This is a genomic window from Mycobacterium sp. NGS67 (genome assembly GCF_059812185.1).
In genome coordinates, this window is record NZ_JCALCF010000030.1 from 1 (window position 1) to 57,410 (window position 57,410).

Annotated in this window: 53 protein-coding genes; 20 read left to right on the plus strand and 33 right to left on the minus strand. The window is 66.1% G+C overall.

Annotation, left to right across the window (positions count from 1 at the left end):
• Window positions 1–316: 316 nt before the first annotated feature.
• Together AC5Y4D_RS22310 and AC5Y4D_RS22315 are read right to left on the minus strand one after the other, a co-directional pair.
• Window positions 317–619, minus strand: coding sequence for a toxin (locus tag AC5Y4D_RS22310; protein WP_500038225.1), 303 nt, complete (start codon window positions 617–619; stop codon window positions 317–319).
• The gene (locus AC5Y4D_RS22315; protein ID WP_500038252.1) at window positions 616–825 is read right to left on the minus strand and encodes an antitoxin; all 210 of its coding nucleotides are present in this window, start codon (window positions 823–825) and stop codon (window positions 616–618) included. Before AC5Y4D_RS22315 ends, AC5Y4D_RS22310 begins: the two co-directional genes overlap by 4 nt.
• A 174-nt stretch (window positions 826–999) precedes the next feature.
• Here AC5Y4D_RS22315 and AC5Y4D_RS22320 point away from each other — a divergent pair, with 174 nt between their 5' ends.
• Complete coding sequence (locus AC5Y4D_RS22320) at window positions 1,000–1,329, plus strand: DUF732 domain-containing protein (protein WP_500038226.1); 330 nt, start codon at window positions 1,000–1,002, stop codon at window positions 1,327–1,329.
• 150 nt (window positions 1,330–1,479) lie between these two features.
• Window positions 1,480–3,066, plus strand: coding sequence for a serine/threonine-protein kinase (locus AC5Y4D_RS22325; RefSeq protein ID WP_500038227.1), 1,587 nt, complete (start codon window positions 1,480–1,482; stop codon window positions 3,064–3,066).
• 148 nt (window positions 3,067–3,214) lie between these two features.
• Here the strand turns inward: AC5Y4D_RS22325 and AC5Y4D_RS22330 are convergent, their stop codons facing one another.
• The 9 genes from AC5Y4D_RS22330 to AC5Y4D_RS22370 all read right to left on the minus strand — a co-directional run bounded on the left by AC5Y4D_RS22330 (window position 3,215) and on the right by AC5Y4D_RS22370 (window position 13,781).
• Window positions 3,215–6,286: a replicative DNA helicase gene (locus AC5Y4D_RS22330; protein WP_500038228.1), complete on the minus strand. Its 3,072-nt coding sequence runs from the start codon at window positions 6,284–6,286 to the stop codon at window positions 3,215–3,217.
• Window positions 6,287–6,804: 518 nt separating this feature from the next.
• Window positions 6,805–7,263, minus strand: a complete 459-nt coding sequence (rplI, locus tag AC5Y4D_RS22335; RefSeq protein ID WP_499942898.1) for a 50S ribosomal protein L9 — start codon at window positions 7,261–7,263, stop codon at window positions 6,805–6,807.
• Between the two features lie 31 nt (window positions 7,264–7,294).
• Window positions 7,295–7,549, minus strand: a complete 255-nt coding sequence (rpsR, locus tag AC5Y4D_RS22340) for a 30S ribosomal protein S18 (protein ID WP_499942900.1) — start codon at window positions 7,547–7,549, stop codon at window positions 7,295–7,297.
• Window positions 7,550–7,592: 43 nt separating this feature from the next.
• Window positions 7,593–8,102 (minus strand): single-stranded DNA-binding protein, encoded by a 510-nt coding sequence (locus tag AC5Y4D_RS22345; RefSeq protein WP_499942901.1) that lies wholly within the window; start codon window positions 8,100–8,102, stop codon window positions 7,593–7,595.
• A 61-nt stretch (window positions 8,103–8,163) separates the two neighbouring features.
• A complete protein-coding gene (rpsF, locus tag AC5Y4D_RS22350) occupies window positions 8,164–8,454 on the minus strand; it encodes a 30S ribosomal protein S6 (protein WP_067415006.1) in 291 nt (96 codons plus the stop codon).
• Window positions 8,455–8,565: 111 nt separating this feature from the next.
• A complete protein-coding gene (locus tag AC5Y4D_RS22355) occupies window positions 8,566–9,204 on the minus strand; it encodes a DJ-1/PfpI family protein (RefSeq protein ID WP_500038229.1) in 639 nt (212 codons plus the stop codon).
• Complete coding sequence (locus tag AC5Y4D_RS22360) at window positions 9,204–10,853, minus strand: glycosyltransferase family 87 protein (RefSeq protein ID WP_500038253.1); 1,650 nt, start codon at window positions 10,851–10,853, stop codon at window positions 9,204–9,206. The genes AC5Y4D_RS22355 and AC5Y4D_RS22360 overlap by 1 nt, the downstream gene beginning before the upstream one ends.
• Before the next feature lie 8 nt (window positions 10,854–10,861).
• Window positions 10,862–13,267: a transglycosylase domain-containing protein gene (locus AC5Y4D_RS22365; protein WP_499990923.1), complete on the minus strand. Its 2,406-nt coding sequence runs from the start codon at window positions 13,265–13,267 to the stop codon at window positions 10,862–10,864.
• Between the two features lie 79 nt (window positions 13,268–13,346).
• Window positions 13,347–13,781, minus strand: a complete 435-nt coding sequence (locus AC5Y4D_RS22370; RefSeq protein WP_499942905.1) for a DUF5318 family protein — start codon at window positions 13,779–13,781, stop codon at window positions 13,347–13,349.
• Between the two features lie 35 nt (window positions 13,782–13,816).
• On the opposite strand from AC5Y4D_RS22370, the gene AC5Y4D_RS22375 reads away from it, so the two are divergent.
• The 8 genes from AC5Y4D_RS22375 (at window position 13,817) to AC5Y4D_RS22410 (ending at window position 20,639) form a co-directional block, all read left to right on the plus strand.
• Window positions 13,817–14,749: a DUF1707 SHOCT-like domain-containing protein gene (locus tag AC5Y4D_RS22375; protein WP_499942907.1), complete on the plus strand. Its 933-nt coding sequence runs from the start codon at window positions 13,817–13,819 to the stop codon at window positions 14,747–14,749.
• Between the two features lie 125 nt (window positions 14,750–14,874).
• A complete protein-coding gene (locus tag AC5Y4D_RS22380) occupies window positions 14,875–15,417 on the plus strand; it encodes a PadR family transcriptional regulator (RefSeq protein ID WP_499942908.1) in 543 nt (180 codons plus the stop codon).
• Window positions 15,418–15,481: 64 nt separating this feature from the next.
• Window positions 15,482–16,576: an inositol-3-phosphate synthase gene (locus AC5Y4D_RS22385; protein WP_499942910.1), complete on the plus strand. Its 1,095-nt coding sequence runs from the start codon at window positions 15,482–15,484 to the stop codon at window positions 16,574–16,576.
• 112 nt (window positions 16,577–16,688) lie between these two features.
• Complete coding sequence (locus AC5Y4D_RS22390) at window positions 16,689–17,591, plus strand: Rv0045c family esterase (protein ID WP_499942911.1); 903 nt, start codon at window positions 16,689–16,691, stop codon at window positions 17,589–17,591.
• A gap of 17 nt (window positions 17,592–17,608) precedes the next feature.
• The gene (locus AC5Y4D_RS22395) at window positions 17,609–18,412 is read left to right on the plus strand and encodes an LLM class F420-dependent oxidoreductase (protein WP_500038230.1); all 804 of its coding nucleotides are present in this window, start codon (window positions 17,609–17,611) and stop codon (window positions 18,410–18,412) included.
• A gap of 98 nt (window positions 18,413–18,510) precedes the next feature.
• Complete coding sequence (locus AC5Y4D_RS22400) at window positions 18,511–19,248, plus strand: GntR family transcriptional regulator (protein ID WP_500038231.1); 738 nt, start codon at window positions 18,511–18,513, stop codon at window positions 19,246–19,248.
• Between the two features lie 205 nt (window positions 19,249–19,453).
• Window positions 19,454–19,963: a MarR family winged helix-turn-helix transcriptional regulator gene (locus AC5Y4D_RS22405; RefSeq protein ID WP_499942915.1), complete on the plus strand. Its 510-nt coding sequence runs from the start codon at window positions 19,454–19,456 to the stop codon at window positions 19,961–19,963.
• A 10-nt stretch (window positions 19,964–19,973) separates the two neighbouring features.
• Window positions 19,974–20,639, plus strand: coding sequence for an SDR family oxidoreductase (locus tag AC5Y4D_RS22410; RefSeq protein ID WP_499942917.1), 666 nt, complete (start codon window positions 19,974–19,976; stop codon window positions 20,637–20,639).
• Between the two features lie 13 nt (window positions 20,640–20,652).
• On the opposite strand, the gene leuS is transcribed toward AC5Y4D_RS22410, so the two are convergent.
• Entirely contained in the window at window positions 20,653–23,547 is a 2,895-nt protein-coding gene (gene leuS, locus AC5Y4D_RS22415) for a leucine--tRNA ligase (protein WP_500038232.1), read from the minus strand.
• A gap of 208 nt (window positions 23,548–23,755) precedes the next feature.
• Here leuS and AC5Y4D_RS22420 point away from each other — a divergent pair, with 208 nt between their 5' ends.
• Together AC5Y4D_RS22420 and AC5Y4D_RS22425 are read left to right on the plus strand one after the other, a co-directional pair.
• On the plus strand, window positions 23,756–24,868 hold the full coding sequence (locus AC5Y4D_RS22420) for an LpqN/LpqT family lipoprotein (RefSeq protein ID WP_499990794.1): 1,113 nt from the start codon (window positions 23,756–23,758) through the stop codon (window positions 24,866–24,868).
• Window positions 24,869–24,922: 54 nt separating this feature from the next.
• The gene (locus tag AC5Y4D_RS22425; protein ID WP_499990795.1) at window positions 24,923–25,273 is read left to right on the plus strand and encodes a hypothetical protein; all 351 of its coding nucleotides are present in this window, start codon (window positions 24,923–24,925) and stop codon (window positions 25,271–25,273) included.
• 16 nt (window positions 25,274–25,289) lie between these two features.
• On the opposite strand, the gene AC5Y4D_RS22430 is transcribed toward AC5Y4D_RS22425, so the two are convergent.
• Window positions 25,290–25,898, minus strand: a complete 609-nt coding sequence (locus AC5Y4D_RS22430) for a YqgE/AlgH family protein (protein WP_499942925.1) — start codon at window positions 25,896–25,898, stop codon at window positions 25,290–25,292.
• 90 nt (window positions 25,899–25,988) lie between these two features.
• Here AC5Y4D_RS22430 and AC5Y4D_RS22435 point away from each other — a divergent pair, with 90 nt between their 5' ends.
• On the plus strand, window positions 25,989–27,311 hold the full coding sequence (locus AC5Y4D_RS22435; RefSeq protein ID WP_500038233.1) for an MFS transporter: 1,323 nt from the start codon (window positions 25,989–25,991) through the stop codon (window positions 27,309–27,311).
• 14 nt (window positions 27,312–27,325) lie between these two features.
• Window positions 27,326–28,099, plus strand: a complete 774-nt coding sequence (locus tag AC5Y4D_RS22440; protein WP_500038234.1) for a TIGR03084 family metal-binding protein — start codon at window positions 27,326–27,328, stop codon at window positions 28,097–28,099.
• 100 nt (window positions 28,100–28,199) lie between these two features.
• Here the strand turns inward: AC5Y4D_RS22440 and AC5Y4D_RS22445 are convergent, their stop codons facing one another.
• The 6 genes from AC5Y4D_RS22445 to AC5Y4D_RS22470 form a co-directional block, all read right to left on the minus strand.
• A complete protein-coding gene (locus AC5Y4D_RS22445; RefSeq protein ID WP_500038235.1) occupies window positions 28,200–29,372 on the minus strand; it encodes a PPE domain-containing protein in 1,173 nt (390 codons plus the stop codon).
• Between the two features lie 5 nt (window positions 29,373–29,377).
• On the minus strand, window positions 29,378–29,686 hold the full coding sequence (locus AC5Y4D_RS22450; RefSeq protein WP_499942937.1) for a PE domain-containing protein: 309 nt from the start codon (window positions 29,684–29,686) through the stop codon (window positions 29,378–29,380).
• Window positions 29,687–29,759: 73 nt separating this feature from the next.
• The gene (eccCa, locus tag AC5Y4D_RS22455) at window positions 29,760–33,857 is read right to left on the minus strand and encodes a type VII secretion protein EccCa (RefSeq protein WP_500038236.1); all 4,098 of its coding nucleotides are present in this window, start codon (window positions 33,855–33,857) and stop codon (window positions 29,760–29,762) included.
• Window positions 33,858–33,859: 2 nt separating this feature from the next.
• On the minus strand, window positions 33,860–35,362 hold the full coding sequence (gene eccB / locus AC5Y4D_RS22460) for a type VII secretion protein EccB (protein ID WP_500038237.1): 1,503 nt from the start codon (window positions 35,360–35,362) through the stop codon (window positions 33,860–33,862).
• 57 nt (window positions 35,363–35,419) lie between these two features.
• Window positions 35,420–35,773, minus strand: coding sequence for a DUF2710 family protein (locus tag AC5Y4D_RS22465; protein WP_500038254.1), 354 nt, complete (start codon window positions 35,771–35,773; stop codon window positions 35,420–35,422).
• Window positions 35,774–35,806: 33 nt separating this feature from the next.
• Window positions 35,807–36,976 (minus strand): DUF5631 domain-containing protein, encoded by a 1,170-nt coding sequence (locus AC5Y4D_RS22470; RefSeq protein WP_500038238.1) that lies wholly within the window; start codon window positions 36,974–36,976, stop codon window positions 35,807–35,809.
• Between the two features lie 106 nt (window positions 36,977–37,082).
• Between AC5Y4D_RS22470 and AC5Y4D_RS22475 the strand changes: the two genes are divergently transcribed.
• A complete protein-coding gene (locus AC5Y4D_RS22475; RefSeq protein ID WP_500038239.1) occupies window positions 37,083–37,226 on the plus strand; it encodes a hypothetical protein in 144 nt (47 codons plus the stop codon).
• Here the strand turns inward: AC5Y4D_RS22475 and AC5Y4D_RS22480 are convergent.
• The 6 genes from AC5Y4D_RS22480 to AC5Y4D_RS22505 all read right to left on the minus strand — a co-directional run bounded on the left by AC5Y4D_RS22480 (window position 37,223) and on the right by AC5Y4D_RS22505 (window position 41,396).
• Window positions 37,223–37,534, minus strand: coding sequence for a DUF2694 family protein (locus tag AC5Y4D_RS22480; protein ID WP_499942949.1), 312 nt, complete (start codon window positions 37,532–37,534; stop codon window positions 37,223–37,225). The genes AC5Y4D_RS22475 and AC5Y4D_RS22480 overlap by 4 nt on opposite strands.
• Window positions 37,535–37,549: 15 nt before the next feature.
• On the minus strand, window positions 37,550–37,867 hold the full coding sequence (locus tag AC5Y4D_RS22485) for an ESX-1 secretion-associated protein (RefSeq protein ID WP_499942951.1): 318 nt from the start codon (window positions 37,865–37,867) through the stop codon (window positions 37,550–37,552).
• Between the two features lie 61 nt (window positions 37,868–37,928).
• The gene (locus tag AC5Y4D_RS22490; RefSeq protein WP_500038240.1) at window positions 37,929–39,335 is read right to left on the minus strand and encodes a DUF4226 domain-containing protein; all 1,407 of its coding nucleotides are present in this window, start codon (window positions 39,333–39,335) and stop codon (window positions 37,929–37,931) included.
• Window positions 39,336–39,388: 53 nt separating this feature from the next.
• The gene (locus AC5Y4D_RS22495; protein WP_500038241.1) at window positions 39,389–39,742 is read right to left on the minus strand and encodes a DUF4226 domain-containing protein; all 354 of its coding nucleotides are present in this window, start codon (window positions 39,740–39,742) and stop codon (window positions 39,389–39,391) included.
• Window positions 39,743–39,790: 48 nt separating this feature from the next.
• Window positions 39,791–40,609 carry a C40 family peptidase gene (locus AC5Y4D_RS22500; protein WP_500038242.1) on the minus strand — a complete coding sequence of 273 codons (819 nt, stop codon included), beginning with the start codon at window positions 40,607–40,609 and terminating at the stop codon, window positions 39,791–39,793.
• Window positions 40,602–41,396 carry a helix-turn-helix domain-containing protein gene (locus AC5Y4D_RS22505; RefSeq protein WP_500038243.1) on the minus strand — a complete coding sequence of 265 codons (795 nt, stop codon included), beginning with the start codon at window positions 41,394–41,396 and terminating at the stop codon, window positions 40,602–40,604. Before AC5Y4D_RS22505 ends, AC5Y4D_RS22500 begins: the two co-directional genes overlap by 8 nt.
• A gap of 143 nt (window positions 41,397–41,539) precedes the next feature.
• Here AC5Y4D_RS22505 and AC5Y4D_RS22510 point away from each other — a divergent pair, with 143 nt between their 5' ends.
• From AC5Y4D_RS22510 to AC5Y4D_RS22525, 4 genes are all read left to right on the plus strand, one after another.
• The gene (locus AC5Y4D_RS22510) at window positions 41,540–41,953 is read left to right on the plus strand and encodes a WhiB family transcriptional regulator (RefSeq protein ID WP_499942960.1); all 414 of its coding nucleotides are present in this window, start codon (window positions 41,540–41,542) and stop codon (window positions 41,951–41,953) included.
• Window positions 41,954–42,053: 100 nt separating this feature from the next.
• Window positions 42,054–43,436, plus strand: coding sequence for an acyl-CoA dehydrogenase family protein (locus AC5Y4D_RS22515; protein ID WP_499942962.1), 1,383 nt, complete (start codon window positions 42,054–42,056; stop codon window positions 43,434–43,436).
• Between the two features lie 21 nt (window positions 43,437–43,457).
• Window positions 43,458–44,441, plus strand: a complete 984-nt coding sequence (locus tag AC5Y4D_RS22520) for a pirin family protein (RefSeq protein ID WP_500038244.1) — start codon at window positions 43,458–43,460, stop codon at window positions 44,439–44,441.
• Window positions 44,438–44,773: a GNAT family N-acetyltransferase gene (locus AC5Y4D_RS22525; RefSeq protein ID WP_499990813.1), complete on the plus strand. Its 336-nt coding sequence runs from the start codon at window positions 44,438–44,440 to the stop codon at window positions 44,771–44,773. The genes AC5Y4D_RS22520 and AC5Y4D_RS22525 overlap by 4 nt, the downstream gene beginning before the upstream one ends.
• Window positions 44,774–44,782: 9 nt before the next feature.
• Here the strand turns inward: AC5Y4D_RS22525 and AC5Y4D_RS22530 are convergent, their stop codons facing one another.
• The 3 genes from AC5Y4D_RS22530 to AC5Y4D_RS22540 form a co-directional block, all read right to left on the minus strand.
• Window positions 44,783–46,270 carry a PPE family protein gene (locus AC5Y4D_RS22530; protein ID WP_500038245.1) on the minus strand — a complete coding sequence of 496 codons (1,488 nt, stop codon included), beginning with the start codon at window positions 46,268–46,270 and terminating at the stop codon, window positions 44,783–44,785.
• Window positions 46,271–46,508: 238 nt separating this feature from the next.
• On the minus strand, window positions 46,509–46,772 hold the full coding sequence (locus AC5Y4D_RS22535; RefSeq protein ID WP_499942967.1) for a YdeI/OmpD-associated family protein: 264 nt from the start codon (window positions 46,770–46,772) through the stop codon (window positions 46,509–46,511).
• The gene (locus AC5Y4D_RS22540; RefSeq protein WP_500038246.1) at window positions 46,769–48,073 is read right to left on the minus strand and encodes an ammonium transporter; all 1,305 of its coding nucleotides are present in this window, start codon (window positions 48,071–48,073) and stop codon (window positions 46,769–46,771) included. The genes AC5Y4D_RS22535 and AC5Y4D_RS22540 overlap by 4 nt, the downstream gene beginning before the upstream one ends.
• A gap of 104 nt (window positions 48,074–48,177) precedes the next feature.
• On the opposite strand from AC5Y4D_RS22540, the gene AC5Y4D_RS22545 reads away from it, so the two are divergent.
• Window positions 48,178–49,152, plus strand: a complete 975-nt coding sequence (locus AC5Y4D_RS22545) for a hypothetical protein (protein ID WP_500038247.1) — start codon at window positions 48,178–48,180, stop codon at window positions 49,150–49,152.
• Between the two features lie 252 nt (window positions 49,153–49,404).
• On the opposite strand, the gene AC5Y4D_RS22550 is transcribed toward AC5Y4D_RS22545, so the two are convergent.
• From AC5Y4D_RS22550 to AC5Y4D_RS22570, 5 genes are all read right to left on the minus strand, one after another.
• Complete coding sequence (locus AC5Y4D_RS22550; protein WP_500038255.1) at window positions 49,405–49,683, minus strand: type II toxin-antitoxin system TacA family antitoxin; 279 nt, start codon at window positions 49,681–49,683, stop codon at window positions 49,405–49,407.
• A 326-nt stretch (window positions 49,684–50,009) separates the two neighbouring features.
• Complete coding sequence (locus tag AC5Y4D_RS22555) at window positions 50,010–52,946, minus strand: type I restriction endonuclease subunit R (RefSeq protein ID WP_500038248.1); 2,937 nt, start codon at window positions 52,944–52,946, stop codon at window positions 50,010–50,012.
• Window positions 52,946–54,127: a restriction endonuclease subunit S gene (locus tag AC5Y4D_RS22560; protein WP_500038249.1), complete on the minus strand. Its 1,182-nt coding sequence runs from the start codon at window positions 54,125–54,127 to the stop codon at window positions 52,946–52,948. Before AC5Y4D_RS22560 ends, AC5Y4D_RS22555 begins: the two co-directional genes overlap by 1 nt.
• The gene (locus AC5Y4D_RS22565; RefSeq protein WP_500038250.1) at window positions 54,124–55,617 is read right to left on the minus strand and encodes a type I restriction-modification system subunit M; all 1,494 of its coding nucleotides are present in this window, start codon (window positions 55,615–55,617) and stop codon (window positions 54,124–54,126) included. The genes AC5Y4D_RS22560 and AC5Y4D_RS22565 overlap by 4 nt, the downstream gene beginning before the upstream one ends.
• A complete protein-coding gene (locus AC5Y4D_RS22570; RefSeq protein ID WP_500038251.1) occupies window positions 55,614–57,116 on the minus strand; it encodes a type I restriction-modification system subunit M in 1,503 nt (500 codons plus the stop codon). Before AC5Y4D_RS22570 ends, AC5Y4D_RS22565 begins: the two co-directional genes overlap by 4 nt.
• Between the last annotated feature and the right edge of the window lie 294 nt (window positions 57,117–57,410).

The following is a 57,410-nucleotide window of genomic DNA, read 5'->3' on the forward strand; positions in this document are numbered from 1 at the left end:
AGCTGGCGTGCAATGGCCCGCTGAGACAAACCCTCGCTGCGGTAAAGATGCCGGATCAAAGCCCAGTCTTCCAAAGAGATTACCCATCCAATCTGATTGGGTGGCCTACTTTTCAACCGTCGCGACTGGCCGGGTTTTCAACCGTCGTTAACAGCCGGCCGCCCCGGTCCGGTCCGGTCCGGTCCGAGAGCGGGCTGGGCGATATGGGGTAGCCCGCAACCATTCGACCCGCCCCATAGCATGCTTCCAGCACACCACAGGGGCGGACACCGGCTGTTTCTTGGGACTCATTGGTGACCACGGTGTGTACCCCCGACTACGTGATCAGCGCGGTGATCGGCGGCGCTGTCTGGCGGAGCGCCTGGCCCCCGATGTTGCCGATGGACTCGTCGAGAGCGGCGGTGGGAAGCCACTGCACCAGTTCTGGAAGCACCACACCTTCGGGTTGCTGCACCGTCACGATCATCGACATGGCGGCATCTGGAAGTTGGTCGGGGATGAAGGGGCAGGTAATCAATCTGTCCGTGCCAGCCGCGAGATGGATCGTGTTCGACAATACGAAGACGTAGGCCTCGTGGCTGGTGTCCTGCCGCGGCGCGACGTCCCCGGGTGCGATCACAGTTCCGCGGCCCGGTTGGCCTGATAGATCGTGGCGGCGTAGTCGCCGATGTTCAGCGCCGGCACGGTGTGGGCGGTGTAGCTCTGCAGGGCAAGGTGGAGATGCTCATGGCGCAGGGCCTGCTCGACCAGTTCGGAGCGGTTCACGCCAATCGCCTTGGCGTCCGCGTCAGCAGCGGCCAGCACGTCCGCGTGCACTGGGTGCACTGCGGCATAGCGACGCTTCACCGTAAGGACTGCGTCGTCAGAATCCAAGGCCCGAGCATCCGGTGTGGCGATCAGCGGTGCCTCGACCGGCACCACAGGACCGAGACGCACTTGACGTAAATGCCGCGATTACCGGCACGGTTGCGCCGCCTCTATGGCGGGCACCCTGAGCAGATGAATACACGTCTCGCGATCGCCGGCGCCGTCGCCGCTGCCGCCCTGCCGCTAGCCTCACCCGCTACCGCACGCGCCAGCGAAGCCGGCTACCTGGCACGTCTCGCCGTCGATTACGGCTACCTTTTGGACGCAGAGAGCCAGCCGGCCGCGCTGCGGATCGGGTACCAGCTCTGCCAGGAAATGCGCCGCGGCGTGCCCCGCGACCAGCTCGCCGGCAGCGTTATGCGGATTCTTCCCGCGCCGACTCTTGACCAGGCCGGCGGAATGGTGTTCGCCGCTCACGAAGAACTCTGCCCGGACGCCGATCCGGGCAGCCACGGGATGTAGGGCGCGACGCGCGTGTCGGCCTGGGCCACCCCCGTCCTTACGTATCAACCCGACGCACCGCCGGGAGTTTGATGAATGGCCGCGACGGAAGGTCCTCAACCGAATCGGGAGGCTCCTGATCCGCCCTGCAACGGCCCTTAGGATCTCGATATGCCCTTGAGCGATGGTCAGACGTTCGCTGGCTACCGCGTTCTACGCCAGCTTGGCTCAGGCGGCATGGGAGAGGTCTACCTTGTTAAGCACCCGCGGCTGCCGCGGTTGGACGCCCTGAAGGTCCTGCGGGTAGATCTGTCACAGAACCCCGAATACCGTGCGAGATTCGAGCGGGAAGCTGACCTCGCCTCCACGCTCTGGCATCCAAACATCGTCGGTGTCCACGACCGTGGTGAGTTCGAAGACCACCTGTGGATCTCGATGGATTACATCGACGGATCAGACGTTGGGAAGCTTCTGCGCGAGAAGTATCCAGCTGGTCTGCCCGTGCACGACGTCTTTGCGATCGCGACCGCCGTCGCCAAGGCTCTCGACTACGCCCATAAGCAAGGCTTGCTGCACCGCGACGTCAAACCCGCCAACATCATGGTCGCCGGCGACGGGGACGACAGACGCATCATGCTTACCGACTTCGGCGTCGCACGCGCCATCGGCGACGTCAGCGGCCTCACCGAAACCAACATGACTGTCGGCACGGTGGCCTACTGCGCCCCAGAACAACTCATGGGGGAAGAACTCGACGGCCGCGCCGATCTTTACGCACTCGCTGCGTCGTGCTACGAGATGCTAACGGGCACCACGGTATTCCCCCACTCCAATGCCGCCGTGGTCATTAGTCGGCACCTCAATGCGGCACCTCCCCGCATCGCTGACACTAGGCGAGACCTCGCCTCTCTCGACCAGGTGCTGCACACAGCACTGGCCAAGAGCCCGACCGACCGTTACTCCAACGCAACGGAATTCGCGGCGCGCTTACGCGAGACGGCCCCAGAATCGGCCAACGTGCCGTCGGCTGCGGCCACGCAAGTGCGTCCCGCCAACGCACCCACGACCTTGCATGAGCCCCCTACCAAAGCGGTGCCCAAGGTGCCGCCGAAACCTCGGCCGTCAACGTGGTCGAAGGCCCTCCTCACGCTAGGGGTCGTCGCGGCGGTCGCCGTCGCACTTCTTCTCTGGCGGCCGTGGCAGACGAACCCTGGAGACAGTCCCAGTGCGACCACGACGCCACCGAGCGCCACCGCCGCGCCTCCGAGTACGGCAGCGCCCAATCCGCCAAGCGTTACGGCGACAACCACCGCGCTCCCGCCGGCACCACCGCAACCCACACCCACCGAAATCGTCACTGCGGCTGCCGTGAATTCAGCAGGCTTGCCAGCCGCCGGGTACAGCGAGAAACCTGCCAGCTTCTCTCGCGCGACGTTGTCCCAGTGTTCGCAACCGTCCGTATCTGCGTTGCAGCCGGGCATCTATAGCTGTTATCCGTTCGCCGCGAGCGCCACAACCTGCTGGCCCGCCCAGCCGCAGGCAATGTTGTGTCTCGTGATCCTTGGAACAAGCAGCTCACTCGATTCGCCTTCTCGACCGCCACATTGCCGCCGGTGCTGCCACCATCAGTTCCGCAACCACTGGCCGTGCTCCTCGCGGACGGATCGAGGTGCAGCATCCTTATCGGCGGCGCCAGAGGCCGAGCGGATGGGTATTCGCCTGCGTACGGATGCAACGGCGGAGATCGACCTCCGATAGTGGTGACGACTCCGGGCTCGGGCGAAGGAATCGATCAGACTGCACCCACCTGGACAGCATGGGTCGCGGACGTCAACGAAACCCCCCGAGCCGAACGCATCGTCACGGCGATATTCGCAGGATGACGTCCAGCCACAGCGGCTGAATGTCACCTCGCCATATTGGAAAACCGCGACAAGTGCAGCTGATGCGCAACGGTCACCGTCTTGGTCGGGCCGTTACGGTGTTTGGCCAGAATGAAATCCGCTTCTCCGCCGCGCGGATCGTCCCGCTCGAACGCATCCGGCCTGTTCAAAAGAATGACCATGTCCGCATCCTGTTCAAGCGAATTATGAATATTTATGCAGTTCGCTACAAAATTATGCGTACCGTGCACGGTCCCGTCGTAGACGTCTTGTGTTCCGATGCTGGTGATCTCGACGATCGTGTCCCAGTAGACGTCGCTTGTTGCCAGCGCATGAATACCGCGGTCTTCCAGTAGCGCCGCCGCCCGAAGGAGCCGTGACCGACTGGGTGCATGCTTCCACATCGTCGAGCCGCAGAACTGCGTACCCATCGCGGCGGCAAACTGCCGATGCGTCATCTTCTTGGCGGACAACGCGTTTCGGACCTGCGCCCAGATCCCGACCGGCACGGTGTCCTGGTTTGGATTGCGAACCATGCCGTCGAGGTGCGACAGAACCTTCTGCGCTGCCACGGCTTTCACGCCATGGACGCCCACATCGCGCAGGAACCTGACCTGATTCTGCACACCGTAAATGTGGAGGTGCCAGGAGTCGCGGTAGCCGAGCTTCCGCACGCGCTTGATCCGTGCGTAGATGCCGACCCGCAGCAGCAGGTGCGCCACATCGTCAATCAGTCGCCTGCTCGTCGACGCGTAGTAGATCCGGCCCTGGCCCGCCTTCTCGTCCCACCGCACCGACCCGTCCGTCGCCCACAAATGCCGCAGGAACAACGCCACCTGATCGTTGGGTGCGCGAAAGACGGCTTCCGGCACAAACTTTTCGTGACTGCGCTTGCCGAACAAGCCCAGTCCGTCGAGCCACGCGGCGATCGGGTTGCGCCGACCGTGCGTCAAACGATAGGGCGCCGGCAGTCGCAGCGTCGTCACCCGCGCCGCCGGATATTCGTCGCGCACGGCGGTCACACCGAAATGCGCCGCAGCCACGGTCACTGCTACCAGATTCGCCTCATCTATGGAGGCATACCTGATCGGCTGACGTTTCACGCATGACCCGTCACCGATCATGTGGGCCAGCAGCATGACTTCAGCGTCGTCCATTCGTTGGGTGTTGACCGGCTCGGGCACCCGACGCGGCGCGGCGATGCGGTCACCAATCTTCAACTCTTCCAACGGTGTCCATCCTTCGAGTTTCATGAAGGGATGGTTGGCGGTGGCTTCGATCTCGCGCCCGGAGGCCAGCCGCAGCCGAAAGACCTCTTTATGCCCACTCGGGAACACATTGGTCATTGGTCGCGCGACCATCCGCAACTGCTCGTCCAGCGACCACACCAACGGTCGCTCGCCGGTACGCAGCAACTCGCCGATGGCGACCTCGGTGCCGGTGTCGGCACGCAGGACCCTGGTTGCGGCGGTCACGCATCCTGACTCGCGAAGGTCGGACAGCATCGGCTTCTTGTCAGTGCGCTGTTCGGGACCACGGTTCAGCTGGCTGATCGCCACTACCGGAACCTCGAGCTCTTTCGCCAACAACTTGAGGTGCCGGGAGAACTCGGACACTTCGATCTGACGCGACTCGACCTTCTTGCCCGAAGTCATCAGTTGCAGATAGTCGACCACGACGAGCTTGAGGTTGGCCTTCTGACGCAGCCGGCGCGCCTTCGCGCGGATCTCCATCATGGTCAAGTTGGGTGAATCGTCGATGTACAGCGGCGCCTCGCTGATCTCGCTCATCCGCCGCGCCAACCGCGTCCAGTCGTCGTCACTCATCCGACCCGAACGCATATCGGCGAGTTTGATTTTTGCTTCCGCTGACAACAGCCGCATCACGATCTCGGACTTGCTCATCTCCAACGAGAAGATGACGCTGGCCATGCGGTGCTTGATCGAGCACGACCGCATGAAGTCCAAGCCGAGAGTCGAATTGTGCGTCGGCACCATCCCCTCGCCGGCCAGATACAGGTGCTGATCGTTGCCCACTTCGACGCACCGCACCGCGACACTGGGCACCCGGCGAGCCGACACGATCTGCAACACCGAGGTCAGCAGGGTGCCCTCATCCTGTGCTGATCCCGCCGGCGCGATGGTGTCCAGATTGCTGCGCAGCTGTGCCGATGTCCGGATGCCGGCACCGGTCGGCCACATGTGCTGGGCATCGGCGACGATCGTTGTGCCATCGGAGAATTCGATTTCGAAGCACGGACGGCCCAGCATGACCTCGGTCGCCGCGATGACTTGAGTCGGTATGCCGTCCGCGTCGAGCAGCCAATCGCCGACGGCGACGTCACCCATCGTGGTCCAGCCGAACGGCGTGGGTAGCGGCGTGTCGAGCGCCAGCGCCTTACCCACGCCCGGCCTCGCCGCCACGATGATCATCTGCCCCGGATGCAGCCCGTTGGTGACCTCGTCGAGCTCGGTGAATCCCGTCGGCACGCCGCGTGAGATGCCACCGTTGGAGGCGATCGCATCGATCTCGTCCATCGTCGGCTGCAGCAGATCCTCAAGCGGCACAAAGTCTTCCGACGTCCGCCGGTCGGCCACCTCGTAGATCTCGGCCTGGGCGCGGTCGACGATTTCGGCGACGTCCGCACCGTCGGCACCGGCGTAGCCGTACTGCACCACGCGGGTGCCGGCCTCCACCAGCCGGCGCAGCAGCGCCTTCTCGGCGACGATGGTCGCGTAGTAGCCCGCGTTGGCCGCCGTCGGCACCGTCGAGATCAGGGTGTGCAGATAGAGCGCACCGCCGATGCGGCGCAACAGCCCGCGCCGATCGAGCTCGGCGGCCACCGTCACCGCGTCGGCCGGTTCACCACGGCCGTACAGGTCCAAGATCGCGTCGTAGACGTTCTGGTGCGCCGGGCGGTAGAAATCGCCAGGCCGCAACCGCTCCAGGACGTCGGCTATCGCATCCTTGCTCAGCAGCATCCCGCCCAACACCGACTGCTCGGCCACGAGATCCTGCGGAGGTTGGCGTCCGTAATCCTCACTGGGCGTTGGAGAATCCATACCGGGATGCGGCAGGTCATCGACGACAGCCACGGGCCCTCACCCTCTCCGCTCAACTACCGAACACACATTCGAAAGCCGTACATCCAGAGCGTAAGTCACGGCACTGACACCCACCCCCGTCCCACCTCATGGCCTGCTTGGCCAAGGCGCCGGGATGAACGTAAACGTTGCTGGCGACCTGTCAAAGAGAGCTTGTTCATCAAGCTGTGCATCGTGTGTGCATATACGTCGACGCCGATGTTGAGCGGACTGTGGAGAACCTGTGGATCAATGTGGCTTATTGCGACATCACTGCTGCTAACCGCCATACAACGCTGACGAAATCGTGTGGACAACAATCTCATCGGCGTGTCGGGGCAGGTTATCGCGCCGGGCGTGTTGGTTTTCAGTCAGATTTTCGCTGAGTAAATGGCCGGTTACGCCCCCTGCCGGCGAATGGCTTCGGATTTGTTCGCCAGCGCGACAACCGACGAAGCCGCGCGGGGAATTTCGGGCGCAGCGCAAAACCCGGCATGGCCTCGCAGAGCCACGCCGGGCAGGCTACGGAATTAGCTGTCGGCGACGACGTCGACGGAGACCTCGACGTCGACCTCGGGGTGGAGGTGCACCACAACCGGGTGCGTACCGACGGACTTGATGTGCGCCTTGGGCAGCCGCACGATCCGCTTGTCGAGGTTAGGGCCGCCGGCTTTCTTGATGGCGGTCACGATGTCGCCGGCGGTGACCGAGCCGAACAGCTTGCCGCTGTCGCCGGCGGTCTTCACCGGCAACGCCACCGGGCCCAGGGCCTGGATGGCGGTCTTGAGTTCGTCGGCGTGCTCACGGTCGCGGACCGTTTTGGTCTCGCGCGCCCGACGGATGTCGTCGGCCTGTCGCTGCGCACCCCGCGAGGCGACGATTGCCAGGCCACGCGGCAGCAGGAAGTTGCGGCCGTACCCGTCCTTGACTTCGACTGTGTCGCCGACGCCACCGAGGTGGTCGACGTCAGCCGTGAGAATCAGCTTCATCGTTGGCGTTCTTTCGTTGCAGGCGCGGTGTTTACCGCGTCGAGGAGGTGAAGGGCAGCAACGCGACCTCGCGGGCGTTCTTCACCGCGATCGCGATGTCGCGCTGGTGCTGGACGCAGTTGCCGGTGACCCGCCGGGCCCGGATCTTGCCGCGCTCGCTGATGTAGGTCCGCAGCAGCGCGGTGTCCTTGTAGTCGATCGCTTGGTCCTTCTTGGCGCAGAACACGCACTTGCGTGCCTTGATCGGCTTTTCCGGAGCCGGGCGCCGTTTGGTGGACTTGGCCATGAGTGTTGTTCTTTCCGTTTCTCGTGCTTCGAAGTTCTCTGGATCAGAAGGGTGGTTCGTCGTCGCCGCCGCCGAACGAACCCGAGGCCGGGGCGCTGCCCCACGGGTCGTCACCGGAGCCACCGGACTGGGCGGGCGCCGACTGCCGCGATCCGCCGCCACCGCCGCTGTAACCGCCGCCGCCGCTGCGGCTGGCCTTGTTGACCTTGGCGGTGGCGTACTTGAGCGAAGGCCCGATCTCGTCGACCTCGACCTCGACCACGGTGCGCTTCTCGCCCTCACGGGTCTCGAAGGACCGCTGCTTGAGCCGCCCGGTCACGATCACGCGCGACCCGCGGGTCAGGCTTTCGGCGACGTTCTCCGCGGCCTCGCGCCAGATGTTGCAGCGCAGGAACAGCGCTTCGCCGTCCTTCCACTCCCCGCTCTGCCGGTCGTAGATCCGCGGTGTCGACGCGACGGTGAAGTTGGCCACGGCAGCACCCGACGGCGTGAACCGCAGCTCGGGATCAGCGGTCAGGTTTCCGACGACGGTAATGGTGGTGTCACCAGCCATGATTTCCTCCTGAGTCCGCCCGGCAAGTAGTCATAGTGACTGTACGCAGCAGATCCGACAGTTAGTGCTTGTCGGTGCGCATCACCTTGGTGCGCAGCACCGACTCGTTCAGGCTCAACTGCCGGTCCAGCTCGGAGACCGTGGCGGGGGCGGCCTTCAGGTCGATGACGACGTAGATGCCTTCGGCGTGCTTGGCGATCTCGTACGCCAGCCGCCGCCGGCCCCAGATGTCGACCTTCTCGACCGTGCCGCCGTCTTTGCGGACGACGTTGAGAAACGTCTCCAGCGACGGGGCGACGGTGCGTTCGTCGAGCGTGGGGTCGAGGATGACCATGATTTCGTATGGACGCATAGGGACCTCATCACCTCCTCTGGTCTGCGCGGCCACGGACGTTCCGTGGCAGGAGGGTCGCCTGCGTCGGCAACCGCCCCAGGCTACCGGATCACCGGCTCGGCCGGAAATTCACTTCCGGGACCGCAGGAACTCCGCCACCCGGGCTCTGGTCCCGTCGTCGGCCTTGGCCAATGAGCCGGAGTCGAACGGCGGCTGCGGGTCGTACTCGATCAGTAGTTGCGCGGCCTGCGCGGCCTCCCGGTCCACCAGCAACTCCACCAACCGCAGCGCCATGTCGATCCCGCTGGACACCCCGGCCGCGGTGATGATGCGTTGGGGCAGGTGCTCGACGACCCGGTCGGGCACGTACCGCGCCCCCAGCGCATTAAGTTCCTCGGCCGCGCGCCAATGCGTCGTCGCGGTCAGTCCGTCCAGCAGGCCCGCACCGGCCAGCAGCAGCGCACCGGTGCACACCGAGGTGGTGAACTCGGTGCCCGGATGCACCGATTGCAGCCAGCCGCAGAGTGTTTCGTCGCCGACGAGTGTTCGGGTGCCGATGCCGCCGGGCACCACGACGACATCGGGGGCCTTCACTTCGTCGAAGGTTGCGTCGCAGGTGACGCCGAGCAAGCCGTTCTCGGTGCGGATCTCCCCGCGCGTGTGCCCGAGGAAGACCACCTCGATCGACGGGATGCGTTGCAGCACTTCATAGGGACCCACCGCATCCAGCGCCGTGAACCGGGGGAACACCGGAATGGCGACCTGCATCAGGCCTTCCCGACGGCCACGTCGAGTTCGGCGTCGTCTTCGCGTGCAACCGCCGGCCGGTTAAAGGGCTTGGGGCGCAACCAGTTCGGCAACCAGCTGGGCGCCGCATCAGGCGCCAAGTCGTATATCCCGCCCGCCGGGTCGTCGACTCTGCCCTGCCAGCGCACCAAATCCTCGCCGGGACGGTAGATCTGCCGAATGACCAGGACACACAGACCCAGCACCGCTATATCACGCAACAGCACGGTCGTGGTGAACCACTGCTCGGGCAGCGACCGACTGGGGTTGCCGTACAGGTAATACATCCGCGGCACCCAGACCAGCGCATCGATGGTCATCCACGCCAACAGGATCCGGCGGTGCGGCAGCGCCAGCACCGCCAACGGGACCAGCCACAACGAGAACTGCGGACTCCACACCTTGTTGGTCAACAGGAACGCCGCCACCACCAGAAATGCCAGCTGCGCCAACCGGGGCCGCTGCGGCGCGGTGAACGCGATGTATGTGATTGCCGCGCAGCACGATAGGAACAACACGGTCACCACCGCGTTGAGCACCGTCGGCGGTTCCCAGAAGCCCAGCGACGAATCGAAGCCGCGCCAACCCGTGAACGACTTCACGACGTTGTACAGCGAGTCCATGTCGTCGCCGCGACGGGTGTTGAGCCGGAAGAACTCCGACCAGCCGCGTGGAAACAGCACTGCCACCGGCAGATTCACCGCCACCCAGGTCGCTACCGCGCCTGCGGCGGTGCGCGCTACCCCACCGAGACGTCCGGACCGGATTCCCAGCACCAGCAGCGGTCCCAGCAGCAGCAGCGGATACAGCTTGGCCGCCGCACCGAGGCCGATCAGCAGACCGGCCAGCCACGGTTTTCGGCGGGCCCACGCCAGCAGGCCACCCATCGCGAAAGCCGTTGCGAGGGCGTCGAAATTGGTGAAGATCTGGAAGATCAACAACGGCGAGGCCGCCACCAGTGCCGCGTCCCAGACCCGGCGCCCCGCCAAGCCTGAGGTTGCCCAGACGGTGGCCAGCCAGGCCAACGCCAGCCCGACGGCCGCGAAGTTGAAGAACATCACCACCTCGGCGACCACCGGGACCAGACCCAGCTTGCTCACCGTGGTGTAGGTCTTGGCCAGCGCCATCGACAGGTACTGATACAGGCCGGTCAGCACCGGGTATTCCATGTAGCGGACGGCGACCTGGCCGTCGTAGCGGATCTGGGGTGCGCCGTTGCCGTCGGTCTCGATCCAGCTGGACTTGTACGGAAACTTGCCCTGGCTCAACAACTCCGCGCCGTACAGCGGGACGGTGTCGGAATAACACAGCTCGTAGTAGGCGCGTTGGTTGTCCCAGTTCGCCACCCGCTGATCGCCGGTGCCGGTTCCGGTGCTTTGCAGGCAGGCCGCCTTCGTCGACCAACCCAACGCCAGGAACACCAGCGCGAAGACGATCATCACCCGCAGCGGAGTCATGAACCGGGTCCGTCCGATCAGCGCATGCCTGCCTACCGGCCCCCCGACCACGCCCGCCAGCGCAGCGCCGAGGACGTCGTTGCGGCTGGGGCAATCACGACTGTCGGCGCTTCGCCGGTCGGCGGCCAGCGGTTGCGGCGATATGTCGGCGCGCTCGGTCCGTGCCCCGGTCACCGGGGGTGTCACGGCACCGGTTGGGGCACGTCAGCGGGTGGGCCTGGCGCGGGCAGGCCTGGCGCCGGCAGGCCCGGCGCGGGCGGGCCCGGTGGCGCCACGGTGATGGTCTGCGGTGGACCAACCGGAATGGTGATACCCGGCGCGACCTCGACCGTCGGTTGGATCACCGTCTGCGACGGCGGTGCCGGGGGCGGCGGCGGCGGGGCGGGCACGCCGGCGTAACCGCCGATCTCCGAAGGCTTGGGGAAGGTCTCGTTCTGGGTGCCCTTCAGGGCGCCGTCCATCGTCGACTTCCAGATGTCCGACGGCAGACCCGACCCGTAGACCGCGCCGCCCGAGGCGGTCACCAGCGGCTCGTCGCCCTTGACGGTGCCGACCCAGACGGCGGTGGACAGCGACGGGGTGTAACCGACCATCCAGGCGTCTTTGTTGGAGGTGGTGTCACCCAACTGGGTGGTTCCGGTCTTGGCCGCCGAGGCCCGTCCGCCGGCCAGGTTGTGGCCACGCGAATAGCCGGCGATCGGTTGCATGGCCGCGGTGACGTTGTCGGCCACCGCCTTGGGTATGCGTTGGTTGCCGCTGTCCTCGGCGGTGCCGGCGTCGAAGAGGACCTGCCCCTCGGCGTTGACCACCTTCTGCACGAAGTGCGGCCGGTGGTAGATACCCGAGGCGGCCAGAGTGGCGTACGCCGAGGCCATGTCGATGACCCGAGTTTGATACTGCCCCAACACGATTCCGTTGTTGGGTGGACCGCCCTTGCCGTCCTCGGACAGTGTGTGCGCCACACCCGGGAAGCTGTCGGCGACGCCGGCCTGATGCGCCGCGTCGGCGACGGCCTGGGGCCCGCCCTTGAGCTTGAGCATCAGCCGGTAGTACGAGGTGTTCAGCGACATCTTCAGCGCCTCGGCCAGGTTGCAGGTCCCGCAACTCTCGCCTTCGACGTTGCCGATCTTGATGCCGTCGACGGTCAACGGCGAACTGTCCACCTGGTAGCCCAGACCGATGCCCTGCTCGAGTGCGGCGACCAAGGCGAACACCTTGAACGACGACCCGGTCTGCAGGCCCGCCTGGGCGAAATCGAAGCCCTGGGCGTTGGATCCGCCGTAGTAGGCCTTGACCGCCCCGCTGCGCGGATCGATCGACACCACCGCGGACCGCATGTCCGGGTCCTGGCCGTCGAGGTACTTCGAGACCGCCTTCTCGGCGGCCTGCTGCGCCACCGGGTCGATCGTGGTCGTCACCTGCAGGCCTTGGGTGTTGAGGGTCTGTTCGTCGATGTTGAACAGCTCCATCAGTTCCCTGGTGACCTGCCGTTCGATGAGCCCGTTCGGTCCGGTGGTCTGGTTGGCCGCCCGTGCCTGTTCGGGTGGCACAGTCGGCGGGAACACCTGTTTCGCGCGGTCATCCGAGGACAGCGCGTTGGTCTCGACCATGCCGTCCAGCACCCAGTTCCAGCGCGCCAACGCGCCGTCGGGGTCCACGGCGGGGTCCAGGGTGGAGGGCCGCCGGATCAGCGCGGCCAGCAGCGCGCCCTCGGACACCGACAGCTGCTCGACCGGTTTGTCGAAGTAGGCCTTGGACGCCGCCGAGATTCCGTAGGCCCCCCGACCGAAATAGATGATGTTCAGATACGCCTGCAGCACATCGTCTTTCGACCACTCCCCCGCCATCTTGGTCGCGATGACCAGTTCCTTGGCCTTGCGCATCACGCCACTGAGCCCGTGTTGCGCCGAACCGACCAGAGCGTTCTTGACGTACTGCTGGGTGATCGTGGAACCACCCTGCAGGTCGCCGCCGAACAGGTTGTTCTTGGCCGCCCTGGCGAACCCGCTGAAGGAAAACCCGGGGTTGGAGTAGAAGCCGCGATCCTCGGCGGCGATCACCGCCTGGCGCACGTGCACCGGGACCTGGTTGAGGTTGACGTCCACCCGGTTGCCTTCGGGCGGAACGATTCTGGCGATCTCGGTACCGTCACTGGCCAGGATCGTGGAGACCTGGTTGGTGCGGATGTCGCCCGGCCGCGGCACGTCGACGATGAAGTAGGCCATCGTGAAGGTGACGATCGGCAGCAGGATCAGCACCGCCGCGCTCAGATACAGCGAGCGCTTCACCCAGCGCCAGTTGATCTGCTCGGTCCACGTCGGCTTCGACCGGTGCGCCCGCGCGCCCGAGGGCGCCGTCGGACCCGACGGCGGGGGTCCGCCGGCACGGCGCGGTCCGCCGCTCAGCTGGTCCCGCCGGGGCCGCGGCGACGGGGCGTCCAACGCCGCCTTGACCTGGTCGAGGTGGTCGCGTTCGGGCGGCGGACTGTCGAGGGCCGCCTTGACCTCGTCGACGGGATCGACGTGCCGGGACGGGCGCTCGCCGGGCACCGCCGGTATCACCGTGGTCAATCGGTCGTCGGGAGGCACCGGAGTGCTGGAATGCCGCCCGCTCTGCGCCGTCGACTCGTCCGGGGTGTCGCTGGACGACTGGTGATGGCGCCCTTCGCTATTCACTGGCCGTGCGGGCGCCGTTGCGCGCCGTCCGTGTGCCACCGGACTTTCGCGGCGGCTGCGCCGGGCGTGGCGCACCGAGCACGTACGACTTCACCAGGTGATTCCAGCTGCAGGTGCGGCACACCTCGACCACGTGCACAGCAAACTCGGAGAACCGCGTGGCCAGAAGTACCAACTCCTCGGCGGTGCGTGCCGAGCCGGAGACTGCACCCAGATGCTCGCCGAACACCCAGGACACCAGGGTGAGCTGCTCCTTTCGGCAGATCGGGCACATCACCTGGCTTTGTTTCCCGTGAAACTTCGCCGCACGCAGCAAATAAGGGTTGGCGTCGCAGACTTCGGACACCCCGGTGCGTCCCGAGTAGACCTCGGCCAGCAGTGAGCGCCGCCGAAGCGCGTATTCCACCACCTGTCGCTGCAATCGCACGCTGACCAGAGTACGTCGCGATCCCCCGCACCGATATGCAGCCAAGGCTGTTGCGGGTGCTGGTGATCGAGCGCGTCTCGACTTCTACGATCGTCCCCGTGGCGAAAGTCGGTCGAGCAGGGTCAACGACAACCCGAGCCAAGGACAGGGATCGACAACAGACGTGTCGGATCCTGGACAACGCCCTCAGTGACGGCGAGCTCTCCATGGAAGAGCACCGCGACCGGGTCAGCCTGGCGACCTCGGCGGTGACACTCGGGGACCTGCGCGACTTGGTGGTGGATCTGCAGGCCGCCGAGAGCGCTCCCGCCCCGCAGCCGCCGGCACCGAAGCGGCCCCGCGTGAAGCGCGACGGGTTGGGCCTGTCGCTGGCCGCGCTGGGGGTGTCGGTGCTGTTCGGCATCGCGATCGGTTGGGGTCTGTACGGCAACACCACCTCCCCGCTGGACTTCACCTCGGATCCGGGCGCCAAATCCGACGGCATCGGCGCGGTGGTACTGACGCCACCCCGGCAACTGCACTCCCTGGGCGGACTGACCGGCCTGCTGGAGCAGACCCGCAAGCGGTTCGGTGACACCAACGGCTATCGCTTCGTGATCTACCCCACCTACGCGTCGATCGACCGCGAGGACCCCACCGACGAGCGCCGCGTACTGGACTACACCTACCGCGGCGGCTGGGGTGACCCCACCAGTTCGGCCCGCAACAGCAGCACCGACACCGCACTGGTCGACCTGGGCAAATTCGACATCAAGGCCGTGGTGGGGGTGCTGCGTGGGGCGCCGGAAACCGTCGGTATCAAACCGCAAGACGTCAAGTCCATGTACCTGATCGTCGAGCCGGCGAAGGATCCCACCACACCGGGTGCGCTGGCGCTTTCCATCCACGTGTCCAGCGACTACGGCGGCGGCTCCATCCAGTTGGCCGCCGACGGCACCCCTAGGAAGGTCAGTTACGCCGGGGGCTGAGGCGCGTGTCGGCTGTGACCAACGGCGCACCAACACCCGGTGGTGTTGTCGCTAATATATCGGGACGATACGATGACGCGAGGCGTCAAATCGTTCTAATCAGCCATGCAAAAGGAGGTGACTCGATGCTGGAATTGGCCATTCTGGGCCTGCTGATCGAGTCCCCCATGCACGGCTACGAGCTGCGCAAGCGGCTGACCGGCCTACTCGGCGCCTTCCGCGCCTTCTCCTACGGCTCGCTGTACCCCGCGCTGCGGCGCATGCAGGCCGACGGGTTGATCGCCGAGAATGCGGCCCCGGCCGGGACGCCGGTGCGGCGCGCCCGTCGCGTCTATCAACTCACCGACAAGGGCCGCCAGCGTTTCGGCGAACTGGTCGCCGACACCGGGCCGCACAACTACACCGACGATGGCTTCGGGGTGCACCTGGCTTTTTTCAACCGCACTCCGGCCGAAGCGCGGATGCGCATTCTGGAGGGCCGCCGCCGTCAGGTCGAAGAGCGTCGGGAAGGTCTGCGCGAAGCAGTGGCGCGGGCCAGCAGCTCGTTCGATCGCTACACCCGTCAACTGCATCAGCTCGGGCTCGAGTCAAGTGAGCGTGAAGTCAAGTGGCTCAACGAGCTCATCGCCGCGGAACGGGCGGCGCCCAATCACGTCGAACAGACGTGATTCACCCGTTCGAATTTGGACAAACCGGTTGGACATCAGAGTTACGAGGTTAGGAGAACGCCAGATGAGTGAGCAGAACGCGCCGCAGGCGTCCGAGGTACGAGTCGCCATTGTCGGCGTCGGCAACTGCGCGTCCTCGCTGGTGCAGGGCGTTGAGTATTACTACAACGCCGACGACACATCCACGGTCCCCGGCTTGATGCACGTACGGTTCGGTCCGTACCACGTCCGCGACGTCAAGTTCGTGGCCGCGTTCGACGTCGACGCGAAGAAGGTCGGCTTCGACCTGTCCGACGCGATCTTCGCCTCGGAGAACAACACCATCAAGATCGCCGACGTCGCCCCCACCAATGTGCTGGTGCAGCGCGGACCGACGCTGGACGGCATCGGCAAGTACTACGCCGACACCATCGAGCTGTCCGATTCCGAGCCGGTGGACGTCGTCCAGGTGCTCAAGGACGCCGAGGTCGACGTGCTGGTCTCCTACCTGCCGGTGGGTTCGGAAGAGGCCGACAAGTTCTACGCGCAGTGCGCGATCGACGCCGGTGTCGCGTTCGTCAACGCGCTGCCGGTGTTCATCGCCTCGGACCCGGTGTGGGCCAAGAAGTTCGCCGACGCCGGCGTGCCGATCGTCGGAGACGACATCAAGAGCCAGGTCGGTGCCACCATCACCCACCGCGTGATGGCCAAGCTGTTCGAGGACCGCGGCGTGCAACTGGACCGCACCATGCAGCTCAACGTCGGCGGCAACATGGACTTCCTGAACATGCTGGAGCGCGAGCGCCTGGAGTCCAAGAAGATCTCCAAGACCCAGGCGGTGACCTCCAACGTCCAGCGTGAGTTCAACTCCAAGGACGTCCACATCGGGCCGTCCGACCACGTCGGCTGGCTGGACGATCGCAAGTGGGCCTACGTGCGCCTGGAAGGCCGCGCCTTCGGCGACGTGCCGCTGAACCTGGAGTACAAGCTCGAGGTGTGGGACTCGCCGAACTCGGCCGGCGTCATCATCGACGCGGTGCGTGCGGCGAAGATCGCCAAGGACCGCGGCATCGGCGGCCCGGTGATCCCGGCGTCGGCGTACCTGATGAAGAGCCCGCCCGAGCAGCTGCCCGACGACGTCGCGCGCGCGCAGCTCGAAGAGTTCATCATCGAGGGCTGAGCCTTTACGCGGTGCGCGGTGCGCGGTGCGTCGAGCGTCACGCTAGCGTGACATCCGGCGCCGAGCGTCACGCTAGCGTGACTTGCCGGGCTCGCCTCGTAAAGTGCGAGGCGTGACCGACACCGCTGACGACGACCTGGCTGGGCTCTCCGAGTTCGACCTGCTGCCCGAGAACGCCGAACAAGCCGGCGTCACCGGTCCCCTCCCCCACGTCGAACGGGTGGACGCCGGCCAGATCAGCGCGCTGCGCTGGGGCGGCTCGGACCCGCGGGTGATCTTCCTGCACGGCGGCGGGCAGAACGCGCACACCTGGGACACGGTGATTGTCGGCCTCGGCGAACCCGCGCTGGCGGTGGACCTTCCCGGCCACGGGCATTCCGCGTGGCGGGAGGACGGCGACTACTCGCCGCAGAACAACGCCGACACCCTGGCGCCCGTGCTGCGCGAGCTGGCCCCGGGCGCGCAATTCGTGGTGGGTATGTCGCTGGGCGGGCTGACCGGCATCCGGCTCGGCGCGCTGGCGCCGGAGCTGGTCGACGAACTCGTGCTGATCGACGTCACCCCGTCGGCACTGGCGCGGCACTCGGAGATGACCAAGGAGCAGCGCGGCACCGTGGAGTTGATGGCCGGCGAACGGGAGTTTCCCAGCTTCCAGGCCATGCTCGATCTCACCGTCGCCGCGGCTCCGCACCGCGAAGTGAAGGCGTTGCGGCGCGGGGTGTTTCACAACTCCCGCCGGCTGGACAACGGCAACTGGACGTGGCGTTACGACAGCATCCGGAAATTCCCCGAGTTCGGCGCCCTGTGGGACGACGTCGACGAATTGACCGCCCCGGTCACTCTGGTGCGGGGTGGCACGTCGGGTTTCGTCAACGACGACGATGTCGCCGAACTACAAAGGCGCGCAAAGCATTTCCGCGCGGCACACGTCGTGCAGAACTCGGGCCACTCGGTGCAGAGCGACCAACCGCGCGCGCTGATCGACCTCGTCCGCACAGTCGTCGACGCTCGCTGAGGCATACGGTGGTCACTATGACCTCCCCCGTGCTTCCCGACTTTCCCGTCCGCATCGGCGTGCAGCTGCAGCCCCAACACGCACCGCAATACCAGCAGATCCGCGACGCGGTGCGCCGCTGCGAAGACATCGGTGTCGACGTGGCGTTCAACTGGGACCACTTCTTCCCGCTCTACGGCGACCCGGACGGCGCCCACTTCGAATGCTGGACGATGCTCGCGGCTTGGGCCGAGCAGACGTCGCGCATCCAGATCGGCGCGCTGGTGACCTGCAATTCCTACCGCAACCCCGAACTGCTGGCCGACATGTCCCGCACCGTCGACCACATCTCCGACGGTCGCCTCATCCTGGGCATCGGCTCGGGATGGAAGCAGAAGGACTACGACGAGTACGGCTACGAATTCGGCACCGCGGGCAGCCGACTCGACGACTTGGCCGACGCACTCCCCCGGATCAAGTCCCGGCTGGCCAAGCTCAACCCGGCACCCACCCGCGACATCCCCGTCCTGATCGGCGGCGGCGGCGAACGCAAGACCCTGCGCCTGGTCGCCGAGCACGCCGACATCTGGCACAGCTTCGCCGACGCCGACGAGTTCCCCGGCAAGGCGGCCGTGCTGGCCAAGCACTGCGAGACCGTCGGGCGGGACCCGGCCAGCATCGAACGCTCGGCGTCAGCGGGCAGCGGGAAGGACGTGATCCCCAACGCCGAGGCGCTCAGCGGACTCGGCGTCACGCTGCTCACGGTGGGCGTCAACGGCCCGGACTACGACCTCACCGACGCCGAGGCGCTGTGCCGATGGCGCGACAGCGAACGTAGCTAGTTCGCGTTTCATTTCAAATTCATTTCTTCGTATGCCTCGAGCTGTGAGAAACTTGCCGCGCAATGGCCTTTCGGGGGGCCGGAAGAAATGACGAATGGATGCCCAAAAGGTACGGGATCAAAGAAAAGGACCAGGTTGTCACTCACGTTCTCAACTTGGTATTGACCGGGAAACTGCGCAGCGGCGATCGAGTCGATCGCAACGAGATCGCGCACGGCCTGGGTATCAGCCGGGTTCCGATCCAGGAGGCACTGGTCCAGCTCGAGCACGACGGCGTCGTGTCGACGCGCTATCACCGCGGCGCCTTCGTCGAACGGTTCGACGAGGCCACCGTGTACGAGCACCACGAACTTGACGGCCTGCTCAATGGCATCGCCTCCGGCCGGGCCGCCGCCAATCCCACTCCCCGCATCCTGACCGAGCTCGATGCGCTGTTGCGGTCGCTGCGTACGGCGAGGGACTCCCGGACCTTCGCCGAACGCGCCAGCGATTACCGGCGCACGGTCAATGACGAGTACGCCGGGCCTCGCCTGCACGCCACCATCCGCGCTTCGCAGAATCTGATCCCCCGCGTGTTCTGGATGACCTATCAACACAGTCAAGACGACCTGCTGCCGTTCTACGAAGACGAGCATGCCGCCATGCACCGGCGCGACCCGGAATCCGCGCGAGCCGCGTGCCTGCGGCGATCTGAGTTGATGGCCAGGACGATGGTCGCCGAACTGTGCCGCCGCGGAGTGTTCCCACCGGGCACCGACCACGTGGATGCGGACGTAGTCCTGCCGGTCTTGGTAGAGGTAGAAGCGATCCCCCAGTCGGCAGCGTTGGTGCTCTGAACGATCCTGCTCCGCTCGACGCGCACGCCGAGGGTTTTTCCGATCACGGCAAATCCGCGGAGTTCGGCACCCCCGGGACCAGCATGCCCGGCCGCCGGGACGCAGCGACACCAGCAACTCCTCGTCGAGGGGCTTTGAGCAGGGCAGGCGCACCATCCCAGACAGGGTCTTCCGCCCCGCGCGGGTCGGGTTAGACTGCCGGTTTATGTCGGACAGCGAACCCACGTCCCCGGAGCTGGCGGACCTGGCAGAGGGGCTGCACCGATCGCTATCCAAGCTGTCGGCGATCCTGCGTCGCGGCGACCCGACCACGGGTGCGGTGGCCAGCGACCTCACCCTGGCACAGCTTTCGATACTGATCACCCTGCTCGACCGCGGACCCATCCGGATGACGGATTTGGCCGCGCACGAACGGGTGCGGACGCCCACCACGACGGTCGCCATTCGCCGGCTGGAGAAGGTCGGTCTGGTGAAGCGCTCACGTGACCCGTCCGATCTGCGGGCCGTGCTGGTCGATATCACCCCACAGGGCCGGGCGGTGCACGCCGAGTCGCTGGCCAGCCGGCACGCCTCGCTGGCCGCGATGCTCAGCCAACTCCCCCACTCCGACCTGGAGGTCCTGATGAAGGCGTTGGCGCCGCTGGACCGGCTCGCCTCCGGTGAACCGGCCGCCAGCACCACCGGGACGGCAGCGGCTTCGCCGTTGCCCAACTGAGTACGACGGCGTGCCCACCGCACTGATCACCGGCGCCAGCGGCGGCATCGGCTCGGCCATCGCCGCGGCGTTGGCGCCCACCCACACGCTGCTGTTGGCAGGCCGGCCGTCGCGACGCCTGGACGAGGTCGCCGAACGGTTGGGCGCGACGACCTTTCCGTTGGATCTGGCCGATACCGACTCGATCGAGGCCAGCTGCGAAGTCATCGATGAACTCGACGTGCTGGTGCACAACGCCGGGGTATCCGTCCCGGGTCACGTCGGGGAGTCACACGTCGACGAGTGGCGCGCCACCTTCAGCGTCAATGTCTTCGGGGCGGTGGCCCTCACGTTGACGCTGTTGCCTGCGCTGCAGGCGACGCGCGGGCAGGTGGTGTTCATCAACTCCGGTTCGGGGCGCAACGTCTCGTCCGGCATGGCCGCCTATTCGGCCAGCAAGTTCGCTCTGAGGGCCTTCGCCGACTCGTTACGCGCCGACGAGCCGTCGCTGACGGTCACCTCCGTTTATCCCGGACGCGTCGACACCGACATGCAACGCGAGCTCGTCGCCTACGAGGGCGGTGAGTACGACCCGGCGAAGTTCCTGCGCCCGGAAACCGTCGCGGAGGTGGTGGCCAACGTGGTGGCTACGCCTCGGGACGGTCATGTCCACGAAGTGGTGATCCGGCAGCGTTGACGCGACCGGCTTCTCAAACCACCAGGTTGACCATCCGGCCGGGGACCACGATCACCTTGCGTGGCGCGGCACCGGCCAGGAATGCCTGCACCTTCTCGTCGCCCAGGGCCGCGGCCTGCACCGCTTCCTTGTCCGCGTCGGCGGCCACCAGCACCCGGCCGCGCACCTTGCCGTTGACCTGCACCGGGTACTCGACGGTGTCGTCGACCAGATAGGCCGGGTCGACGACCGGGAAAGGGCCGTGCGCCAACGATTCTGAGTGACCCAGCCGTGACCACAACTCCTCGGCCAGGTGCGGGGCCAGCGGCGCCAGCATCAGCACCAGCGGTTCGACGGCGGCGCGCGGAACCCCGTCGCGGTGGGCTTTGGTCAGGTGGTTGGTGTATTCGATCAGCTTGGCGGCGGCGGTGTTGTTGCGCAGGGCCGCATAGTCGTCGGACACTCCGGCGATGGTGCGGTGCAGCGCGCGCAGCGTCTCGGCATCCAATTCGCCGTCCACCACCCGCACTTCGCCGGTGTCCTCGTCGATCACCAACCGCCAGACGCGCTGCAGGAACCGGTGCGCGCCGACGACATCCTTGGTGGCCCACGGGCGCGACGCTTCCAGCGGGCCCATCGACATCTCGTACACCCGCAGGGTGTCGGCGCCGTAGGCGTCGCAGATCTCGTCGGGCGACACCGAGTTCTTCAGGCTCTTACCGATTTTGCCGAACTCCTGAAAAACCTCGATCTCACCGTCCGGCCCGGGATAGCAGAACCTGCCGTCCCGTTCGATGACCTCGGCGGCCGGCACGTAGGACCCGCGGGCATCGGTGTAGGCGAAGGCCTGGATGTAGCCCTGGTTGACCAGGCGGCGGTAGGGCTCACGAGAACTGACGTGGCCCAGGTCGTACAGCACCTTGTGCCAGAAACGGCAATACAGCAGGTGCAGCACCGCGTGCTCGGCGCCACCGACGTAGAGGTCCACCCCGCCGGGGTCGCCGGGACCGTGCTCGGCCGGACGAGGACCCATCCAGTAGGCCTCGTTCTCCTTGTCGCAGAACCGATCCGCGTTGAGCGGGTCGGTGTAGCGCAGCTCATACCAGGAGCTGGCGGCCCATTGCGGCATCACGTTGGTGTCGCGGGTGTAGGGCTGCAGGCCGTCACCGAGATCCAGCTCGACGTGCACCCATTCGGTGGCCTTCGCCAACGGCGGCGACGGTTCGCTGTCGGCATCGTCAGGGTCGAACAGCACCGGCGAATAGTCCGGCACGTCGGGCAGTTCGACGGGCAGCGAGGCTTCGTCAAGTGCGTGCGGGCGCCCGTCGCGGTCGAAGACGATCGGGAACGGTTCGCCCCAATACCGCTGCCGCGCGAAAAGCCAATCACGAAGCTTGAATTCGACGCGCGCGCGGCCCCGTCCCTCGGATTCCAGGCGGGCGGTGATGGCCTGTTTGGCCTCATCGACGCTGAGCCCGTCCAGGTAGTCGGAGTTGACCAGGACGCCGTCGCCGGAATGCGCTGCTTGCGAAATGTCGCCGCCGGCAATGACTTCGACGATCGGCAGACCCATGGCGCGGGCGAAGTCCCAGTCTCGCTGGTCGTGGCCCGGCACGGCCATGATCGCTCCGGTCCCGTATCCGGCCAGCACGTAGTCGGCGATGAAGACCGGCACCGGCCGGTCGTTGGCCGGGTTGACGGCGTAGGCGCCGAGGAAGACGCCTGTCTTCTCCCGGCTCTCCTGGCGCTCAAGGTCGGACTTGGCCGCGATGGCGCGCCGGTAGGACGCGACGGCTTCGACGGGTGTCGGGGCGCCGTACGTCCAGGTTCTGTCGGTGCCGTCCGGCCAGACCGGTGCGACCAGCGCGTCGACCAGGTCGTGCTCGGGGGCCAACACCAGATAGGTGGCACCGAACAGGGTGTCGGGCCGGGTGGTGAAGACCTCGATGTCGCGCACGGTCCCGTCGGCTCCGGTCGCCGAGAACAGCGCCGCCGCACCGGTCGATCGTCCGATCCAGTTGCGCTGCATGGTCTTGACCTTCTCGGGCCAGTCCAGGAAATCGAGGTCGTCGAGCAACCGGTCGGAATAGGCGGTGATCCGCATGTTCCACTGCCGCAACCGTTTCCGGAACACCGGGAAGTTGCCGCGGTCGCTGCGGCCGTCGGCGGTGACCTCCTCGTTGGCCAGTACCGTGCCCAGGCCCGGGCACCAGTTGACCAGCGAGTCGGAGCGATAGACCAGCCGGTGACCGTCGATGACGTCGGACCGCTCCCCCGCCGACAGCGTCGCCCAATCGCGGCCGTCCGCCAGACTCCTTGCCCCGGAATCGTATTCGGCGATCAGGTCTGCGATCGGGCGGGCCTTGTCGGCAGCGGAGTCGAACCAGGCGTTATAGATCTGCAGGAAGATCCACTGCGTCCACTTGTAGAACTCGACGTCGGTGGTGGAGAAGCTGCGCCGACTGTCGTGACCGAGTCCCAGCCGACCCAACTGTCGCCGGAAGTTCACCACGTTGGCTTCGGTGCGGGTGCGTGGGTGGGTGCCGGTCTGCACCGCGTATTGCTCGGCCGGCAATCCGAACGCGTCGAAGCCCAACACGTGCAAGACATTACGTCCGCGCATCCGGTAGTAGCGGGCGTAGACGTCGGTGGCGATGTAGCCCAGCGGGTGGCCGACGTGCAGCCCGTCCCCCGACGGGTAGGGAAACATGTCCTGTACGAAGAGTTTGTCGTCGGGCACGCCCGCACCGTCGGCGGGCGCCAGCGCGCCGACCGGGTTGGGCACATGGAACGTCCCCCAGCTGGCCCAGTTGTCCTGCCAGGTGCGTTCGAGCCCGGCCGCAAGCTCGGCGGTGTAGCGGTACCGCGGAGCGTCGGCGTCGTTGGCGCCGGGCGGGTCGACGGATGCGGCGGGCGGCGATTCGGTCACGCCCAACAGGGTATAAGGGCGGGTCGCGCAGACCGGCGCCCGATTGGGCGGCCACGGGTTGGTCTCGGTTGCGTTGCACGCCGATCAGAGGTTCATCCCAGGTGTGTTGCGGGCATGGTCGGTGCTCTTGGCCAGTGGTTACATTCAGGCTCGTGGCGGGCTTCGACACGCACCAACGCCCGCGCTACCGCGGAGGGACCGAGGCGAAATGATTCAGATCGCACGCACCTGGCGAACGTTCGCAGGTGGTATGGCCGCCGGCGTCTTGGGCGTCGTGATGGTTGCCGGTGGGACGGCCTCGGCCGAGCCGCTGGTCCCTCAGCCGGTCGTGCCGGGCCAGGTCCCGACGCAGCAGGCGACCACACCCGGCGCCGTGTTCCCGGGGGGCGTCAACAGCAACCGGTTCGCTCCGGCTCCGGCGCAGGGGCCCGTCGCGGTTCCGGCTCCCGTCGCGGTTCCGGCGCAAGCGCCCGTCGCGGTCCCGGCTCCCGTCGCGGTTCCGGCACAAGCGCCCGTCGCGGTCCCGGCACAAGCGCCCGTCGCGGCTCCGGCTCCGGCCGCGGCGCCGGCGCCGGCCTCGGGTACGCCGGCCGTGACCGGGACACTGCGCGAATATCTGGAAAGCAAAGGCGTCAAACTCGAAGCGCAGCGTCCGCTCGGGTTCAAGGCGCTCGACATCACCGTGCCGATGCCGCCGCGCTGGACTCAGGTACCCGACCCCAACGTGCCCGACGCGTTCGTGGTGATCGCCGACCGGGTCGGCGGCAACAGCGTGTACACGTCGAACGCGCAGGTGGTGGTCTACAAGCTGGTCGGTGATTTCGACCCCGTGGAAGCGATCTCGCACGGATTCGTCGACAGCCAGCGGTTGCTGGCCTGGCAGACGACCAATGCCTCGCAGGCCAACCTCGGCAACTTCCCGTCGGGCGTCATCGAAGGCACTTATCGAGAGAACGACATGACGCTCAACACCTCGCGTCGCCACGTCATCGCCACCTCGGGGTCCGAGCGGTATCTGGTGTCGATGTCGGTGACCACCGCCGCGTCGCAGGCGGTCAGCGACGGGCCCGCGACCGATGCGATCATCAGCGGCTTTCGGGTGACAGCGCCGGGGGCGGCCGCCCCGGCACCCGCAGCGCAGGCACCCGCAGCGCAGGCACCCGCAGCACAGGCAGCGGCACCGCAGGCACCGGCAGCGCAGGCTCCCGCAGCGCCCGTCGCTGTACCGACCGCCCCGGCACCGCAGGCACCCGCAGCGCAGGCACCCGCGCGAGGGGTGCAGTCGCTCCCGCCGTTGGTCAACGTCGCCCCGTCGCGCTGACCCCGCGACGAAGCCCGCCGCGCGGGCACATCGGCGGGATCGTATTGTGAGCGCATGCTTATCGCGGGCGTGCTCTGCGTGTGTGCGGCGGTAGCGGCTGCCGCGTTCGGGATCTGGTCGCTGAGCCACCCGTCCACGGCGGACCCCACCCAGTTGGCGTTGCGGGCGATGGCGCCGACCCAGCTGGCGGCCGCGGTGATGCTCGCCGCCGGGGGAGTGGTGGCGCTGGCGGCATCTCCGCATACCGCGCTGGTGGTGGTGATCATCTGTGTCGCCGGCGCGCTGGGCACCCTGGCCACCGGTTCGGTGCAGAGCGCGCGCTATGCGTTACGTAGTGAGGTCACCGCCGAGGCCGGCTGCACCGGTAGCTGCGGTGGGTGCGCGCTGTCCTGCGACTCGGTCTGAGGGCGAGCGCCGCGACTCAGTTGCGGCTGAGGTCGATCGGATGGGTGGCCAGCAACGAAAGCGGCAACGGCTGGCGGCGTAACACCTGGCCCCAGAGATCAGCCCGGGGCGGCACGAGAACATCAGATGGCAACGCCGACAACACAATCCAGTCGTCGCGCTCGATTTCGCCTTCGAGTTGGCCGATGGTCCAGCCGGAGTAGCCCGCAAAGATGCGCACCCCTTCGACCGCGGGTGCTATCAGGTCCGGTTCGGCGTCCAGATCGACCATCACCATGCGGCCGGCCACATGGCGCAGGCCCGGCACGCCGTCGGGTTCGGCGCCGATGCGCAGCACCGCCAGACACAGCGCGGCGTCACGCTTCACCGGCCCACCGATGAACATCGTCTTAGGCTTGGCGGCGAGTTTGGCCCACTGCGGCAACACGTTGTACACCGCCGTCTCGCTGGACCGGTTGAGCACCACCCCGAGGGTGCCGCCCTCGTTGTGCTCGACGATGTAAATGACGCTGCGGCGGAAAGTCGGCTCCAACAAATCGGTGTTGGCCAGCAGCAAGGTACCCGCGCGGACCCGCTGGGCAGCCGGAGCAACCGAGTCGTCGGGGTCTTCGTACTGAGCCACCACAACATCATCGCACCCGCAGTGGCTTCACCGGTGCAAACAACCGTGCCCGGCGAAGATTTGTACTGTATTGAGACGGCGCCAGGCCGTCCATTGCCGCTTGTGGAAGTGGGTTCAGTGAATCGCAGCCGGTTGCAGGCAAGCGCGCCCGTCGAACTGTGGCGGTCGGTGCGCGCGCTGCCCGACTTCTGGCGACTTCTGCAGTTGCGCATGGCAAGTCAGTTCGGCGACGGCCTGTTCCAGGCGGGCCTGGCCGGAGCGTTGCTGTTCAACCCGGACCGGGCCGCCGATCCGATGGCGATCGCACGTGCCTTCGCCGTGCTGTTCCTGCCGTATTCGTTGCTGGGGCCCTTCGCGGGTGCGCTGATGGACCGCTGGGACCGGCGGCTGGTGCTCATCGGCGCCAACACCGCGCGGCTGTGCTTCATCGTTGCGATCGGCACGATTCTGGCCGTGCGCGCCAGCGATTTGGTGCTGTTGTGTACCGCGCTGCTGGCCAACGGTCTGGCCCGGTTCGTGGCGGCCTGCCTGTCGGCGTCGCTGCCGCACGTGGTGCCGCGCGAGCGGGTGGTCACGATGAACTCGGTTGCCACCGCGTCGGGCGCCGTGGCGGCTTTCCTGGGAGCCAACTTCATGTTCCTGCTCAGCTGGCTCGGCGGTGCCGGAGATGAAGGGTCTGCGGTGGTCATCTACACCGCGCTGATTCCGGTGTCGCTGGCGTTGCTGCTGTCCCGGCGGTTCGCACCGGGGGTGCTCGGACCCGACGACACCAAGCGCGCGATCCACGGGTCGGCCGTCTATGCGGTGGTCACCGGCTGGCTGCACGGTGTCCGGACCGTCTTCCAGCGCCCGACGGTCGCCGCCGCCCTGTCCGGGTTGGCCGCGCACAGAATGGTCGTCGGCATCAACTCGCTGGTGATCCTGCTGCTGGTCCACCACATGAAAGACGCCGACACCGAAGGCCTCGGGACCGCGCTGTTGTTCTTCGCCGCCACCGGCTTGGGCGCGTTCCTGTCCAACGTGCTGACCCCGGCTCTGGTGCGGCGGTGGGGTCGTTACGCGACGGCCAACACCGCGCTGGTAGCGGCGGCGGTCATCCAGTTGGCGGGTGCCACGTTGGTGTTGCCGGTCATGGTGACGTGCGGGTTCCTGCTCGGAGTGGCCGGACAGGTAGTCAAGCTGTGCGCCGACTCAGCCATGCAGATCGACGTCGACGACGCGTTGCGCGGCCACGTGTTCGCCGTGCAGGACGCGCTGTTCTGGGTGTCGTTCATCTTTGCTGTGACGGTGGCGGCGGCGTTCATCCCCGACGACGGGCATGCCCCCACGTTCGTGTTGTGCGGCTCGGCGGTTTATCTGGTCGGGCTGCTGGTGCACAGTGTTGTCGGTCGGCGACGCGCGACCGTCGGCAGTTAGTCGAGGAGGAACTTATGGCAGGTCCAGGTCCATTCGTCGTCGATCTGCGGGCCGAGAGCGACGAGCTCGACGCCCTGGTGGCGCCGCTTGCGCCGGAGCGCTGGGTGGAGCCGACACCCGCGCCGGGCTGGACCATCGCGCACCAGATCGGACATCTGCTGTGGACCGATCGGGTGTCGTTGCTCTCGATCACCGACGAGGACGGGTTCGCCGAGGTGCTGGCCGGCGCGGCGACCGACCCGCTCGGGTTCGTCGACGCGGGAGCCGAAGAGCTGGCCAGGGTGCCAGCTTCCGATCTGCTCGCCGACTGGCGCGACACCCGCGGCCGTCTGCACGAGGCGCTGTTGACGGTTCCCGACGGCCGCAAGCTGCCCTGGTTCGGGCCGCCGATGAGTGCCACGTCGATGGCCACCGCCCGGCTGATGGAGACCTGGGCGCACGGACTCGACGTCGCCGACACCCTGGGTGTCACCCGGCCGGCCACCGACCGGCTGCGCTCGATCGCCCATATCGGGGTGCGGGCGCGTGACTACGCCTACGTCGTCAACAACCTGACCCCGCCGGCCGAGCCGTTCTACGTCGAGCTGCGCGCTCCCGGCGGCGACACCTGGTCCTGGGGCCCGTCGGACGCTGCCCAGCGCGTCACCGGTTCGGCCGAAGACTTCTGCTTCCTGGTGACCCAGCGACGGCGGCTGGCGTCGCTGGACGTGACGGCGGTGGGGGAGGACGCGCAGCGCTGGCTGGGGATCGCGCAGGCGTTCGCCGGGCCGCCCGGCCCCGGGCGATGAGCGCCCTCGGGCGGTCTTGATCTGTTTCGCGAGCGTGTAGCCACTGCGAGTTTCGGCGCTGAATTTCGCAGTGGCTACACGCTCGGCGATGATGCCTGGGCTACCGGGATCCCCGGTCACCGTCGACGACGACGCGAGCGCGCGTCACGTCGTCCTTGTCCGCCGCCGGGCCACGCGCCAGCATCCCGGCCGGGGTCATCGGCATCGGTGCGCCGCCCATGCCGCCTGACGCCGTGGGTCCGCGGACCTCGGCGGCGTTCAACATCCCGGCGCGCAGGCTGGTCGGCCTACCACCTTCGGGCTCGAAGCTGCTGGTGGGACGGGTGTAGCTGGTCAAACCGGAACCGGGAAAGCCGCCGCCACCCGCACCGCCGCCACCCGCCGAGGCCGCACCGCCGGCCATTACCACCGGTTCGGCGGCGGCTACCGCGGCAGTCGGCGCCCCCGTCGAGGGGAACATGCCGCCGAAGCCCTGCATCATGCTCATCGGCATGCTGGTGAACCCTTGCATCGCCTGCATCGGAGCCTGCGCCAGATCCTTCAGCGGCGCGGTCATGCTCGACACCATCTGCATCGGTTCCTGCATGAGCGAACTGAGCTGACCGGTCGACTGTCCGGGCGCAGAAGCCGTCTGCCCCGCGGCCTGCGCGACCTGCGTCGATGCCTGAACCGCGTTGTGCATGCCGGTCTGGGCCACAGCCTGGGCGACCGCTTGCGCGGCCGTCGCCGGCGCAGCGGGTGACGCACCCATCGGCGCGACCGGCGGCGGGACGGCCAGCGTCGCAATCAGACCGGTCAGCGCCGCCGAATACGTCCAGCCCACGCTCGAGTTGTGCGGCCAGTGCTCACCGAAGTACTCGGTGTCGCGCTCGACGATCCCCGGGGTGTTCTGACCGAAGAAATTGGTGGCATTCAGCACGGTCCACTCGTCGCGGTTGGTCTGCGAGAGCACCGAGGGGATCACCGAGGACCGCGCCAGCATGAAAGCCTCGACCGCGGCCTGGGTCACCGTGATCTTCTCGGCTGTCCAGCCCACCAGCGTCTGCAACCCGGCGTTGAGGCCGGTGGCGGCCACCGTAGACGCGACGGCTCCCACGCCCTGCCACTGCGCGGCGGTGACCAGTGTATTGATCTCCGAAAGGCCCGCCGACAGCTCGCCGTTCGCGGTCTCGGTAACCCACACGACGTTGTTGGCGAGTGTCGACGCAGGGGATCCCGCCTCGAAGATCGCGGCTACGACTTCGGGCGGACCTGTCCACCGGGGGTCGCCCATGCTGCCTAGAGCCCGACAGCGCCCGCGCTGGCCCCCTCGGCGGCGACGGCGGTGGTCGATGCCAGGCCCTGCGCGCCGGAGAAGGCGGCCCGTTGCCCAACGTGCTCGCCCGCGGTCGCGAGGTAGGCGGCGCCGGCGGCATTGAGAGCTGCGGCGAACTCGATGGAGTCGGCGTCGGTGGCCATCGGCATCACCCCGGTCAGCGCGGCCGATCCAGCGGCCGTGGTAGCGGCCATCTCCTCGCTGATCCCGGCCTCGGCCGCAGCCGACAAGTCCACCGCGCCCGGCACCATCCCGAACAGGCCACCACCCATATCCGCCTCCTAGATTGCTCGCATCCGGCGAGAAGTTGCGCTGAGTCTAGGTTGACTCCCCGGCCCTGTCGATTCACCTGTGCGGCTCACCGACCAGCACTCCTTCCATGACGCCGTCGCTGGTCACCAACAGACCCCGCCCGGGCGGCAGTTGTTTCGCGCTGGTCCTGCCGAACACCTTCACCGCCGCCGGGTCGTTATCCATGAACAGCGTCGGAGCCCTCGAGCCCGTCATCTTCTGCAGGAACGGGCTGGTGACCGACACGCCCGCCCAGTTGCCGGGCAACCGGGACGCGATGACATGCAGGCCGATCTCGCGGGCGCGTTCGATCAATCCCCACAGCGGCGCGGTCGCGGCGGCCTTGCCGATGACGCCGTGCGGCCGCAGTTCCTGCTCGTCGTCGATCAAGACGAAATGGTGCGGTCCGTCCCAGGTGCGTCGGCTCAGCAACTCCTCCTGGCTCAATCCCGACGGCGGCAGCCGATCACGCAGCGACTGCGCCAGTTCAGCGAGTGCCGTGTCGATGTCCTCGGAGGTGTAGGCGTAGGCGCGTACGTGGTCACCCTGGATCTTGCCGATCAGCGACGTCTTCGGATCGATGATGGTGATCTGCGCCTGCTCGGGTGTGCACCGTCCGACGATCATCTGCCCGATCGCGGCCAATGTGGTTGTCTTGCCGCACGATTGACGACCTACCACCAGCAGGTTGGGCACCACCCGGGCGGGCAGCACCGCGGGCTGCAGGGCAGTCTCGCCGATGCCGAACGGGATGTTGAGCGGATCGGCATGTCCGGCGGTGGCGGCGAACACCTCGGCCACCTCGATCAGCGGAATACGGTCGGGTAGGCGCGCCAGGCTCTCCACCCGCCCGGCACCGGTCAGCTGCGCGATGAGCGGCCCTATGTCGCGGGTCGCCACCCGCGCCCCAGCGGCGCCGATGACTTCCGGCACGCCGATCAACAGTTCGTGGGCGTCGCGGGTCAGCCCGAAACCCGGCCGGTCCAACGTATTACGGGCGGCCTTCTTCCGCTCGAATCCCTCGCCCATCTGAGTTTCGTCGGGGTTGCTCAGCCGCAGCTGAATGCGGGCATTGGAGACATTGACCAGTTGCTGCTTTTGACCCACCAGCCACGCCGTCGCCGTGGTCATGATGTGCACGCCGTAGGACAGCCCTTGGCGAGCTATCGCGATGGCCCGCTCACCCATCGCGCTGTCCTTGTCGTAGAGGTCACTGAAGTTGTCGATGACGAGGAAGACGTCGCCGAACTTGTCCTCGGGGTCGGTGTTGGTGGCCCCGGCGACCGTATCGCCGTCGAACCCGAAGCGCCGCTCCCGGAATTCGGAGATGTCGATCTGGTACCTCTTGAACGAGGCTTCGCGTGCCAGGATCAGTCCCTCGATGGACGCGATGGTCCGGGACACTCCTTCGCCGTCGGTCGGGCTGACTACCGATGCCACGTGCGGCAGCGACTCGACCGGGAACAGCGAGGCCCCGATGCAGAAGAACGTCACCCGCTCGGGCCGATACATCAGCGCCGCGGACGTCATCAGCGTCATCAACGTGGTGGACTTGCCCCGCTGGGCGGTCGCCACGACCATGACGTTGTCCATTTCCACGTTGATCGCGTGCACCCGTTGGGCGTGTTCCTCGGGAATGTCCACGATGCCGATCGGGAACACCAGCCCGGCGTTCTGGCCGTAGGCCACGTCCCATCGCCGGCCGCGCCAGCGTGCCACCAGCGTGTCGACGGTCTCGCTGACTTCCAGTGGCGGCAGCCAGATTTGGTGGGGCGGGCGGGCTGGATGCGACACCAGCGACTCGCGGATCACGTCGACGAGTTTCTTCTTACGGAAACCATCGGCGTGGAACAGGAATTCGTCCGGCTCGTCGGGTTCGTCGGCGACGGCCAACGCGGCGCTGTCGGCCTCGCTGAGGGGTTGGTACGCCGCAGAATAGGCCCGCGGCTGGGAAAAGCTCATAGCCACCGTCGTGTTCACGTCGACCACCCGCTTGGGCACCACGAACGGGGCCGATACGTAGAAGCAGCGGAACTGTTCCAGGTCGCGCGGACCGACTTTCAGTAAGCCGTAACCGTTTTCCTGCGACGGCAGATGCAACGCGGCGTCGCTGCCGAGCACGTCGCGGGAGTCCTCGGCGGTCTCCGCGCGCAACGCGACCCGAAAAGCGATGTTGCTCTTGACTTTACTCAACGAAGACAGATCCAACCGCTGCCCACCGAGGGTGAAGAAGACGTTGCAGCCGCGGCCTTCCTGCCCGATGTGGATCACCAAGTCGATCCATTCCGGGTGGTGAATGAACAACTCCAGGTACTCGTCGATGATCACCAGCAGGATCGGCACCGGCTCCAGGTCACGCCCGGCGAGGCGCATTTCCTCATACTCGTTGGCGTCCCGTGCACCGGCGTCCTTGAAAAGCCGGTAACGACGGGCGATCTCGCCGTTGATGGCTTTGCGCATCCGTTCGGCGAGGTGACGATCGTCCTTGCCCAGGTTGGACAGCGACCCGGCGACGTGCGGAAACCCTTGCAGGTCCTGGGCCGCCGACTCGAACTTCATGTCGACGAAGATCACGACGAAGGTGTCCGGTGAGTGGGTCAGCGCGATGCCGCTGCACAACGACAGGAAGTATTCGGACTTGCCAGATCCGGACGTGCCGATCACCACCGAGTGGAAGCCGTAGCCGCCGAAGTCCTTGGCGCGCAGGATGACGAATTGCAGCTCTCCGCCCTGCTTGACGCCGACAGGCACCATCGCCCACTTCGGATCGCCGCGGCCCCGGCTCTCCGCCCACAGCCTGTCGACGTCGAGTTCTCGCGGATCGGTGATACCCAAGGCGCGCAACAGTTCTCCGCCCTGGCTGTCGGTCTCGGACAGGTCGCCCGGACTCATCGGTGACCAGCGGGCCAAGGCACGGGCGTACCGGCTGGCGGTACTGTCGGCGAGCACGTCGGCCGCGGCGTAGAACGTATCCCGGTGGATGATCCTGCCGTCGCGCAACGAAAACCGTTGTTCGGCTTCGGTAAACCCGACGCCGACTCCGACCCGCGTCGCCAACCGCAGCACGGTGATGCCGGCCATGCCCTTCTGTCCGGTGACACCTTCCCATTGCTCGGGGGTGCCGACGTTGTCGTCCACGATCACCCAGTGCGGCCCCAGCAACGGCCCGGTCGTCGACTCGATCGGCGACGGCATGGAGGTCGGACTGCTTCCGACCGGCGGCGTCCACGGCCCGCGACCCTTACGGTGCAGTTCGGCATCGAGGGCTTCTTCCAATTCCGTCGGCGACGCGAACACCAACCGGCGCAGTCCGCAGGCGTCGAACATCTCGTCGTGCTGGTTGTGCGGCAGCCACACCAGCCAGTGCCACAGTTCGGGATGACGGGTGACCACCATCAGTTTGACGTCGTGCGGGCTGTGGTAGACCGCCAGCGAGCACAGCAAGGCGCGCGCCAGATCGTGCAGGTCCCCGGGATCGTCGGCGACGAAACTGAACCCCGGTTTGGAACGCAGGTTCAGCACCTTGCCGATGCCCCGGATCTTGCTCTGCTCCAGGATGAAATCCCGTAGTGCGCCGCCGGTTACGGGTTCGAGTTCTTCCCCGACCGGGACGTCCGGCCACTGCAACGAGACCGCTGATTCGCTGGCCTGTTGTACGCCGATGCCCAGCCGGACATCGAGGAAGTCCGGGTCGCTGGGACGGCGTTCCCACATGCGCGGACCGCCGATCACGGTGTCGAGGTGCTGGGGATCGCCGTGCACGAAGAGTTGGCCGCGCCGTTGCTCCCCGGCCGCGCGCTGCACTTCTTCGCGGTCTTCGTCGAGTTGGCGCAAATAGCTTCGCCGCTGCTTTTCCTGTTCCCCCCAACTGATCCGGCGGCCGCGTCCGAAGCGCCCACCGAACATCAGCGCGCCGAATCCCACCAGACCGATCATCGGGAAGAACCCCGACTGCAGCGACCGGACACCGGATGCGTACATCACCACCAGAGTGCCGACGATCCCGACCAGCAGCGCCGGCAGTGCGATCATCAGCAGGATGTTGCGCGGCTCGCGCTCGGGCAAAGCCAACGGCGCCGCCACCGCCACCCGCACCGGCGGGATATTCGGTGGGGGCGTGCGCTTTCCGCGGACGAATCCTCGTTTGGACATGGCTAACCCCCGGCTTCGCTGGAGTCGGGAAGCGGTGCGAGTACACCACCTGCAGGTACGGCGTCGCGGGCGACGAGAGCTGCGTCGCGACTGATCGCCGGCCCGGGCGCGAAGGTCCGTATCAGCGGCCAGGGGGCCTGCACCGCCAGTCGGGGGTCCAGTCCCAGCGCCTGCACGGTCCGTTGGTCGGATTGGATGCCGTACCGGACGCCTTGTGGCGACAGCCAATACAGACTTTCCCGGCTGCCCGCGGTCGCGACGCCGCTCGTCGTGGCCACGAAGTTCGCAGCGCCCGGCATCATCAACGTCTGATGTGCCTCGGTCGAGTCGGGGGTGCGGTCGTCACGCACCAGGTGCACCAGTCGGGAGTCCAGACCGGCCGGTACCGGCAACCCCCGCCCGGTGTAGATCGTGATACGCGCCTGCGGGTCGCTCGACTGTTTCTCCCAGCCGACACATGTCACCGGATTCGCTGCCGTGTCAACGAAGTTGAACTTGCCCGACGGGTAGTAGTCGACGTTGAGGACGTCGACGACCGGGATCTGGATCAGCTTGTCCGGGGCGACAAGGATCGGCGACGTGGATCCCTGCGAGTCGCCGGTGCGCAACAGGTCGGCGACGAAACCGGTGATCTTCTGCACGCCGTCCGGCAGCAGCACATAGAAGCCCGTGACGGCTCCGCCGGCGTCGCGAGATTCCAGGACGCTTCCCACCTTCGCCCCGGACAACCACCGCGAGGCGGCACCCGCTTCCGGGATCGAGGGCAGCACCAGCGGTTCCGTCGACGGCATGGCGTCGAACAGTGCCCCGGAGATCTCGACCGGATAGGTCACCCCGGGATCGAGACCGAGGTTGAACGTCACCGATCGGTCGGCCAGGTCGATTCGGGACCGTTGGCCGCCCCAGATCACATAGGTCGCGCCCTTGTGGGTCGCCAGGACGGCCTGCGCCGGACCCATCGCCGCGGCCCTGCCCAGCGGGGCCAGCGCGCCGGCGATGGCGGTGACCGTCGGGGGAGTCGCGCTGCCGCGCGCGGCTGCGCCGGATTGCACGGTGTCGCAGACCGTCCACGCCGAGACGGCACCGGCCGTCACCGGCAGGCTGTCCGGCAATCCCGGTAGCCCGATCATCGGCCCGGTCGGGTACTTGGCGATCTCCGCCGCGGTCACCCAGGTGGGTGCCGCGGCGTTGCCGACCGCCAGTCGGGCCGAGGTCAGATTCAACGCGGGATAGAGGCGGCCGTTGATCTTGGCGTAGATCGCCCCGGTGTCCCGGTTTCCGATCACGGCCGCGGCGGCGACGAGTCCGGCGGGTTTCATGACGTGCAGCAGGGCCATCCAACCGACACCGAGCAGGACGAGCACGACCGACAGCACGACCGCGGCTTGCTGTTTGCGGTCGTCGTGCTTCATCCGCACGGAGAACCGGGTGATGGCCGCGCGCAGTCGCCGGTTGTAGAACAGGTGTCCCGAATTCTGGTCCCGGTTGGACAGGTTGAGCGGCACTGTTCATTCTCCTTCCGGCGGTCGGTACTGATCCGTCTTGGCGTACCGTCGCCGCCGTCACTGCAGGCGGCCGTACCGTGCCTGGTTCTCGGTCTCGGCCTCTTCGCGCAGCGCTGCGATCGCGAGGTTCAGTCTGTCGGCCAGTTCGCTGTGCGCGTAGCCGGCCATCACCTCGGGGTGCAACCTCAGCTCGAGCAAACGTCCGTCCGAATTCGCCACAGCGAAGACGTCGCCCAGGTCGACGCTGTAGGTGACGGTCTCGGCCTGCGCGACCAGCGCTTCCCACTTGTCAGCGGCCTCGCTCAGTTCACGCAGCACCGATTCGACGAGAGCCTCGTCGTCTTCGGCACCGAGATCACCGCTGACACTTCGGTCACCGAGTTCGCCGCGACGACCCGACCCCGACACCAGGACAGTATGTCGACGGCCCCGACCAGCGTCAATTCAGGATTCAGGCAGTTCGGCGGGCGCCAGGTCCTGCAGTTTCTGAAACCAGGCGAAGTGGTAGTTCGCCGAAATGTTGTCACCGGTGACGCTGCTTTCGGTGGCGGCCAGCAGCATGCAGTTGAGCAGCAGGGCGGGTTCGACGTCCGGATACTGGGCCAGCACCCGGTAGCGGCAGGTGTCGAGGTGCACGCGTAGCAAATCGAGTTCTTGGTCGACGACGCCGGCTCCGGCCGCGACGGCCTTGGCCAGCGTGTTCACCATCCGCGGCAGCCCCTCGCGCCAGTGGGTGGCGACGCCCAGTTCCCAGCCCAGGTCTGCGACCGCCGGCAGTTCCCGCGGGTGCGGCGATGTCGCGGTGCCGCGGGTGTCCGCGGAGAGTTTCGACGAGTCGCCGGGCGCGTAGCTCACCTCCCGCTTCGTGCTACCCAGCAACTCCGATGCTTTACCGGTCCGGTGACCGGGTTCGAGCAGCCGCACACCATCCGGGATCGCGATGCCAGGTGGAACCCATCCGTGCGCGAGATCGGTGACCAGCACCGTCGTGCCGTCCGTGTGCTCGCCGACCGCCCAGTTCAACCGCGGTTCCTGCCGTGCCACGAAGGCCAGCAGAAGCCGCAACCGCTGCTCGCCGTCGGCGGCCTGCGGAGCCTCCCGCACCGCGGGTAAGACCTGGGTCTTGTCCATGTCTGCAGCCGGCGGATCGTCTCGCACCGCCGGCAGCAGTTGCGTTTCCCGGTTGTCGACTTCAGGTGGCTCGTCCCGCACGGCGGGCAGGATCTGCGTCTTGTCCAGGTCCGGACGGGCGGCGGCGCGTGCCGTCGTCTCGCGCAGCTGACGCAGTGTCGACTCGACTCGCCGCACCGCCCGCGCACGGGCCTCGTCGATCACCCGGGCCTCGGCGGTGCGCCGCGCGGAATATGCCATGCCGGCTTGACCGATGGCTTTGAGCTCGTCGTTGGCGGTCGTCGCAATCCGGTGCAGGTCGGCTCTCAGATATTTTGCGAGCGTTGCGGTTTCGGGTCTGGTGAGCGACAGTTCGGCGGGCCACAAGCCGCCGGTCACCCAGGGGGAACAATCGAGCGGCGCGCTGAAAGTGGGGATCGAGAGCGACTCTTCGGTTGCTTTACGCAGGCGCTGGCGCGCCGTCACCCGACCGAAGATTCCCACCGGGTAAGGGTAACGGTTTGCCGCGCAGCGTCCGTTCCCGTTGTGCAGACCTCTCGCGCAACCGTGGTGAATTGTGCGGTTCGCGTGACCTGAGTAGCCTACTGCCATGGCCGATTCCGGGTTGCAGCAGCAACTCGACGAGCTGCGTGCGTTGCTGAGTCGAGCGCGAGAGTTGTTCGGCCCCAACCCGATTGAGCCGCCGGTCGACATCGCGCCGGATCCCGACAGCGCCAGGACCTGGTTGCTCTAACTCGTCGCCTGTCGCCGGCGCAACCGATGCGCCAACAGTCGCTCGATCGCCATGTCCAGGTCACCGGTCGTGGGAACCTCCGCGGAGGGAGTGTGGCCGGCGGCGATGATCTCGTCGCGCACCTCCAGCAACGCTTTGAGGCACGACACATCGGCGGTCAGCAGAATCCCCTCGGCCAGGGCGTGGGCGTCCGCCTCCATCGCCGATTCGCTCAACGCGACGCTGTGCAGGTATCCGCCGCGACAGGATCGGACCAGGATGTGCCCACTGGGGTGCACGGTGTCGAAGGCGGGATTGGCGTCGGTCATGGATTCTGCTGGACCTCAGCTGTCCCCGTCGACGACGCCGCCGAGCCGGCCCGCCGCCTCGTGTTCGTGCCGCTCCCACATCGCCGCCGATGTCACGAGGTGCTCCGCGATGTCGGCGTGGTCGTCGGCCTGCTGCTCGTAACACCGCCGCCTGGCTTCGAGCAGTTCGCGGCCGGCCTCCCGGAGCTCACTGAACACCGGGCCCAGCGAATCCAGGCTCTCCTGGATAGCGGCGTGGGTAGACGGGATGGTCCGCAGATGTTCAGAGGTCTGTTGATGGCGGGCAGCGACTTCGCGTAAATGCGCCGGCACCACATGGATTCGATCGGCCATCTGCTGTCTCCTTGTCGTACGCCGGCGCTGCGACCGCCGGACTCCCTGTTGCGAATCACGGCTAACCGCTCAGCACTGCCTCCGGCCGGGTGGGTGCCGGCGGCTGGATTGTGGGCGGTGCTGCCGCCAGCACCGGTGTCGGCGGGTGTTCCCAGCCTAGGAAGCTGGGCCCGCTGACGGTGGAGATCTGTTGGATCTGCCCGTCGAGCAGCGCCTTGCTGCGGCCCAGGGCCAACGCGTGTCGGTCGGTGAAGATGCCGATGTCACCCGGACTGACCTGTGCGGGGTCCAGCGGATTGGTGACAGCGGTACCTGGTGGCGGGATGGTCATGCCCTGTTGTTGGAAAGCGTCGGCGATCTGGGTGCCGTTCGCGGCGGCTTTGATCGCCGCGGCGAGTTGAGGGCTGGCGGCAGTCACCGTCTCTCCGTTAGGGAGGGTGACGGTCGTCGGGCCCGACGGCAGCGGTTCCGGTTGACCCGGCTCCGCTTCGCGTTGCGTCTCCTCCTGGTGGTCCTCGTCGTGCTTGTCGTCGTCGGTCGGCTCGCGTTCGCGCGGATCCGCCTCGTCGTCGAAGAGCTCGTCGCCGAGGGATCGGGAGTCCCGTCCGGAACCGCCGGCCGGCAGGCTGGGCAGCGAAAGCCCACTGGGTGCACCCCAACTCGGCATGCCGCCGCTGCTGCCCGGGGTGGCGCCGGCCGGGGCGGCGGAGGTCGGCGGCATCGCGGCGGCCACAGGTTGCTGCGCCGGTGCCCCGGACAGTGCGGGATCGTCGAGCAACAACGAGTCGAGCAGCGGATCCGATCCGGTGGCGGCCGCGGCCGGCGCGGTTTGCGCCGGCGCGGATGCTCGGCCACCGCCGCTGGCGGGTTCCCCGGTTGCTGGCCGCCGTTGGTCGGGGACGGGCCCGCTGTCCTTCGACGCGTTGTACAGCGAGGTCCAGGCGGCCATCAGTGCCGACTTGGACGTGTCGTCGAGACCGGCGGTCGCGACCACCGCGCGGATGTCCCTGAGCTTGCCGATCAAGTAGCGCTGGAAATCCCGCGCACCGGCCGGGGTATCCAGATCCGACCGTGTCGCCAGGGCGGTCTCTATCTCCCGCTGCAACTGGTCAAGCGCCGCTTTGCCCTCGACGGTTGTCAGGTGAGCGTTGAGAATGGCCGAGACCACCTGCAGGTCCAGCTGAGAACTCGCCGAATTCTGGTGCGCCAAGGCCGCTTCCGCGTCGGCGATCGCCTTGGCGGCGTCGCCGGCTGCGCGGTCGTGCGGAGCCTGCGGTGCCGGACCGAACAAGTCGGGATGGCTTTGGCGGATCTTGGTCAGGATCGCGTCGAGTTGTTGGCCGGTCGTCGTCGTGGTGACCACGTCGACCACCTCTTGCGAGGTCAGACCCGCCTGCCACCCCGTCGGGTCGCCGGTGCGCTCGGCGATCAACCGCATGATGTCCAAGACATCCTGCTCGGTCGCCATGCCGCCGGACAGTACCCACCAGATGCGGCAGGAGACAATTCACCCTGTCTGCCCTAACCGGAATACCGCTCCCGCAATCCTTGCAGCACAGCAGTTTTCGCCTGGCTCACCGCTTTTGCATCCGCCACGACCGCGGCGATCTCGCGCTGCTTGGCCACCAGGAACCTCTCGAACTCGCGTGCACCCAACGGGGTATCGACGGCCAACTGGGCATGTGGCGGCAGGGCGTGGTCAATCTCGGCGGAGATCGCCTCGAGCCGGAGCGCACTGTCACGCGCGGCCTCATGAGCGCCGGCGAGGGCTTCGGCCAGCGCCCGGTCTGCGTCGGCGATCGCGCTGTGTCTGCGGGCCAGCGCGGCCTGCCGTTGCTGGATGGCCGCTACCGAAGTTCCGGCTTGTTCCGACATGGCACCAACCTTCTCATCCTGTCCGGCCTGCCCAGCGGCTGCCGGCTCTCACAGTGGCCGCCGGATCGCGACGTTGCTGCCCAAGGTGCTGATGCGGACCGAAGCACCCGAGTAGGGGGCCTCGACCACCAGATTGTTGCCGATCGCCAACTGGACGTGACCGGCGTGCGGAAACACCAGGTCGCCGGGCCGCACCTGCGACCGCGGTACCGGAACGCCGTCGTTGATCTGCTGATAGGTGGTGCGGTCGAGGTGCACTCCGGCCTGCGCGTAAGCCCACTGGACCAGCCCCGAGCAGTCGAATTGGTCGGGGCCGGTGGCGCCCCAGACGTAGGGCCGACCCAGTCGGGACAGAGCGGCCCGCACCGCCAGGCCCGCCCGTCCGTTGGCTGCCGGCAGCCGTCCCGCCCCCCGCCGGTGCGTCATCCGATAGCGCAGTGCACGCAACGCCGCGGCCCGCCGTTTCGAGTGAGCCCGGGCGGTTGCGACGTGCGCGCGCTGAGCGCGTAGCCGCGCGACGCGGCGCCGCACCGCCTCGCGTTGAGCAAGCGGTGTCAGCGGAGTCGATGCGGCATCGGCGCGGGCCTGGTCGAGGACGGCGCCGGTGAGCGCGTGGGCGTCGGCCCGGTCGCGGTGGGCGCCGGCGACGATGGCCGCCGATGCCGAGTCCGTACTTGCCGCCGATACCAATGCCGCCTGGGCGCGGGTCGCTGCGCGTCGGTAATGACTTTGTCCTGCAACGGAATTCAACGGTCGACGGGAACCCGCGGGGTCGACGGCCCACCCGCTTTCGGCTGGCGGGTGGCCCTGGCTGCCGGCGAACAACTGGTGGGCGCGAGTCAGCGCCTCGCATTCGGTGTCACTCACTGGGTCCGCCGTCCGGGCCGGGCTGACCGTGCTCGACGCGGTCGCTGCACTCCATCGCCTCGGTGAACTCTCGCACCCGGGGCAGCGCCGCGGCGGGTATGGCACCTCGGTTGCGGATATCCCACAGTTCGTCGCCATTCACACCGATCAGCGTGGCGATCACGGGATCGGGTAGCGACGAGCGGGCGCACGCTTTGTCGAACCGCGCGCTCAAGCTGCCCGGCATCCGCTCCAGCAGTGCGCTTCGCGTAGCCTCGAGCGCCTGCAGGTGCTCCATCAGTCGGTCGGTTGACGCCGCGCCGGCATTGCACGCCACCCGCCACGAACTGGCGGCCAACATCTCGGCCTTCACGCATTGAGCGATCACAGACAGAATATACGTCTCATATTCGTTTGATGCTGTCGGTGGCAGCCGATCGATGACGGATCTGATGGTTTCGAGCTGGGCTTCGGCGTATCCCTCCAGCACGTCGGTGTCACTGTGCCGGTCGACGACGACGGCGCTCGAGCGGTGGGCGGGACCCGGTTCCGCCGGCTGCGCGGCGACGAGTCGCGCGAGTTCGGCATCCGGATCGGCGGCCACCAAGAGTCGCGAGTAAGTGCCTGGCGGCAGGCCCAGACCGTTCTCGACCTTTTGAACTGTGCTTTTGTGCGGTTTGCGGGCGCCCCGCTCGAGGTAGCTCAGTCCCATGATGCTCACGCCGGTCGCGGCTGCGAGGTCAGCCAGTGACAAGTCCCGCGACTCGCGCAGGGCGCGCATCGCCGCGCCGGCCGACTCACGGCTCACGGCGGACTCCGCGCATACGCCGGATATTACACAGCCGCATCAGCTTGCCGGTGCTTATACGTTTTTATCACGTTTCTCTTGTCGCAGTCGTCTGCTTGTGTATACGCTTTCGTCTACGTTTCGGCTCACCGGAGGAGAATGAGATGGCGAACCCCTGCTCGGCCAACCCAGAACTGTGGTTTGGCTACCCCGATGACGACGGCGGCGACGGCGCCGCCAAGGCGCGCGCCTACGAGCGCTCGGCCACCGAGGCGCGCATCCAATGCCTGCGTCGGTGCCCGCTGGCACAGCAGCGACTCTGTGCCGAGCGGGCCATCGCACACCGGGAGGAGTACGGCGTGTGGGCGGGTATCAAGTTGCCCGGCGGCCAGTACCGCAAACGCGAACAGCTGGCGGCCGCTCACGACGTGCTGCGCCGCATCGCCGCCGGCGATATCAATGCACGACAGGTGCCCGAGAACGCGGAACTGCTGGCCCGCAGCGAGGACGCCGTCGTCGCAACCACTGCGGTGGTGTTGCACCTTCCCGCACGGCTGGGACCACGCACGGCGGCCTGACCGCCGGTGAACTCGACGGGTTGCGGAACCCGGCCCGGGGTATACGGGGATCGACAGTGGCCCCGCTCGGGCCGAGGCAGCTGAGCCAAAGGCGCATCCCATGACCTTCGACCTGACCCCCACCGCGGCTCAACACGACCTGGCGCGGCGCACCCACGAATTCGCCGAGCAGTGCGTGCGGCCGGTGGCCCTCGAGTACGACCAGCGCCAGGAATTCCCGTGGCCGGTGCTGGAAGAGGCCGCACAGCGCGGCTTTTACAGTCCGCTGTTCTATCGCGACCTGATCGGCGACCCGACCGGCATCTCGCTGCCGATGTTCATGGAAGAGCTGTTCTGGGGATGCGCGGGAATCGGCCTGGCCATCGTGATGCCGGCGTTGGCACTCTCGGCGATCGGCCAGGCCGCCTCACCGGAACAGATGCTGGAGTGGGCCCCGGAGTGTTTCGGGACGCCGGGCGACCTCAAGCTCGCGGCACTGGCGATCTCGGAACCCGAAGGCGGTAGCGACGTCCGCAACCTACGCACCCGCGCCCGTCGCGACGGCGACGACTGGATCATCGACGGCCACAAGATGTGGATCGGTAACGGCGGCATCGCCAATGTCCACGTGGTCAACGCGGTGGTCGACGAAGAACTCGGTCATCGCGGCCAGGCGCTGTTCGTGGTGCCCGGCGGCACCCCGGGGCTGGAACTGGTGCGCAAACTCGACAAACTGGGTTGCCGGGCGTCCCATACCGCCGAGTTGAAGTTCGACGGTGTGCGCGTGCCGGGTGCCAATCTGCTTGGCGGCGACGACAAATTGGAACACAAACTCGCCAAGGCCCGCGATGTGGTGGCCGGCGCGAAGAAGTCCGGTTCGGCGACGATGGGTACCTTCGAGCAGACCCGCCCGATGGTCGCGGCCCAAGCCATCGGGATCGCCCGCGCCGCACTGGAATACGCGACCGCCTACGCCACCGAACGGGAAGCGTTCGGCGGTCCCATCATCGACCATCAGGGCATCGCTTTTCCGTTGGCGGACTTGGCAACCCAGATCGATGCCGCCCGGCTGCTGACGTGGCGAGCGTCGTGGATGGCGGCCAACTCGGTGCCGTTCGAGCGGGGCGAGGGTTCGATGTCGAAGTTGGCCGCCAGCGAGGTCGCGGTCAAAGCCACCGAGCGGGCCATTCAAACGATGGGCGGCTGGGGCTACATCACCGATCATCCGGTGGAGAAGTGGTATCGAGATGCCAAGCTGTACACCATCTTCGAAGGCACCAGCGAGATTCAGCGGATGGTCATCTCCAACGCGCTGGGCGCCAATGTCGACGCCCCGCCACTACATGTGACCGTCGAACCGAGCGGTGGCCCGTTGAACAAGTTCTTCGGTCGCGGTACCCCGCTGCGTTCTCGCGCCGCAGACCGAGCGCTGGCGTTGAAGGACCGGGTTCCCGAGCCGATCATGCGAGTTGCCATGAAGGCCTTGCAGCCGCCGGGCAGGTAGAGCCCGAGTAGGGTCGCGGCGGTGAGCAACCTGGACACTGCGCCGGCCGAAGTCGTGTGCGGCACTGAGCAGGTCCAGAACGACGAGGTCGAGGTACTGCATCCCCGGGAGGTGCCCCTGGGCGGACCCCGCGCGATCCGGGTACAGCGCACCCTTCCGCAACGGCAGCGCCCCCTGATCGGGGCGTGGTGCTTCGTCGACCATTACGGTCCGACGGCCGCCCGGATGGATGTGCCACCGCATCCGCACACCGGTCTGCAAACCGTGAGTTGGCTGTTCAGTGGGGAAGTGGAGCACCGCGACAGCGCCGGCGTGCATGCCATGGTGCGTCCCGGCGAACTGAATTTGATGACGGCGGGCGCGGGCATCTGTCACTCCGAGGTGTCCGTCCCAGGCGCGGTCCTGCACGGCGCGCAGCTGTGGGTGGCACTGCCCGATTCGGCCCGCGACACCGGCCGCGATTTCGTACACTACCGCCCGGATCCCGTCGCCCTGCCCGGTGCAGTGCTGCGGGTCTTTCTCGGTGAGCTGGCCGGAAGCTGTTCTCCGGCAACCACTTTCAGCCCGCTGGTCGGCGCGCAGATCGATCTGGATCCATGCGCTTCGCTTCGTCTCGACCTCGATCCGACCTTCGAACACGGGGTGCTGTGCGACCGGGGCGATGTGCAGGTGTGCGGAGTCGGCTTGGCCACGGCCGATCTGGGGTATCAGAGTCCTGGGCATACCGAACTGCTCTTGCGCAATACGGCGGATCGTCCGGCGCGGGTGCTGCTACTCGGCGGCGCCCCGTTCGGCGAACAGTTGGTGATGTGGTGGAACTTCGTCGGACGCAGCCACGACGAAATCGCCAGCTACCGCCGGCTCTGGCAAGACCAGGACGGTTCCGGAGACCGTTTCGGCGCCGTACCGGGATACCGGGGATCGGTCACCCGCCTTCCGGCGCCGCCGATGCCCACCACCCGGCTGCTGCCCAGGCCGCTGCCACAACCGAAGGAGCGCTCTTGACCACCGACAAGACCGGTGCGGAAGTCACCGTCACACCCCAAGACAACAGGTACGACATCGCGGTCGCCGGCCAGCGAGTCGGCTTCGCCGATTACGCCGACCGCGGCGATCAGCGCATCTTCCATCACACCGAAATCGATCCGCAATTCGGCGGTAGGGGACTGGCGACCATCCTGCTCGAGGAGGCGTTGCAAGCCACCCGGACCGACGGCAAGCGCATCGTGCCGGTGTGCTCGATGGTGGTCACGGTGCTCAAGAAACATCCCGAGTACGACGACATCACCGATCCCGTCACAGCCGAGGTCGTCGGATGGGTGAATTCGCGGCACTGAATCGCGGGACTAATTCTGTTCCCAGGTAGTGGGCAGCATCGGAACCGCCGGGCCGCTGCCGAACTCGTCGGCGGGCAGAGTCGATAATCCGGCCGCGTCCGCCTCTCCTGTGGCGACGGTGCCGCCGAAGCCCATCGCGCCGGCGCCCCGACTCGAAGCCGCCACCGACGGCTCTTGCGGCGGTTCGGGTTCGTAATCGAGGAACTCGTCGGCGTATTGCCGCTCGGGCATGGTGGCTGCCCGGCGGCGTCGGGCGCGCCGCTTGTCCCGCGCCGAGACCGCCGCGGCCGCGGCCGGGATCCCTTCGGCGGGTGCCTTGACCCCGGTCCGGTCCCGGAAGGTCGGCGAAAAGCCTTCGCCGGGATCAAGGCTGGCCACCGCATAGGGGACCGCCGGCGCGGCTGCCGCCGGGGCCGCCGAAGCCGGCGCGGCACCCGCACTTCCCGCGGCCGACGCGACCGGCGCGGTTGCCGGGCCGGCGACCGTCGGGGCGAGCGCCGCGAGCGGCGAGCCGGGGGAGTGGCTGGCGGTGACCGCCGGCACCACAGCAGCCGCACCTCCTTCGGCGACGACGGCGGGGAGTTGCTGCAGGTACTGATAGCCCACCCCGATCACCACTCCCATCGTGATGGCCAGCAGCGGGTCCAGCAGCAGCTGGGGATAGGTGAGGGAGGCCCCGACCCAGGAGAACGCCTGGTAGGCGACGGCGAACAGGAACGGGCCCCAGGTCACCAATGCCTGTGCGGGATTGGTCATGAAATCGGTGATCAGCTGGAAGCTGTTGCCGATCGGGTCCTGCAGGAAGTTGACGATCGGCGCGAACAAATCCTGAACGTAGCCGGTGTACCAATTGAGCAGCTGGGTGATGAGGTCGGCGAGATTGAGTTGGCTGCCGGCGTCGGCGGCGGGCGCCGCGGCGGCGAGTTGGCTGGGCTCGGCGGCGACGGTGGCCGCGTCGGCCGTCACCACCGGAGGTGCCGGCGCCGTCGTCGGGACCGCGGCCATCGCCGCCGTCGTCAGCGTTTGGTAGGTAGCCATCGTGGTGGCGGCCTGGATCCACATCCGCACGTAGTCGGCCTCGTTCAGCGCAATCGGAATGGTGTTGATCCCGAAGAAGTTCGTCGCGACCAGCACCCCGTGCACTACGTGGTTGGCCGCCAACTCGGGAAGCGTGGGCATCATCGCCAGTGCCGCGGTGTACGCCGCAGCCGCGGCTTCGTGCTGAGCCGCGGCGGCGTCGCTTCTGGCCTGCGCCTGCGCGAGCCAACCCAAATAGGGCGCGTGCGCCGCGACATACTGCGCCGCGGACGGCCCTTGCCACGACCCCGCCTGCACCGCGCTCAACACCCCGAGCAGCTCGGCGCTTGCCGCGGCGTACTGTGCGCCGAGTTCCTGCCACGCCCCCGCCGCGGCCAACAGCGCGCCGGGACCGGGCCCGGCGGACAACAACGCCGAATGCACTTCCGGCGGTGAGGCCATCCAGATCGGAGCCGTCACGTCGTCAGAACCCCCATAGATCCTCCCGTGCGTCGTCTCGGTCGCGCGGGCAACCGAAATCGACGCGGCACTGCCCCAACCAAGTTGACGTTGTGGGCCGTCGCCTAAACCGGAGGTGAGGGATCCGCCGGATTAGGTACGCCTAACCTCACCCTAGCCGGGTCGGTCGCGCGCCAGCAACGCCGGGTCGGCACGGATTGGCAGCCGCGCTACGCGGTCAGCACAGCAAGAACGGGGCCTACTTGCCGTTGCGCTCGCGGTGCTTGCATCCCGGCCAGCAGCACGGCCGGCGCTTGCCTTCCTCGAGTTCCTCCTGAGTCCGGCGGATGCGGCGTTCGCGGGTCTTGTCCTGCTTGGCGTCCTCGACCCAGCAGATGAACTCGTTGCGCGCCAGCGGTGTGATGTCGTTCCAAAGGGCCAGTGCCACCGAGTTGGCCGTCAGCGCGTCGCGCAGGTCCGCTGGGAGCTCGTGGACCACCCCGCCTTGCACCTGCTGGCTCATCGGAGATCCTCCTCATCCTCGGGCTGCGAACGTGGTGCGTCTTGCTGACCGAACAGCGGGCGGTGCATCTGCTGATGGCCCAGCACGCCCTCGGTGTACGCCGTCTCGGCATGCTGACTGAGGTCGACCCCACTCACCTCGTCCTCGCGGGAGACGCGGAACCCGATCACCCGGTCGATCAGTTTGGCCAGCACGAAGCTCACCGTAAACGCGTAGAGCGCAACCACCACCATCGCCACCGACTGCTTGCCGAGTTGACGCAGACCGCCGCCATAGAACAGTCCATTCGGGCCCCCCATCACCGCGGTGGCCAACAGCCCGATCAGCAGCACGCCGACCACGCCGCCGACGAAGTGCACGCCCACGACGTCCAGGGAATCGTCGTAGTGCAGCTTGAACTTGACCGTGATGGCGAAGGCGCACACGATTCCTGCGGTCAGTCCGACGGCCGCGGCACCCAGGACGTTGACGTAGCCGCATGACGGCGTGATCGCCACCAATCCGGCGACCACGCCGGAAGCGGCGCCGAAGGTGGTCGGTTTGCCGTCGCGGATCTGTTCGACGGTCAGCCAGCCCAACATGCCCAGACAGCCGGCGACCAGCGTGTTCAGGAAAATCGCGGAGGCGACACCGTCGGCGGCCATGGCAGAGCCGGCGTTGAACCCGAACCAGCCGAACCACAGCAGCCCGGCCCCGAGCAGCACGAACGGCAGGTTGTGCGGGCGCATGGCCTCGGTCTTGAAACCGATGCGCGGACCCAGCACCAGCGCGAGCGCGAGCGCGGAGGAACCCGAGACGATCTCGACCACCAGACCGCCCGCGTAGTCGAGTGCGTCCATCTTGTGCAACCAACCGCCGGGTTCCCAAACCCAGTGCGCCACAACGGCATACACAGCGATCGTCCACAGCGGCACGAAGACCAGCCAGCCCACGAATTTCGCGCGGTCGGCGATGGCGCCGCTGACCAGCGCGGCGGTGATGATCGCGAAGGTCAGCTGGAACGTCGCGTAGAGGAGTTCAGGGACCTTTCCATGCAGCGTCTGCGGCCCGATCCCGCTCATTCCCGCGTGCGCCAACCCCCCGATGAGGCCGCCGCCGTCGGAAAACGCCAGTGTGTACCCGACCAGCAGCCAAGCCACCGTGACCAGCGGGATGGAGATGAAGCTCATCATGATCATGTTGAGCACGCCGGTGGTGCGCACCATCCCGCCGTAGAAGATCGCCAGCCCGGGGGTCATCAGCAGCACGAGCGCGGTGCTGGCCAGCAGCCATGCGGTGGCGGCGGGATCGATGGTGTTCAACGCGACGACTCCTTCGATAGGTACCGAAGAGAATGTAGGCGTGCTGGATCGGGTCGTCGGCAGATGGGGCGGTGAACGCCGCGCGGACGACTACTGTCATGCCCGTGGCAGGGCGCGGTCGAATCGGCACCGGGCTACTCGCCCTGGCTGCTGTGGTCAGCGCGTGCACATCCGAGCACGCACCGCAGAATCCGCCTGGGGCCAGTGCAACAGACACCAGCATCGTTACACCCACCAACGACGCCGATCGCGAGCGTCTGAGCACCATTCAGCGGACCCGCGCCATCGACATCTGCGCCCTGTACGGCACGGCGCACGAGGTGGCCGGACGGACGGTGACCATCGATGCGCCGACGTCACCGATTCTGTGTCGGGCTCGCATCGGAGCGGACGCTGACAACATCAAGGCGACGATTTCGCTGGCGGTCGGTCCCGCTGTGCTGCCCCAGCCGGCGGCCTGGGCCAGGCACGCCACGATCGACGGCACCGACGTCACCGTCGCCGACGCCTTCGACGGCCCCGACATGCCCCCACGCGACCAGGTGGTGTCCGCGAGCTGCGAGTGGGCGGCCACCTATCCCGGCAGTGTGCGGCTGACGGCTCAAGTGATGGCGCCCCCGCAGGTCGAGGGTTGCGCGTTGGGGCACGATCTGATGCAGGTGGCACTTCGCGAATACGCCAAGAAACCGTCCCTGGCGGCGAGTTCCGTGCCCCGAACCGTGATCACCGGAGCAGACCCGTGCCGCGCTGCGGCTCGGTTGCGGCCCGCGCACGCGATTTCGTGGGACATACCGGAGTTCAACACCCATGAATGCGCCTTCGGCGTCGACGGCGGCCCGACTGTCTACCTCTCGCTGGACTATGCGGATCCTTCGCACCTCGAATACAAGGGGGAGCATTTCGACGTCGGCGGGCACGCCGTGCACGGAGATGCCGAGACGGGCATCTTCACCGTGGTGATAGGTCCGCAGTTCCGGGCGGGCTCCGCACGTCTCGCGCCGGTGGCCACGATCAGCGATCCCGCCAAGGACATGGGCCGGATACGGCTGATCGCGCAGGCCGTCGCGGACGAGTACTGACTCCTCCGTGAGCGCAGATCGTCGACTCTTGGCCGCGTGCCTCGCAGAAACGCCATCCGCTGTTGTCGATCGGTTAGGTCTCAAGATTCGATCGGCGCGGAAACCGGCCGCGAAAAGGCACCGCCCACCGGAGATGGATGTCTTCCGAGATTGATGCATCAGCCGGTTACTTCTGCGGCGGGTCGAGCAGGGCGCGGGCGTCTTTAAGCGAGTCGGTCACCACATCGATCGGTCGGGGCGCGCCGTAGCCACTCACTCGTCGAAGATCGACGGCTCCACGAACAACTTCTCCAGCCGCGGCTTATGCGACACCGGCCGGTCCAGCACCGACACGAACTCCGACCAGGCCGGCGCGTCGAGCATGAACAGCCGGCGATCGGCGAGCACGTTGCGGGCATGAGCCAGCGCCGCGGTCACGGTGAAGTTGGTCAGGTCGGTCCCCTCCACTTCGGCGGCACGACGAATCAGTGCGTCCTGCTCAGCGGTCAGACGCACCGCGAACCGCTCGGTCTTCGTAGCCACGCAGACCATTGTGGGCCTATCAGTCACACAATGCGACGGCGTACCTGATCGGCCTTGCAGGTCAACCGTTCCGACATGCTCAACGTTTCCTTGAGCATGTCTACGTCGTGGCGCTTGGCGGCGGGGCTTAAAACTTCCCTTGGCCCCCCGCAACGCGTCTTTTTCTTGTTCGGCCTCGGCCAGCAACCGCTTGAGGCGCGCGTTCTGCTCGCGCAGCTCCGTGCCCGCGCCCGTGTCCATGTCACCGTAGGTGCGCCGCCAGCTCAGCAGCGGCGATCTCCTCGCCAGTCTTGCTGAGATGAGCCCACAGCGGTCAATCCTCGGGCCATGATGATTCAGTAATACTCACGCACATATCCCAGCGCCCTCTCAAACACGTCATTGTCCCGAATCTTGAACTGCACGTAGAGGGTTTTCCTCAAGGCCTGGCGTACTTCCTGGTCACCTCGGATGGTCGATTGCCAGCCGACAAACCGAACCCCGCGCACAACTTCATCGATGCGGTTGACGATGTTCTCCACGATGATCGGGGTGTCGTCAGTCTTAAGCGCTTCGAAAAGCTCCGTCAGCGCCGCTTTTCCCTGCTCCTCCGGCGCGACCTCATCTACAGCCTTCTCTGCGGCGACTGTATCTTTGGCCAGTTCTAAGAGCTCTCGGAGGAAGTCGAGGCTGGATTGCTGTATGTCCGAGTACTTTTCGCGCAATGTGTTGAGGCGCTGCCCTAACTCGATAAAGACGGGGTTGTTGAGATGGCGAGCAATCCGAGCCGTGATCTGTTTCTCGATTTCTTTGATCGGGATGTCCCTGCGCTTCCCCGTCATCAAGTCTTCGATCGTCTGCGCGTCGAGCACGATGGTCTCGTCCCCTTCGGGGATCTCAACCTGAATGTTCTCGTTGATCAGCTCAATTGTCTTGGCACCTAACGCATGCCAGACAAGCCTGCCTGTTATGTCGGCTGGCCGTACCGACTCATACACATCGGTCAGCCACTTGTAGTCGTCGCGGAACGCCTTGAGCATCGGGTCGGGACTGAGCGCCTCCCACAGCTGCGAAACCACGCTGTAGGCAAGCCCGAAAGCGTCCTTGGCGGCGTCGTCCGCGATCGCGGCCTGCGCGCCTATCAACCCTTCGTAGCCACCCACGGAACGATCGACCCCCGGAAAGAATGCGACAGCGGCCGCTATTGCAGGGCCAAGCTGGTCCTTCAATTCCTCGATGTTGCTGACCACCGCCTGCACCGTCGCGTCGTCGAAGGCAAGCGACTTCGCTACGTCATCGAATATGCCGAGGTAGTCGACGATCAAACCGTGCGTCTTCTTGGGGGGGTAGACGCGATTTGTACGGGTGATCGCTTGCAGGAGCGTGTGTTCTTTTAACGGCTTATCCAGGTACTGCGTCTGCAGGATCGGCGCGTCGAATCCGGTGAGCAGCTTGGACGTCACGATGATGATTTTCAGCGGATCAGCGGGGTCGTTGAACCGAGCCACGACTTGCTCCAGCTCGTCGGCGCCGGGCGTCCACTTTGCCCACGTTGCTGGGTCAGTGCGCGACTTTGACATTACGATCGTCGAAGCCTCAGCTGGGAGCATGTTGTCGAGGGCTTCCTTATAGGCCACGCAGGACGCTTTGTCGTACGCGACGAGCTGTGCCTTGAAGCCTTCGGGGGCAACTTTGGTGGTGAAATGCTCGACCACATCAGCGGCAACGTGGCGGATTCGGTCGGGCGCCTTAATAAGCACTTCGATGGACGCCGCCTTCTTAGAGAGCGTGATCTTCTCGCCCTCCGTCAGATTGCGTTCGGCCGCCAGTTCCTCGAAGGCAGCGTCGATCTTCTCCTGGTCGAGGTGGATCTCGGACAGGCGCGGCTCGAAATGCAGTGGCAGAGTTGCCCCGTCGCGGATGGAGTCCTGGAACGTATACCGCGAAAGGTAGCCCCCCGCGTCTTCCGGGGAACCGAACCACATGAACGTGTTGCGGTCACGCTTGTTGATCGGTGTACCGCTGAGCCCGAACAGGAACGCGTTTGGCAGCGCCTCGCGCATCTTCTGTCCGTAGTCCCCCTCTTGGGATCGATGAGCTTCGTCCACCATCGCAATGATGTTGTGGCGATCATCGAGAACGCCGTCGGCTTCCCCGAACTTGTGGATCGTCGTGATGACGACCTTGCGCGCCCCCTGAGTCAGCAGAGTCTGCAGCTCCTTGCGGGAGTCTGTCGACACGAGCCCGGGTACATCGGAGGCGTTGAAGGTGCCGGTGATCTGGGTGTCGAGGTCAATGCGGTCGACGACGATCAGGATGGTCGGGTTGGTCAGCTCGGCCATCGCCCGGAGTTTCAACGCGGTGAACACCATCAGCAGCGACTTACCCGAGCCCTGGAAGTGCCAGATGAGTCCTTGCTTGATCTGGCCGTGCAGGACGCGCTGCACGATCAAATTGGTTGCTTGGAACTGCTGAAATCTGGCAATGACTTTTATCTTGCGGTGCTTTGAGTCGGTCGCGTAGATGGTGAAGAACCGCAGGAAGTCCAATACAGCGGCGGGTTTGAGCACACCGTTGACGGCCTCCTTGACGACCTGCAAACCAACCTTAGCCGGCGCGTCGGGGTCAGTCTCCTCCTCGCGCCACGGGCCCCACAGCTCGACCGGCATTCCGATTGTCCCGTAGCGGAAGTCCTTGCCCTCGGTCGCGAACGAAAACACGTTCGGCACGAAGAACTGCGGCACACTAGCCTCGTAGTCGTCGTGCACCTGCGCGGCGCCGTCAATCCACGAGTACGCCGCACGGATCGGGGTCTTCGCTTCACCGACGACGAGTGGAAATCCATTGCACCACAACACCAGATCGAAGCGCTTGGTCACCCGCCCAATCTGTAAGGTCACTTCGGTCGACACCATCCACTGATTCGAGGAGTCCTCTTCTGGACGATCGAAATCAATGAGGCGCACCGTGGTGTGCTCACCGTTTGGGCCGAACGGCATCGACTTCTGCCCCGTGAGCCACGACATGAACCGCTCATTCGCCAGCACCGGATGCGGGCTCGTCCGTGCCGAGATGAGGATTGCCCGCAGCGCATAGATGACCTCGTCCGCCTTTCGCGGGTCGGCCTCGATCTCCGGGTTCAGCCGGATCAGTGCAGCCTTCGCGGCTCCTTCCAGAAGCACCTCATCAGTACGGCGCGGCAGTTCGTTGCCCGGCACGAATTGCACGTCCGCCGACTGGACCAGATCGCGGACGAAGTCACGCACGCTGTTTGCCTCGTTGAACTGCGGCATCAGCCACCTACGAAGATCTCGTCCAAAACCGCCGAGTTAATTACGCCAAGAGCGTTGGCTTCTTCATTATGCATCGAGAGGGCTGTCTGGAACTCGTTGATGCGAGCCAATACCGCAAGTTGCGCCTCTTTGGGAGGAAGCGGAATCTTGCGTGCAAGGTACTGCTTGACCGAAAGGTTTGCGATGTTCGTTGTCCGCTTTGAGTAGTCGCGCGGAACACCAGCGTGCCAGTCTCGGCGGAGGCGCCAAAACAGATAACGAGGTTCCACCAAGTTCTCATCCGGTCGAAGCAGCCGCTGGAAGTCTGTTGGTATACACGCTTCGAGACCATCACCCGCGATAACGACTCGGCCGACAAGTTGGGTGAACGTGCCACCGGAACGCTCGAGAATGATGTCACCCGGACGCACCAGACGTGACTCGGCCTGGCGCATAGACACGGAGCGGACTGGCGAACCATAGGTGGCGAGCTCCGGTTCGCCGGAGGCATAGACACGCGGCCCGAGGGCAAGTGCGTCGACCTCGGCCTCGCCCTCGGGAGAGCCCCAGACCCCGCCGACGATATCCGTGCAGAGACTATCGATCGCCACGTCGCTCCCGGTCGCTGTTCGGAATGCCTCGTCCAGATAGGCCGCGAGCGCCGCGTCCAACGCGCGCCGTCGTCGTGCCAGGGCGCGGTGGTGACGCTCGACGGCCCAGAGGAGGTTGGCGATGCGTTCCTGCTCGTCGAGGGGCGGCAAGTCAAACACAAAGTTGGCAAGGTCCCGCCAGTTAGTACGCGGTGAGAGGGAACCGGCCGACGTGCCGAGGGCGTGGTCGAAGAAGTCGTTGGATCGGACGAGGAATGGCAAGAATCGGCCGAGTATTTGAGTTTCGTCAGCCCCGAACGTGTAGATGTCACCCGAGCAGATGGCATCAAAATCGGCGTAAGCCACCTTCCGCTGGTAAGCCCGACGCTTGCCGAACAGAGTTTGTCCTGACTTCACGCGCCGAGTAAACGTCGTTCCTTCGACAGTGAATCCCCATCGGCTGACTTTCAGCTCGCCTGGGTCGATGTGTTCCATGGCGATGATTCGGGCGATGCCGGCCTCATCCGGGTTCCGCACGGTTTCATTGACGTTCCGGACGACGTCACCGAAAGTGACTCGTTTCCAGCCTGACCTGTCGAGATTGAGGCTCACGCAGGCACCTCGTTCCCGACCGATGAAAGCACTTGCATAACAGCGGAATTGGCCGCGTCGGCGGCGCCCCGCCAATCTGCCACGGCATCGTCGACGTCGACATGCTCACCTGCATCGGCAGCCTTGGCACCCGCGACGTACAGCGGGATTGCGAGGCTCGCGCCCTTGCTGGCGATCTCATCGAGCGTCGCAACGGACGCAAACTGCTCAATCCCGGTGAAGCCGCGGTAAGCGTCAAGAATCTTCTGCTGATGTTTGTCGCGTAGGAAGGACTGCGCTCGCTCGCGAGACACTTCGTTGACCGCGTTAATGAACAACACCTTGCCCTTGCGTTCGGCGGGCTTGATGTAACGCAGCGTGACCACCACGGCTTCCATCGGACTGTTGTAGAACAGGCCAGCGCCGAGGCCAAGAACGCACTCGATGAGATCGGACTGCACCAGTGCCGCGCGCATTGCAGCCTCCTCGCGTCGGAAGAGCACACCGTGCGGAAAGAGTATGGCTGCGCGTCCCGTCGAGGGGTCGAGGCTCTTGGCTATGTGCTGGAAGAAGGCATAGTCTGCGCGACCTTGTGGCGGGATGCCCCACACGTTGCGGCCGTACGCGTCGCTAGTGAACGCGTCGCGGTTCCAGGCTTTGATTGAGTACGGCGGGTTGGCGAGCACCACGTCGAACGTTTTCAGACCGCCCTTTGCGTCCAGGAAGGCGGGGCGGGCAAGCGTGTCGCCGTGAGCAATACGGCCGTCTGTGATGCCGTGCAGGAACAGGTTCATCCGTGCAATCGCCGATGTCCCGTAGTTGAGTTCCTGGCCGAAAAGCCGCACGCTGCGCCACTCTTCACCTTGACGCTTGAGTTCAGCGACGGTGGAGATCAGCATGCCGCCTGTACCGCACGTCGGGTCGTAAACCGACTCGCTAGGTCGAGGTTCTAGCATGAGGGTCATCAAATGCACGAGGGTGCGATTGGTGTAGAACTCCTGGGCGGTGTGGCCGGAATCGTCGGCAAACTTCTTGATCAGGTACTCGTACCCGTTACCGAGTTCGTCCTCGGGCAGGTTCGCAATCGACAATGTCTTTGTTGAGAAGTGCTCGATCAGGTCCGCCAGGGTGGAGTCGGGCAGGAGGTCCTTATTGCCCCAATCGCCGTCCCCGAAGACGCCGGGCAGGGTATCGGGGTTGGCAGATTCAATCGCCCGCATCGCCCGCAAAAGGGTCGTCCCAATGTTCTGAGTCACGGAACGAATGTCGTTCCAATGGCATCCTTCAGGGATCGCGAAGCGGTGGTTTTCCGGCAGATCTGCGAGCTGCTCATCCCCGTACGTGGCCATCGCGGCCGCATGCTCTTCGTCATAGACGTCAGAGATTCGCTTCAAGAAGACAAGCGGAAAAATGTACTGCTTGTAGTCACCGGCGTCGATAAGGCCGCGCAGCACGACGGCTGCGCCCCACAGGTAGGACTCCAGCTCCCGTTGGTTGATCTGTTCTGTCATGCGCTCAACCCCCACCTGGCCAGCTCGGCTTCGAGAGCCAAGCGTGTCTCTGAGGCGTTTGTGTTTGCAGTCGCGAGATACGCGAAAGCTTCCGCAACAGTTAGGTTGTCACCGGTATCCGCGGGGACCACATACAGTGGAATGTTCAGACTGAAATCGTTCGCAGCGATCTCACCAAGGCCGACGACGCGGGCGCGGCCATCGATGTCGGCGAACCCCCTGTAGGCGTTGTACAGCTCCTGAACGTGGGTGGGCTCCAGAATGTTCTGGTTGCGCCCCTTCTTCATCAAATCTTCGCCGCCGATAAACAGCACCTTGCCTGTACGTTCCGCGGGCTTGTGGTGGCGAAGGACCACAACACATGCAGCAAGACCTGCGCCGTAGAACAGATTCGGGGCGAGTCCGATGACCGCCTCGACCCTATCCGCCTTGAGCACATGGGCGCGTATGCGCGCCTCTCGGCCCGGTCGGAAGAGCGCGCCTTGCGGCAGCACGACCGCGACACGACCGGTCTCGTGGTGGGCAGACGTAAGCATGTGCTGGACCCACGCCCAATCGGCGTATGCCTTTGGTGGAACACCGCCGAGCTGACTGCGGCCCCACTTGTCAGTAGCCCACTCGACCTCGCCCCAATTCTTCAGCGAGAAGGGCGGATTCGCCACGACACAGTCGAACTTTGCCAGATGATTTCCAGTATAGAAAGCCGGGTTGCGCAGAGTGTCTTCACGAATGATCTTGAAGTCCTCGACCCCGTGCAGCAGTAGGTTCATGCGCGCGATCGCGGAAGTCGCCAGCACCTTCTCTTGCCCATAGAGCTTGCCCCACAAGGTTTTCGGACTACCGCCAGCGGACTTCACGTGCTCGATGACCTCGATCAGCATGCCGCCGGTGCCACAGGCCGGATCATAAACACCCTCACCCTCCTGCGGATCGAGGATCTTGATGAGCAGACCGACGACCGAGCGCGGAGTGTAGTACTCGCCGGCTTTTTTGTTCGACTGGTCGGCGAAACGCTTGATGAGGTACTCGTACGCGTTGCCGAATACGTCGGGTGTCACGTTCGCATTGGACAGTGTTTTCGTGGAGAAGTGCTCGATCAGGTCGGCGAGCTTGCGGTCGGGGAGCTTGTCCTTGTTGGTCCAGTTCGCGTTGCCGAAGATGCCGTACAGCGTCTCGGGGTTGGCCTTCTCGATCTCGCGGAAAGCGGTCTGCAGCGCACAACCGATGTTCTCGGTGTAATTGCGCACATCGGACCACAGCCTGCCATCTGGGATGGCGAACCGATGATTCTCGGCGAACGCCGCGAATTCATAGTCGCCGTCGGACTCGGTAAGCGCCTCCGCGAACTCTTCCATGTAGACGTCGCTGATCCGCTTAAAAAACATCAGCGGAAAGATGTACGCCTTGAAGTCCGCCTGATCGACACTCCCGCGCAGCAAGTCTGCCGCTTTCGCGAGGTATTGCTCAAGCTCCGGCAGGGTGATGCGGTCAGTCGTCAAGGGGCCCCCTTTCTTCGCAGCCATCGTGCATGCAGCCTCTGACAGAAGATGTGGCAGGGGTCTACAGGGCAGGGGGAGAAATTTGACGGACCGATTAGGTTCACTACTTTAGTGTTGGGCGCAATCAAGTCTTGCCCGAGAGTTCACTTGGGGAGTCGCACCCTAATCGCGCAAAGGGTCCCGTCCCGCAGTCCACGGCCCGCCAAACCGCCAGACACACGGTTCACGTCCTCTTCTGAGTTCGTAAATCTGGTGCAGCGCTGCGTAGAACCGCTCATCTGTGGGCGGAAAGTG

Coding starts and splice junctions, on each gene's coding strand:
- AC5Y4D_RS22320 (WP_500038226.1), top strand. CDS start 1,000: ATGAATACACGTCTCGCGATCGCCGGCGCCGTCGCCGCTGCCGCCCTG.
- AC5Y4D_RS22325 (WP_500038227.1), top strand. CDS start 1,480: ATGCCCTTGAGCGATGGTCAGACGTTCGCTGGCTACCGCGTTCTACGC.
- rplI (WP_499942898.1), bottom strand. CDS start 7,263: ATGAAGCTGATTCTCACGGCTGACGTCGACCACCTCGGTGGCGTCGGC.
- rpsR (WP_499942900.1), bottom strand. CDS start 7,549: ATGGCCAAGTCCACCAAACGGCGCCCGGCTCCGGAAAAGCCGATCAAG.
- AC5Y4D_RS22345 (WP_499942901.1), bottom strand. CDS start 8,102: ATGGCTGGTGACACCACCATTACCGTCGTCGGAAACCTGACCGCTGAT.
- rpsF (WP_067415006.1), bottom strand. CDS start 8,454: ATGCGTCCATACGAAATCATGGTCATCCTCGACCCCACGCTCGACGAA.
- AC5Y4D_RS22355 (WP_500038229.1), bottom strand. CDS start 9,204: ATGCAGGTCGCCATTCCGGTGTTCCCCCGGTTCACGGCGCTGGATGCG.
- AC5Y4D_RS22375 (WP_499942907.1), top strand. CDS start 13,817: ATGCAGCCAAGGCTGTTGCGGGTGCTGGTGATCGAGCGCGTCTCGACT.
- AC5Y4D_RS22380 (WP_499942908.1), top strand. CDS start 14,875: ATGCTGGAATTGGCCATTCTGGGCCTGCTGATCGAGTCCCCCATGCAC.
- AC5Y4D_RS22385 (WP_499942910.1), top strand. CDS start 15,482: ATGAGTGAGCAGAACGCGCCGCAGGCGTCCGAGGTACGAGTCGCCATT.
- AC5Y4D_RS22395 (WP_500038230.1), top strand. CDS start 17,609: ATGACCTCCCCCGTGCTTCCCGACTTTCCCGTCCGCATCGGCGTGCAG.
- AC5Y4D_RS22400 (WP_500038231.1), top strand. CDS start 18,511: ATGCCCAAAAGGTACGGGATCAAAGAAAAGGACCAGGTTGTCACTCAC.
- AC5Y4D_RS22405 (WP_499942915.1), top strand. CDS start 19,454: ATGTCGGACAGCGAACCCACGTCCCCGGAGCTGGCGGACCTGGCAGAG.
- AC5Y4D_RS22420 (WP_499990794.1), top strand. CDS start 23,756: ATGATTCAGATCGCACGCACCTGGCGAACGTTCGCAGGTGGTATGGCC.
- AC5Y4D_RS22425 (WP_499990795.1), top strand. CDS start 24,923: ATGCTTATCGCGGGCGTGCTCTGCGTGTGTGCGGCGGTAGCGGCTGCC.
- AC5Y4D_RS22440 (WP_500038234.1), top strand. CDS start 27,326: ATGGCAGGTCCAGGTCCATTCGTCGTCGATCTGCGGGCCGAGAGCGAC.
- AC5Y4D_RS22445 (WP_500038235.1), bottom strand. CDS start 29,372: ATGGGCGACCCCCGGTGGACAGGTCCGCCCGAAGTCGTAGCCGCGATC.
- AC5Y4D_RS22450 (WP_499942937.1), bottom strand. CDS start 29,686: ATGGGTGGTGGCCTGTTCGGGATGGTGCCGGGCGCGGTGGACTTGTCG.
- eccCa (WP_500038236.1), bottom strand. CDS start 33,857: ATGTCCAAACGAGGATTCGTCCGCGGAAAGCGCACGCCCCCACCGAAT.
- AC5Y4D_RS22475 (WP_500038239.1), top strand. CDS start 37,083: ATGGCCGATTCCGGGTTGCAGCAGCAACTCGACGAGCTGCGTGCGTTG.
- AC5Y4D_RS22480 (WP_499942949.1), bottom strand. CDS start 37,534: ATGACCGACGCCAATCCCGCCTTCGACACCGTGCACCCCAGTGGGCAC.
- AC5Y4D_RS22485 (WP_499942951.1), bottom strand. CDS start 37,867: ATGGCCGATCGAATCCATGTGGTGCCGGCGCATTTACGCGAAGTCGCT.
- AC5Y4D_RS22490 (WP_500038240.1), bottom strand. CDS start 39,335: ATGGCGACCGAGCAGGATGTCTTGGACATCATGCGGTTGATCGCCGAG.
- AC5Y4D_RS22495 (WP_500038241.1), bottom strand. CDS start 39,742: ATGTCGGAACAAGCCGGAACTTCGGTAGCGGCCATCCAGCAACGGCAG.
- AC5Y4D_RS22510 (WP_499942960.1), top strand. CDS start 41,540: ATGGCGAACCCCTGCTCGGCCAACCCAGAACTGTGGTTTGGCTACCCC.
- AC5Y4D_RS22515 (WP_499942962.1), top strand. CDS start 42,054: ATGACCTTCGACCTGACCCCCACCGCGGCTCAACACGACCTGGCGCGG.
- AC5Y4D_RS22535 (WP_499942967.1), bottom strand. CDS start 46,772: ATGAGCCAGCAGGTGCAAGGCGGGGTGGTCCACGAGCTCCCAGCGGAC.
- AC5Y4D_RS22550 (WP_500038255.1), bottom strand. CDS start 49,683: ATGGTCTGCGTGGCTACGAAGACCGAGCGGTTCGCGGTGCGTCTGACC.
- AC5Y4D_RS22555 (WP_500038248.1), bottom strand. CDS start 52,946: ATGCCGCAGTTCAACGAGGCAAACAGCGTGCGTGACTTCGTCCGCGAT.
- AC5Y4D_RS22565 (WP_500038250.1), bottom strand. CDS start 55,617: ATGACAGAACAGATCAACCAACGGGAGCTGGAGTCCTACCTGTGGGGC.